The 56,780-nt window shown below is 66.8% G+C and carries 50 protein-coding genes and 1 pseudogene (1 of these 51 running past the window's edge); 30 read left to right on the top strand and 21 right to left on the bottom strand.

The window, feature by feature from the left end; genetic code table 11:
* The 5 genes from GM672_RS10865 to GM672_RS10845 form a co-directional block, all read left to right on the top strand.
* Positions 1–809, top strand: the 3' portion of a protein-coding gene (locus tag GM672_RS10865) for a GH1 family beta-glucosidase (protein ID WP_229427741.1). 559 nt of this gene lie to the left of the window's left edge; the window shows 809 of its 1,368 coding nt (coding positions 560–1,368); its start codon lies off the left edge, out of view; the stop codon is at positions 807–809.
* A gap of 82 nt (positions 810–891) precedes the next feature.
* Entirely contained in the window at positions 892–2,169 is a 1,278-nt protein-coding gene (locus GM672_RS10860; protein WP_155470549.1) for an ABC transporter substrate-binding protein, read from the top strand.
* A gap of 59 nt (positions 2,170–2,228) precedes the next feature.
* A complete protein-coding gene (locus GM672_RS10855) occupies positions 2,229–3,062 on the top strand; it encodes a carbohydrate ABC transporter permease (protein WP_155470562.1) in 834 nt (277 codons plus the stop codon).
* Between the two features lie 11 nt (positions 3,063–3,073).
* Positions 3,074–3,967, top strand: coding sequence for a carbohydrate ABC transporter permease (locus GM672_RS10850; protein WP_188916020.1), 894 nt, complete (start codon positions 3,074–3,076; stop codon positions 3,965–3,967).
* Positions 3,968–3,986: 19 nt separating this feature from the next.
* Positions 3,987–5,045 (top strand): ABC transporter ATP-binding protein, encoded by a 1,059-nt coding sequence (locus tag GM672_RS10845; protein WP_155470547.1) that lies wholly within the window; start codon positions 3,987–3,989, stop codon positions 5,043–5,045.
* Between the two features lie 60 nt (positions 5,046–5,105).
* Here the strand turns inward: GM672_RS10845 and GM672_RS10840 are convergent, their stop codons facing one another.
* Positions 5,106–6,119 (bottom strand): threonine ammonia-lyase, encoded by a 1,014-nt coding sequence (locus GM672_RS10840; protein ID WP_155470546.1) that lies wholly within the window; start codon positions 6,117–6,119, stop codon positions 5,106–5,108.
* 391 nt (positions 6,120–6,510) lie between these two features.
* On the opposite strand from GM672_RS10840, the gene rimO reads away from it, so the two are divergent.
* From rimO to GM672_RS10825, 3 genes are all read left to right on the top strand, one after another.
* Complete coding sequence (gene rimO / locus GM672_RS10835) at positions 6,511–7,923, top strand: 30S ribosomal protein S12 methylthiotransferase RimO (RefSeq protein ID WP_155470545.1); 1,413 nt, start codon at positions 6,511–6,513, stop codon at positions 7,921–7,923.
* A 65-nt stretch (positions 7,924–7,988) separates the two neighbouring features.
* Positions 7,989–9,173, top strand: coding sequence for a cystathionine beta-lyase (locus GM672_RS10830; RefSeq protein WP_155470544.1), 1,185 nt, complete (start codon positions 7,989–7,991; stop codon positions 9,171–9,173).
* Positions 9,174–9,308: 135 nt separating this feature from the next.
* Complete coding sequence (locus GM672_RS10825; RefSeq protein WP_155470543.1) at positions 9,309–10,712, top strand: cytochrome B6; 1,404 nt, start codon at positions 9,309–9,311, stop codon at positions 10,710–10,712.
* A 707-nt stretch (positions 10,713–11,419) separates the two neighbouring features.
* Here the strand turns inward: GM672_RS10825 and GM672_RS10820 are convergent.
* The 3 genes from GM672_RS10820 to GM672_RS10810 form a co-directional block, all read right to left on the bottom strand.
* Positions 11,420–11,788: a DUF4870 family protein gene (locus GM672_RS10820; protein WP_155470542.1), complete on the bottom strand. Its 369-nt coding sequence runs from the start codon at positions 11,786–11,788 to the stop codon at positions 11,420–11,422.
* 86 nt (positions 11,789–11,874) lie between these two features.
* Positions 11,875–12,111, bottom strand: coding sequence for a hypothetical protein (locus tag GM672_RS10815; protein WP_155470541.1), 237 nt, complete (start codon positions 12,109–12,111; stop codon positions 11,875–11,877).
* Positions 12,112–12,121: 10 nt separating this feature from the next.
* On the bottom strand, positions 12,122–12,523 hold the full coding sequence (locus tag GM672_RS10810; RefSeq protein ID WP_188916015.1) for a c-type cytochrome: 402 nt from the start codon (positions 12,521–12,523) through the stop codon (positions 12,122–12,124).
* A 79-nt stretch (positions 12,524–12,602) separates the two neighbouring features.
* Here GM672_RS10810 and GM672_RS10805 point away from each other — a divergent pair, with 79 nt between their 5' ends.
* Both GM672_RS10805 and GM672_RS10800 read left to right on the top strand, forming a co-directional pair.
* Entirely contained in the window at positions 12,603–13,100 is a 498-nt protein-coding gene (locus tag GM672_RS10805; RefSeq protein ID WP_155470540.1) for a TspO/MBR family protein, read from the top strand.
* A 78-nt stretch (positions 13,101–13,178) separates the two neighbouring features.
* Positions 13,179–14,372: a CaiB/BaiF CoA transferase family protein gene (locus tag GM672_RS10800; protein ID WP_155470539.1), complete on the top strand. Its 1,194-nt coding sequence runs from the start codon at positions 13,179–13,181 to the stop codon at positions 14,370–14,372.
* An 18-nt stretch (positions 14,373–14,390) separates the two neighbouring features.
* Here the strand turns inward: GM672_RS10800 and serB are convergent, their stop codons facing one another.
* The 5 genes from serB to GM672_RS10775 all read right to left on the bottom strand — a co-directional run bounded on the left by serB (position 14,391) and on the right by GM672_RS10775 (position 23,586).
* Positions 14,391–15,233: a phosphoserine phosphatase SerB gene (gene serB, locus GM672_RS10795; RefSeq protein ID WP_155470560.1), complete on the bottom strand. Its 843-nt coding sequence runs from the start codon at positions 15,231–15,233 to the stop codon at positions 14,391–14,393.
* Between the two features lie 23 nt (positions 15,234–15,256).
* A complete protein-coding gene (mfd, locus tag GM672_RS10790; RefSeq protein WP_155470538.1) occupies positions 15,257–18,694 on the bottom strand; it encodes a transcription-repair coupling factor in 3,438 nt (1,145 codons plus the stop codon).
* Positions 18,695–18,795: 101 nt separating this feature from the next.
* Positions 18,796–20,280, bottom strand: coding sequence for a hypothetical protein (locus GM672_RS10785; RefSeq protein ID WP_155470537.1), 1,485 nt, complete (start codon positions 20,278–20,280; stop codon positions 18,796–18,798).
* Between the two features lie 75 nt (positions 20,281–20,355).
* Positions 20,356–21,147, bottom strand: coding sequence for a PP2C family protein-serine/threonine phosphatase (locus tag GM672_RS10780; RefSeq protein WP_155470536.1), 792 nt, complete (start codon positions 21,145–21,147; stop codon positions 20,356–20,358).
* Positions 21,148–21,156: 9 nt separating this feature from the next.
* On the bottom strand, positions 21,157–23,586 hold the full coding sequence (locus tag GM672_RS10775; RefSeq protein WP_229417670.1) for a penicillin-binding protein 1A: 2,430 nt from the start codon (positions 23,584–23,586) through the stop codon (positions 21,157–21,159).
* A gap of 129 nt (positions 23,587–23,715) precedes the next feature.
* On the opposite strand from GM672_RS10775, the gene glpD reads away from it, so the two are divergent.
* Positions 23,716–25,338 carry a glycerol-3-phosphate dehydrogenase gene (glpD, locus tag GM672_RS10770; protein ID WP_155470535.1) on the top strand — a complete coding sequence of 541 codons (1,623 nt, stop codon included), beginning with the start codon at positions 23,716–23,718 and terminating at the stop codon, positions 25,336–25,338.
* Between the two features lie 45 nt (positions 25,339–25,383).
* Here the strand turns inward: glpD and GM672_RS10765 are convergent, their stop codons facing one another.
* Entirely contained in the window at positions 25,384–26,886 is a 1,503-nt protein-coding gene (locus GM672_RS10765) for a peptide MFS transporter (RefSeq protein ID WP_155470534.1), read from the bottom strand.
* Between the two features lie 231 nt (positions 26,887–27,117).
* Between GM672_RS10765 and ppnN the strand changes: the two genes are divergently transcribed.
* Entirely contained in the window at positions 27,118–28,488 is a 1,371-nt protein-coding gene (gene ppnN / locus GM672_RS10760; RefSeq protein ID WP_155470533.1) for a nucleotide 5'-monophosphate nucleosidase PpnN, read from the top strand.
* Between the two features lie 16 nt (positions 28,489–28,504).
* Positions 28,505–29,014, top strand: a complete 510-nt coding sequence (locus tag GM672_RS10755; RefSeq protein WP_155470532.1) for an SLATT domain-containing protein — start codon at positions 28,505–28,507, stop codon at positions 29,012–29,014.
* A 112-nt stretch (positions 29,015–29,126) separates the two neighbouring features.
* On the opposite strand, the gene lysS is transcribed toward GM672_RS10755, so the two are convergent.
* The 3 genes from lysS to prfB all read right to left on the bottom strand — a co-directional run bounded on the left by lysS (position 29,127) and on the right by prfB (position 32,467).
* Positions 29,127–30,656: a lysine--tRNA ligase gene (gene lysS / locus GM672_RS10750; protein ID WP_155470531.1), complete on the bottom strand. Its 1,530-nt coding sequence runs from the start codon at positions 30,654–30,656 to the stop codon at positions 29,127–29,129.
* Positions 30,653–31,363: an HAD family hydrolase gene (locus GM672_RS10745; RefSeq protein WP_155470530.1), complete on the bottom strand. Its 711-nt coding sequence runs from the start codon at positions 31,361–31,363 to the stop codon at positions 30,653–30,655. The genes lysS and GM672_RS10745 overlap by 4 nt, the downstream gene beginning before the upstream one ends.
* Positions 31,363–32,467, bottom strand: a protein-coding gene (gene prfB / locus GM672_RS10740) for a peptide chain release factor 2 (RefSeq protein WP_155470529.1) whose coding sequence is annotated in 2 segments (ribosomal slippage) — positions 31,363–32,385 and positions 32,387–32,467 — 1,104 coding nt in all. Because the reading frame shifts where the segments join, the coding sequence is not laid out codon by codon here. Before prfB ends, GM672_RS10745 begins: the two co-directional genes overlap by 1 nt.
* A 145-nt stretch (positions 32,468–32,612) precedes the next feature.
* Between prfB and GM672_RS10735 the strand changes: the two genes are divergently transcribed.
* Both GM672_RS10735 and GM672_RS10730 read left to right on the top strand, forming a co-directional pair.
* Positions 32,613–34,598, top strand: coding sequence for a bifunctional 2',3'-cyclic-nucleotide 2'-phosphodiesterase/3'-nucleotidase (locus GM672_RS10735; RefSeq protein WP_155470528.1), 1,986 nt, complete (start codon positions 32,613–32,615; stop codon positions 34,596–34,598).
* 129 nt (positions 34,599–34,727) lie between these two features.
* Positions 34,728–35,873: a cellulase family glycosylhydrolase gene (locus GM672_RS10730; protein ID WP_155470527.1), complete on the top strand. Its 1,146-nt coding sequence runs from the start codon at positions 34,728–34,730 to the stop codon at positions 35,871–35,873.
* A gap of 17 nt (positions 35,874–35,890) precedes the next feature.
* On the opposite strand, the gene GM672_RS10725 is transcribed toward GM672_RS10730, so the two are convergent.
* The 4 genes from GM672_RS10725 to GM672_RS10710 are packed head-to-tail and all read right to left on the bottom strand — an operon-like array spanning position 35,891 to position 38,224.
* Positions 35,891–36,730, bottom strand: a complete 840-nt coding sequence (locus tag GM672_RS10725; protein ID WP_155470526.1) for a DUF817 domain-containing protein — start codon at positions 36,728–36,730, stop codon at positions 35,891–35,893.
* Between the two features lie 8 nt (positions 36,731–36,738).
* Entirely contained in the window at positions 36,739–37,056 is a 318-nt protein-coding gene (locus GM672_RS10720) for a DUF2288 domain-containing protein (RefSeq protein WP_155470525.1), read from the bottom strand.
* A 7-nt stretch (positions 37,057–37,063) separates the two neighbouring features.
* Positions 37,064–37,786: an RES family NAD+ phosphorylase gene (locus tag GM672_RS10715; RefSeq protein ID WP_155470524.1), complete on the bottom strand. Its 723-nt coding sequence runs from the start codon at positions 37,784–37,786 to the stop codon at positions 37,064–37,066.
* Positions 37,787–38,224 (bottom strand): antitoxin Xre/MbcA/ParS toxin-binding domain-containing protein, encoded by a 438-nt coding sequence (locus GM672_RS10710; RefSeq protein WP_155470523.1) that lies wholly within the window; start codon positions 38,222–38,224, stop codon positions 37,787–37,789. It abuts the gene before it with no gap.
* Between the two features lie 207 nt (positions 38,225–38,431).
* Between GM672_RS10710 and GM672_RS10705 the strand changes: the two genes are divergently transcribed.
* Complete coding sequence (locus tag GM672_RS10705) at positions 38,432–38,917, top strand: YybH family protein (protein WP_229417669.1); 486 nt, start codon at positions 38,432–38,434, stop codon at positions 38,915–38,917.
* Positions 38,918–38,936: 19 nt separating this feature from the next.
* On the opposite strand, the gene recJ is transcribed toward GM672_RS10705, so the two are convergent.
* Positions 38,937–40,631, bottom strand: a complete 1,695-nt coding sequence (gene recJ, locus GM672_RS10700; protein WP_155470522.1) for a single-stranded-DNA-specific exonuclease RecJ — start codon at positions 40,629–40,631, stop codon at positions 38,937–38,939.
* A complete protein-coding gene (locus GM672_RS10695) occupies positions 40,628–41,605 on the bottom strand; it encodes a hypothetical protein (RefSeq protein ID WP_229417668.1) in 978 nt (325 codons plus the stop codon). Before GM672_RS10695 ends, recJ begins: the two co-directional genes overlap by 4 nt.
* A gap of 188 nt (positions 41,606–41,793) precedes the next feature.
* Between GM672_RS10695 and GM672_RS10690 the strand changes: the two genes are divergently transcribed.
* From GM672_RS10690 to dcd, 9 genes are all read left to right on the top strand, one after another.
* Positions 41,794–43,056 carry a lipoprotein-releasing ABC transporter permease subunit gene (locus tag GM672_RS10690; protein WP_155470520.1) on the top strand — a complete coding sequence of 421 codons (1,263 nt, stop codon included), beginning with the start codon at positions 41,794–41,796 and terminating at the stop codon, positions 43,054–43,056.
* A gap of 21 nt (positions 43,057–43,077) precedes the next feature.
* Positions 43,078–44,340: a lipoprotein-releasing ABC transporter permease subunit gene (locus GM672_RS10685; RefSeq protein WP_155470519.1), complete on the top strand. Its 1,263-nt coding sequence runs from the start codon at positions 43,078–43,080 to the stop codon at positions 44,338–44,340.
* Between the two features lie 10 nt (positions 44,341–44,350).
* Positions 44,351–45,055: a lipoprotein-releasing ABC transporter ATP-binding protein LolD gene (gene lolD, locus GM672_RS10680; protein ID WP_155470518.1), complete on the top strand. Its 705-nt coding sequence runs from the start codon at positions 44,351–44,353 to the stop codon at positions 45,053–45,055.
* A gap of 10 nt (positions 45,056–45,065) precedes the next feature.
* Positions 45,066–45,869, top strand: a complete 804-nt coding sequence (locus GM672_RS10675) for a TatD family hydrolase (RefSeq protein ID WP_155470517.1) — start codon at positions 45,066–45,068, stop codon at positions 45,867–45,869.
* 130 nt (positions 45,870–45,999) lie between these two features.
* Positions 46,000–46,368: a Rap1a/Tai family immunity protein gene (locus GM672_RS10670; RefSeq protein ID WP_155470516.1), complete on the top strand. Its 369-nt coding sequence runs from the start codon at positions 46,000–46,002 to the stop codon at positions 46,366–46,368.
* Positions 46,365–46,847, top strand: a complete 483-nt coding sequence (locus tag GM672_RS10665) for a T6SS effector amidase Tae4 family protein (RefSeq protein WP_155470515.1) — start codon at positions 46,365–46,367, stop codon at positions 46,845–46,847. The genes GM672_RS10670 and GM672_RS10665 overlap by 4 nt, the downstream gene beginning before the upstream one ends.
* Positions 46,848–46,891: 44 nt before the next feature.
* A complete protein-coding gene (locus tag GM672_RS10660; protein WP_155470514.1) occupies positions 46,892–49,336 on the top strand; it encodes a DNA internalization-related competence protein ComEC/Rec2 in 2,445 nt (814 codons plus the stop codon).
* A 64-nt stretch (positions 49,337–49,400) separates the two neighbouring features.
* Positions 49,401–50,228, top strand: coding sequence for an alpha/beta hydrolase (locus tag GM672_RS10655; RefSeq protein ID WP_155470513.1), 828 nt, complete (start codon positions 49,401–49,403; stop codon positions 50,226–50,228).
* 109 nt (positions 50,229–50,337) lie between these two features.
* On the top strand, positions 50,338–50,904 hold the full coding sequence (gene dcd / locus GM672_RS10650) for a dCTP deaminase (RefSeq protein WP_155470512.1): 567 nt from the start codon (positions 50,338–50,340) through the stop codon (positions 50,902–50,904).
* Positions 50,905–50,923: 19 nt separating this feature from the next.
* On the opposite strand, the gene GM672_RS10645 is transcribed toward dcd, so the two are convergent.
* A complete protein-coding gene (locus tag GM672_RS10645) occupies positions 50,924–52,411 on the bottom strand; it encodes a HAMP domain-containing sensor histidine kinase (RefSeq protein WP_155470511.1) in 1,488 nt (495 codons plus the stop codon).
* Positions 52,412–52,421: 10 nt separating this feature from the next.
* Entirely contained in the window at positions 52,422–53,111 is a 690-nt protein-coding gene (locus GM672_RS10640) for a response regulator transcription factor (protein ID WP_155470510.1), read from the bottom strand.
* A 183-nt stretch (positions 53,112–53,294) separates the two neighbouring features.
* Here GM672_RS10640 and GM672_RS10635 point away from each other — a divergent pair, with 183 nt between their 5' ends.
* From GM672_RS10635 to GM672_RS10615, 5 genes and pseudogenes are all read left to right on the top strand, one after another.
* Positions 53,295–53,828, top strand: coding sequence for a periplasmic heavy metal sensor (locus tag GM672_RS10635; protein WP_155470509.1), 534 nt, complete (start codon positions 53,295–53,297; stop codon positions 53,826–53,828).
* Between the two features lie 37 nt (positions 53,829–53,865).
* Positions 53,866–54,408, top strand: coding sequence for a hypothetical protein (locus GM672_RS10630; protein ID WP_155470508.1), 543 nt, complete (start codon positions 53,866–53,868; stop codon positions 54,406–54,408).
* Between the two features lie 10 nt (positions 54,409–54,418).
* On the top strand, positions 54,419–55,324 hold the full coding sequence (locus GM672_RS10625) for an intradiol ring-cleavage dioxygenase (protein WP_155470507.1): 906 nt from the start codon (positions 54,419–54,421) through the stop codon (positions 55,322–55,324).
* Positions 55,325–55,508: 184 nt separating this feature from the next.
* Positions 55,509–56,072, top strand: coding sequence for a hypothetical protein (locus GM672_RS10620; RefSeq protein WP_155470506.1), 564 nt, complete (start codon positions 55,509–55,511; stop codon positions 56,070–56,072).
* A gap of 81 nt (positions 56,073–56,153) precedes the next feature.
* Positions 56,154–56,780, top strand: a pseudogene (locus tag GM672_RS10615) (hypothetical protein); the annotation flags it as partial.

The raw sequence follows: 56,780 nt of genomic DNA, 5'->3' as shown, positions 1-56,780 counted from the left end.
CCGGCCACCACGCGCCCGGCCATGCGGACTTGGGCGCGGCCAACCAGGCGATGCACCACCTGCTGCTGGCCCATGGCCTGGCGATCCCTATCCTGCGCCGCAACGATCCGGCGTCGGCCAAGGGCATCGTCATTAACGTCGGGCGGGGCACGACGGACGGCGCCACGCCGGCCGACCAGCACGCCGCCGAACTGTTCGAGTTGCAGCACAACGACTGGGTGCTCGACCCGCTGCTGCGGGGGCGCTACCCGGCGCGGCTGCATACGGAGCTGTGGCCGCAGGCTGCGCCAAACGTTCGTGACGGCGACATGGCCATCATCGCCGCGCCGCTGGACTTCATCGGCATCAATTACTACTTCCGCACCAATGTGCGCGATGATGGCGAGGGGGGCTACGTAGAGCTGCCGCTGGCCGGCGTCGAGCGCACGCAGATGGGTTGGGAGGTGCACCCGGACGGCCTCTGCGACCTGCTGGTCGGCTTCCACCGCCGCTACGAGAACCTGCCGCCCCTGTACATCACGGAAAACGGCATGGCCAGCGACGACAAGGTGGTCGATGGGGCCGTCATCGACGGCCAGCGCATCGCCTTCCTGAACCGCCACCTGGCGGCCGTGGACGAAGCGGTGCGGCTGGGGGTGGACGTGCGCGGCTACTACATCTGGTCCCTGCTGGACAATTTCGAGTGGGCCTTCGGCTACGAGCGGCGTTTCGGCATCGTCCATGTCGACTATGCGACGCAGCGGCGTACCTTGAAGCGCAGCGCGGAACTGGTGCGCGACTTCCTGGCGAAACGGCGCAGCATGGCCTGAGCACTTGCGGCGGGACCACGCCGATCAACTATCATAAGCATCCGCATATAAAAACTAGGTGCCCCAGGCGCCAGGAGACGAGATGAACCAGGCAACCAAAGTCGCCGGCGGCGCCGCCGCGGCGGCCCTGATGCTGGCATTGGCGAGCGGGCCATCGCGGGCGGCCGCACCCGCGCCGCCGGCCGAACCGCTGAAGGCGACGGTGTCGCACTGGTGGACTTCCGGCGGCGAGTCGGCCGCCATCCGCCAGTTCGCCGATGCCTTCAATGCCGCCGGCGGCAAGTGGATCGACCAGGCGGTGGCCGGCGCCGACCAGTCGCGCGCGTCGACCATCAACCGCATTGTTGGCGGCAACGCACCCGTGGCGGCCCAGTTCAACACGTCGCGCCAGTTCCGCGACATCGTCGACCAGGGCCTGTTGAACAATATCGACGACGTGGCCGCCCGGGGCAACTGGAACGCCATCCTGCCGCAGACCATCATCGACGTCATCCGCATCGACGGCCACTATTACGCCGCCCCCGTCGACATCCACATGCCGGCCTGGTTCTTCTATTCCAAGAAGGCCTTCGCCAGGGCCGGCATCAAGGAGGAGCCCAGGACGTGGGAGGACTTCCTCGCCACCCTGGACCGGCTCAAGGCCGCCGGCATCATCCCGCTGGCCTTCGGTGGCCAGGTGTGGCAGGAGAAGATCGTGTTCGACGCCGTCTTCGCCCAGGTGGGCGGACCCGAGCTGTACCTGAAGGTCTACCGCGACCGCGACCTGAACGCCATCCGTTCGCCCGCGTTCCGCAACGTGCTGGTGAACTTTCGCAAGCTGCGCGCCTACATCGACCCCGGTTCTCCCGGGCGCAACTGGAACGACGCGACGGCGCTGGTGGTGTCGAACCGGGCCGGCGTGCAGATCATGGGCGACTGGGCCAAGGGCGAGTTCTCCGCCGCCGGCCAGGTGGCCGGGCGCGAGTTCGGCTGCTTCCCCGGCTTCGGCCCGAAAGCACCGTACATGGTGGCGGGCGACGCCTTCGTCTTTCCGAAGACGGCCAAGCCGCACGTGGTAAAGGCGCAGAAGCTGCTGGCCACGGTGCTGACGTCGCCCGGCCCGCAGGCCGCCTTCAGCGCCCGCAAGGGCTCGATCCCGATCCGGCCGGACGTCGACACCAGCCAGCTCGATTTGTGCGCGCGCATGGGCATCGCCATCATGCAGGACCGCACGCGCCAGCTGCCCAATCCGGAGATGCTGCTGGAGCCCGACCTGAACGGCGCGCTGCAGGACGTGCTGACCAATTTCTGGAACCGCAAGCAGAGCCCGGAACAGGCGCAGCAGGCCTTCGCCCAGGCGATCCAGGACAACACGTGGTAGCCGCCGCCCGCACGCAGCGGGGCCGCGCCTCGACTGCCGCCTATCTTGCGCTGCTGCCGATGGCGCTGACCGTTGTCGGCGCCTATGTCTGCACCTTGCTGTGGACGGCCCGCGTATCCGTCAGCAGCGCGCGCATCTTCCCTACGGGCGACTTCGTCGGCCTGGGCCAGTACGAGCGGCTGTTCCGCAACGCCCGCTGGCTGCTGTCGCTGGAAAACCTGGCCATCTACGGCGCCGTCTTCATCATCGCGTGCCTCGTGCTGGGCTTCCTGCTGGCCGTCTTCATCGACCAGAAGGTGGTGGGCGAGGGCGCCTTGCGCACCGTGTTCCTGTATCCGTATGCGATGTCCTTCGTGGCGACGGGCCTCGTGTGGCAGTGGATACTGAATCCGGAACTGGGCATCCAGCGCGTGGTGCGCCAGCTCGGTTTCACGGATTTCACCTTCGACTGGATCGTCCACCAGGACAAGGCGCTGTACACCATCGTTCTGGCCACCGTGTGGCAGGCCTCCGGCCTCGTGATGGCGCTGCTGCTGTCGGGCCTGCGCGGCATCGACGAGGAGTTGTGGAAGGCCGCCCGCATCGACGGCATCCCCGTCTGGCGGGTCTACACCAGCATCGTGCTGCCGATGCTGTGGCCTTCGCTGTCCACCGCCTTCGTGCTGCTGTTCGTGATGGTCGTGAAACTGTTCGACGCCGTCGTCGCCATGACCCAGGGCGGCCCCGGCACGGCCACCGAGGTGCCGGCCAAGTTCATCATGGATTACCTGTTCGGCCGCGCCAATATCGGCCTGGCGTCGGCCGCGTCGATCGTGCTGCTGGCAACCGTGCTGGCGATCGTCGCCCCGCTGTACTACGCGCGCCTGAAGGCGCAGGCCAGGGGGGCGGCATGAAGCGCGACGCCATGCGCGAAATCGACCTGCCGCCCGTGCGGCGCCGCCCGCGCAGCCGTATCACACCGGCCCGCATCGGCGTCTATGCCTTCCTCGTCACGGCCGCCCTGTTCTTCCTCGTGCCGCTGTATGTCATGCTGGTGACGTCGGTGAAGCCGATGGACGAGATCCGGCTGGGGAATATCTTCGCGCTGCCCGTGTCGCCCACCCTGGCGCCGTGGCACAGCGCCTGGCAGGCCGCGTGCACGGGCCTGGAATGCGAAGGCATCCGCAGTGGTTTCTGGAACTCCGTGTGGATCACCTTTCCCAGCATGGTGCTGTCCATCGTCATCGGCGCCGTCAACGGCTACGCGCTGTCGTTCTGGCGGCCGCGCGGCGCCAACCTGCTGTTCGCGGTGCTGATGATGGGCGCCTTCGTGCCGGGGCAGGTGATGCTGTATCCGCTGGTGCGGGCGCTGGCGGCCGTGGAGCTGTACAGCTCCCTGCCTGGCATCGTGCTGGTGCACGTGATCTTCGGCATGCCGATGATGACCCTGTTGTTCCGCAATTACTACGCGGCGCTGCCGGAAGAGCTGTTCAAGGCGGCCCGAATCGACGGCGGCGGCTTCTGGCGCATCTTCTTCGAGCTGATGCTGCCCATGTCGACGCCCGTCATCGTCGTCGCCGCCATCATGCAGGTGACGAACATCTGGAACGACTTCCTGCTCGGTCTCGTGTTCGCGGGGTCCGACCACCTGCCGATGACGGTCCAGCTGAACAACATCATCAACACGACGACGGGCGAGCGGCTGTACAACGTCAACATGGCCGCCACCATCCTCACTTCGCTGGTGCCGCTGGCACTGTATTTCCTGTCCGGCCGCTGGTTCGTGCGCGGCATCGCGTCGGGCGCCGTCAAGGGTTAAAGGGTAAAGGTCAAACGTCATGTCGAATGTCTCCATCCGCAATCTGCAGATCCAGCTGGGCGCCAACAAGGTGATCGAATCGCTCGACCTGGAAGTGGGCGCGGGCGAATTCATCGTGCTGCTGGGCCCTTCCGGCTGTGGTAAATCCACGCTGCTGCACAGTATCGCGGGTCTGAACGACGCCAGCGGCGGCAGCATCGAAATCGGCGGGCGCGACATGACCTACGCCGATCCGAAGGACCGCGGCATCGCCCTCGTGTTCCAGTCGTATGCGTTGTACCCCACGATGAACGTTGAGAAAAACATGTCGTTCGGCCTGCGCATTGCCGGCACGCCGAAGGCGGAAATCGCCCGCCGCGTGGCCCGCGCCGCGGACATGCTGCAACTGGGGCCGCTGCTGCAGCGCAAACCGGCCCAGCTCTCCGGCGGCCAGCGCCAGCGCGTGGCCATCGGCCGCGCCATCGTGCGCGAGGCCGACGTCTTCCTGTTCGACGAACCGCTGTCGAACCTGGACGCCAAGCTGCGCACGGAACTGCGCCGCGAACTGAAGCAGCTGCACCGCCAGCTGCGGGCAACGATGATCTACGTGACGCACGACCAGGTCGAGGCCATGACCCTGGCCGACCGCATGGCTGTCATGAAGGGCGGCGTTATCCAGCAGTTCGACACGCCCGACGCCATCTACCGCAGGCCCGACAACCTGTTCGTCGCCACCTTCCTCGGCTCGCCCGGCATGAACCTGTTCAACGGCCGCATCGAAGCGCGCGACGGCCGCACGTGGTTCCGCAATGAACACCTGGCGCTCGACGTCTCCGGCTATGCCTTCCGCCAGCCCCCAGCCGACGGCCAGGCCTGCGTGCTGGGCGTGCGTCCGGAAGACGTCGACATCGACCCGGCCGGCCCGTGGCGCGGCAAGGTCACCTTGGTCGAAGCCATGGGCGCGCACCGCGTGCTGTGGCTGGATTTCCACGGCACCCAGGTCGCCGCCACCGTGCAGGACGAGGTCGATGGCGGCAGCTTCGCCATCCGTCCGGAACACGTGTCGCTGTTCGACCAGGCCACCACCCAGCGGCTGTAGTTGCGCGAACGTTGCCAGGAAAATGGGGACAGACCCCATTTTTCGGGCAACTTTCACCGTTCAAGCCGCGGTTGCGGCGCCCTGCGGCTTGCCCCGTGCCAGCAGTTCGGTAAAGCCGGCCGCGTCGATGTTCGAGCCGCACAGGATCAGGGCGACCCTTCTTCCCGCCAGCCTGCCGCGCAAGGGGCCCAGCATGCCGGCCGTGGCGACGGCCGCCGCCGGCTCGGCCACCAGCTTGACGTCGCGGAACAGGTGCAGCATGGCGGCGCAGATGTCGTCGTCCGACACGCGCACGATGTCGTCGACGAAGCGGCGGCACACGCCGAAGCTGTAGGGCAGCGTGTGCGGCGCGCCCAGGCTGTCGGCGACCGTGTCGACCCGGTCCAGCGTCGTCAATGCGCCCGATTGGAAGCTGCGGTACATCGCATCGGCGCCGAAGGGTTCCACGCCATACACGGCGCAGGCGGGATCGATCTGCTTGACGGCGGCGGCAATGCCCGCGCACAGGCCGCCGCCGCCGATCGGCACGATCACCGCGTCCAGCCCGGGCACCTGGTCCATCAGCTCCAGGCCGACGGTGGCCGTGCCCAGCGCCGTCAGCGGCCCTTCAAAGGGATGCAGCATGCTGCGGCCTTCGTCGATCTCGATCTGCCGGCCGCGCGCGAAGGCCTGGTACACGTCCGACGCCAGGAGCACTTCGGCGCCCAGCTCGCGGCAGGCGGCGATGCGCGCCGGGCTGGCGTGGCGCGGCATCACGACCTTGGCGCTGCAGCCGGCCAGCCGCGCCGTATAGGCCACGGCGACGGCATGGTTGCCGGCGCTGACGGCGACGATGCCGCGCCCGAGCGCCGAGTCATCGAGGGCTTCGATGCAGGCGAGGGCGCCGCGCAGCTTGAAGGTGCCGGTCTTTTGCAGCAGTTCGAGTTTCAGCCAGACTTCGGCGATGTCGCCGCATTGTTCGTCGACGATGCCGGTCTGCCAGCGCCAGACGGGTGTGTGCAGGATCTTGCCGGACAGGCGGGTGGCGGTGGCGCGGATCTGGTCCAGCGTCGGGTAAGCGGGTGCAGGGTGCATGACGGTCTTCCACGAATTCGAATGGGGAATGCCACGGCGGTGGCGTGCAGATGCGGGCGGGGCGCCGAGCACCGGCGCAGCCGCAGCTCAGCGACCCCGGCGAATTCGAATAATGGCGACGGCGGGAGAACGACGCGACTCGCGTGCGCGACCAGCGGCCACGGCAACAGCGCGGTGGCGGTGCAGGATGGTGGGCGTAAACGATGTCATACCGACAATCATGCCGAGAACGGGACCGTCTGGCAAGGGCTTTTGCGCCCGCCGCCGGAAAATTGCTTCGAAACAGGGGACTGTCCCCGGTTTTGCTGGGTTGCCACGCAACACCCGGGCGGCGCCTTGCGGTACAATGGCAGATTGGTTCAAACGTTCGTTGCCATAAAACTACCCAGACATGCAATCTCAGCCACTCTCCCGTATCACCAAGCCCGCCGCCGCCGCCACGGGCGTTCCCGCTTCCACGCCCGCCCCGAAGGTCGGTTTCGTTTCGCTCGGCTGCCCGAAGGCGCTGGTCGACTCGGAACAGATCCTCACGCAGCTGCGCGCGGAAGGGTACGAGACCGCCAAGTCGTATGACGGCGCCGACCTCGTCATCGTCAACACCTGCGGCTTCATCGACGCCGCCGTGCAGGAGTCGCTCGACGCGATCGGCGAGGCGCTGGCCGAGAACGGCAAGGTCATCGTCACGGGCTGCCTGGGCGCGAAGAAGGATGCCGACGGCAGTGACCTGATCCAGAAGGTCCACCCGAAGGTGCTGGCCGTCACGGGCCCGCATGCGCTGGCCGAAGTGATGGCATCGGTGCACCACCACCTGCCCAAGCCACACGAGCCCTTCATCGACCTGCTGCCGCCGCAGGGCGTCAAGCTCACGCCGAAGCACTATGCCTACCTGAAGATTTCGGAAGGCTGCAATCACCGCTGCTCGTTCTGCATCATTCCGTCGATGCGGGGCGACCTGGTGTCGCGCCCGATCGGCGAACTGATGATGGAAGCGGAGAACCTGTTCAAGTCCGGCGTCAAGGAACTGCTGGTGATCTCGCAGGACACGTCGGCCTACGGCATCGACGTCAAGTTCCGCTCCGGCTTCTGGAACGGCCGCCCCGTCAAGACGCACATGACGCAGCTGACGGAAGCGCTGGGCCAGCTGGCCGCGCAGTACGGCGCCTGGGTGCGCCTGCACTACGTCTACCCGTACCCGCACGTGGACGAGATCATCCCGATGATGAGCGGCGGCCACGTGCTGCCTTACCTAGACATCCCGATGCAGCACGCCCACCCGGAAGTGCTGAAGCGGATGAAGCGTCCTGCCTCGGGCGAGAAGAACCTGGAGCGCATCCTGAAGTGGCGCCAGATGAATCCCGACCTGACGATCCGCTCGACCTTCATCGCCGGCTTCCCGGGCGAGACGGAAGCGGAGTTCGAATACCTGCTGGACTTCCTGAAGGAAGCGCAGATCGACCGCCTGGGCTGCTTTGCCTACTCGCCCGTGGAAGGCGCGACGGCCAACGAGATCGCCAACCCCGTGCCGGAAGAGCTGCGCGAGGAGCGCCGTGGCCGCGTCATGCTGCTGCAGGAAGAGATTTCGAAGAAGCGCCTGCAGGCCAAGGTGGGCAAGACCGTCAAGGTGCTGATCGACGAGCTGACGCCAAGCGGCGCCGTGGGCCGCTCGGCCGCCGACGCGCCCGAGATCGACGGCGTGGTCTACGTCAAGAAGCCTTACGAGCCGCACAAGAAGCTGGCCGTCGGGCAGTTCTTCGACGTCGAGATCACCCGCGCCGACGCGCACGATTTATGGGGCGAGGCATAAGCCTCACCGCAGCGCGCTACAATGAAAGGCGGACCACCTGGTCCGCCTTTTTTTACGCCTCGACCATGACCGACAAAAAATCCCTGCAGACGGCACTCATCCACCACGACTACCAGGCGCCCGAAGGCTTCGGCGCCTTCCCGCCCGCCATCCACCACGCATCGACCGTGCTGTTCGAGAACGTGGCGGCGCTGCGCTCGGGCGACTGGAAGGACAAGAGCGGCTATACCTACGGCCTGCACGGCACGCCGACGACTTTTACCTTGGAAGCGCGCCTGGCCGCCATCGAAGGCGGCACGCACTGCCTGCTGGCACCCAGCGGGCTGGCGGCCATCGCCATGGTCGATTTCGCCCTGTTGAAGACGGGCGACGACATCCTCCTGCCCGACAATATCTACCACCCCAACCGCGTGCTGGGCAACTGGCTGCAGGAATCGATGGGCATCACGGCACGCTATTACGATCCCCTGGCCGGTGCCGGTATCGCTGAACTGATCCAGCCGAACACGAAGCTGATCTGGACCGAGGCGCCCGGCTCGGTGTCGATGGAGGTGCCGGACCTGCCGGCCATCTGCGCCGCCGCCCGCGCGAAGGGCGTCGTCGTCGCGCTGGACAATACCTGGTCGGCCGGCATCGCGCTGCGCGCCTTCGAGCTGGGTGTCGACATCGTCGTGCAGGCGCTGACTAAATACCAGTCCGGCGGCGCCGACGTGCTGATGGGCGCCGTCATCTCGAGCGACGACTCGCTGCATGAAAGGCTGTCTGCCTCGCATATGCGCCTGGGCCTGGGCGTGGGCGCGGACGACGCCTACCTCGTCATGCGCGGCCTGCCGACCCTGAAGCTGCGCTTCGACGCGCACGATGCAGGCGCGCGCACGGTGGCTGCGTGGCTGAAAGCCAGGCCGGAGATCGTGCGGGTGCTGCACCCGGCATTCCCCGACTGCCCCGGCCACGAGACGTGGCGGCGCGACTTCACCGGCGCCGGCGGCCTGTTCTCCGTGCTGTTCGACGAGCGTTATTCGGAAGCGCAGACCGACCGCTTCGTCGACAGCCTGACCTTGTTCAAGATCGGCTACAGCTGGGGAGGACCGAACAGCCTGTGCGTGCCATACCGGATGGCGGGCATGCGCCGCGACTGGAACACGGATGGCGGCGCCGGCGGCACGCTGGTGCGCTTCAATATCGGCCTGGAAGACCCACGGGACCTGATCGCGGATATCGAAGCGGCGTTGGCGACCCTGGCCGATTGAGCAAACCTATGTGAGGGATTGGACAATACAATCGCCGCCGTGGCTGGCCTTTCGCCTGCACGGGTGCTTAAATGACAAGTGACAAGGAGAGTGAACCGATGTTGACCAGGGCCTGAAACATTTCAAGGAGGAGTTATGCAAGCTTCCCGTCTGGCTGTTGCCGCAGCACTTGCCGTGTTACCGACACTCGTGTGGACCCAGGACGGCAAGCCCAAGCCGCCGCCTGCGGCGCAGCCGACCAGCTACATGAAGGTCGACATCACCGAACCCTTCGAAGTGACCATGGAGCGCATGCGCGCGGCCCGGCCCATCGTGCAGAAACGCCAGCAGGACCTGCTGGCCCAGCGCTACGACCTGACCAACCGGCCGGCACCCGGGGTGACGATGTTCCGCGGTAAGCCCGTGCAGGAAGGCGTGCGGGTGCGCCTGCCGAAAGGCGTGACGTGGCAGGAGCTGGCCGCGCTCAGTCCCGACGACATCCGCAACCGCGACCTGTTCCCGGCCGGCTTCCTGCCGTTGCCCCACCCGAACCATCCCGAAGGCGGCATGCTGTTCCCCCAGTTTCACATCGATGAAATCTTGCGCCAGGAAGGGCGCGACCTGAACCGCTTCGACCTGGCTTTCGACCTGCCGGACCACGTACTGCCGGAATTTCCCGCGCCGATCTTCCTGACCACCCACCCCGAGCTGGGCGACGTCTCGAAGGGCAAGCTGCTCACCATCGACAATTTCTTCGGTATTTTCAACGGCCCGCTGAACCCCAAGCAGCTTGAAGGCCTGCGCCTGTTGCTGACGCCTTTCCCCCAGCAGCAGTTCAACCAGACCGAGGACCGCCGCTCCGTCAAGCCCAGCCGGGGCGTCAGCTGCTTCGAGTGCCATGCCAATGGCCATACGAATGCGTCGACCCACCTGGTCGGCGATATCCGGCCGCAGGAGCTGCGCCACCGCATCGACACGCCGTCGCTGCGGGGCGTGAACATCCAGCGCCTGTTCGGTTCGCAGCGGGCCTTGAAGACGGTGGAGGACTTCACGGAGTTCGAGCAGCGCGCGGCCTACTTCGACGGCGATCCCGTCATCGCGACGAAAAAAGGCGTCAACGTGCTGGAACGGGCCAGCCAGGTGCATTTCATGGGCGAGTTCCAGGCCTTGCTGGACTTCCCGCCGGCGCCGAAGCTGAACGTGTACGGCAAGCTCGATCCGAAGAAGGCAACGCCCCAGGAGCTGCGCGGCGAGGCCGTCTTCAACGGCAAGGGCCAGTGCGTCAGCTGCCACGCGGCGCCGTACTACACGGATAACCTGATGCACAACCTGAAGACGGAGCGCTTCTACAAGACGAAGATGGTGAACGGCATGAAGGCCGTCGGCGATGGCCCCATCAAGACCTTCCCCCTGCGCGGCATCAAGGAGTCGCCCCCCTACCTGCACGACGGGCGGCTGCTGACCCTGGAGGATACGGTGGAGTTCTTCAACCTGGTGCTGGAGACGAAGCTGACGGAGACGGAGAAGAGCGACCTGGTGGCGTTCCTGCGAGTGTTGTAGCGGGTATCCGGCCGGGCTGTTCGGCCGGGGCGCTGCCCCGGCCATCCCATCAGCGCGAATAGCCCACCGGCTCGTTGGGACTCAACGCGACAAAGCCTCGGATCAGGCGGTAAGCCTTCCAGAGCCAATCGTCCACTTTCAGATCAGCGCGAATAGCCCACCGGCTCGTTGGCACTCAAGGCAACGAAGCCTCGGATCAGGCGGTAAGCTTTCCAGAGCCAATCGTCCACTTTCAGATCAGCGCGAATAGCCCACCGGCTCGTTGGGACTCAAGGCAACAAAGCCTCGGATCAGGCGGTAAGCTTTCCAGAGCCAATCGTCCACTTTCAGATCAGCGCGAATAGCCCACCGGCTCGTTGGCACTCAAGGCAACGAAGCCTCGGATCAGGCGGTAAGCTTTCCAGAGCCAATCGTCCACTTTCAGATCAGCGCGAATAGCCCACCAGCTCGTTGGCACTCAAGGCAACGAAGCCTCGGATCAGGCGGTAAGCTTTCCAGAGCCAATCGTCCACTTTCAGATCAGCGCGAATAGCCCACCGGCTCGTTGGCACTCAAGGCAACGAAGCCACGGATCAGGCGATAGGCCTTCCAGAGCCAATCGTCCACTTTCAGATCAGCGCGAATAGCCCACCGGCTCGTTGGCACTCAACGCAACGAAGCCTCGGATCAGGCGGTAAGCTTTCCACAGCCAATCGTCCACTTTCAGATCAGCGCGAATAGCCCACCGGCTCGTTGGCACTCAACGCAACGAAGCCTCGGATCAGGCGGTAAGCTTTCCAGAGCCAGGCGCCGCACCAGATGACGTACGCCAGCGGAATGCCGATCAAGGTGATGAACAGCGCGCCGCCCACGATCATCCACACCGCATACCACCAGAACGAACGGATCTGCCAGCCGTGGTGGCTGTGCACGAAGGTGCCTTCCGTTTCCGGCCGCTTCACGTAGTTGATGATGAGCGGGATGAAGGAAAACAGGCCGAGCGACAGCAGAAAGCTGGCCGCGTGGGCCACGTACAGCCACCATGCCCAGTTCTTCGCGGAGTCGGTCCGCGCGTCGAAAACAAGTTCCTGAGCCATATGCACTCCCGAGTCAAAGTAGGCATATAGTATAGCGATTTTGCCAAGACTCGCGCACCCCTTGCAACTTGCCCGGGACTTTTACCTCAGCCGCCGCTGGACGAGAACTCGGCTGCCGCCTTCGCGGCCCACAGGGCTTCCTGCTGCGAAGGGTAGGGTTCCTCGTAACCGTCGAGGGCGCCGTCCTCGCCGACAAACCAGACGGACCAGCCGTCCGCGTCGGGGCGGATGGCGATATCGTCGGCATGGCACACGGCCAGGATGTCCTCGCCCTGGTCCAGGGTGACGATGCGGGTGCGGCGGTGCGTGATGGTGGTGGACATGGCGGACTCCTTATCTCGGCGGTGGCAGTGACGGGTACTGGCGCAGGTAGGCCAGCAGGTTGGCGATCTGGCGCTCGTCGCCGATGCCCCAGAAGCGCATCTTCGTGCCCGGCACCATGTCGTCCGGGTCGCGCAGGAAGCGCGCCAGGGTGGCGTCGTTCCACACGATGCCGGACTGTTTCAGCGCGGGTGAATACGCGTAGCCCGCCGAGGTGCCGGCGCGGCGCCCCATCACGCCGTTCAGGTCCGGCCCGAATACGGCACGGGCCGACGGACCCACCTGGTGGCAGGAGGCGCACTTCCTGAACGCGGCTGCACCGGCGACGGGGTCGCCCGGTGACGCCGCATTGGCGGTGGCAGTCATCATCGACAGCAGCAGGGTGATGCTCTTCAGGCGGTTCGCACGGATCATTGCCGCATTATAGGCAATGCGTGTGCGACGCGGCGCCGCCCGCGCTGTTACAGTCGGGTTTTCAATACGTCACGTATCCATGAATACCAATCGACTCGCCACCAATGTCAAGAGCCTGGGCGCCTGGCTGCTGGTCACGTTCATCGCCGCCGCCCTCGGCGCCTGGGCCTCGCGCGACGCGCCGGCCTTCTATGCCGCCCTCGTGAAACCCGACTGGGCACCGCCGGCCGGCGTGTTCGGCCCCGTGTGGACGGTGCTGTACCTGATGATGGCCATCGCAGCCTGGCTCGTATGGAAGGTGCGGGGCTTCTCGACGGCGCCGCGCACCTTGACCCTGTACCTGGTGCAGCTGGCGGCCAATGCCCTGTGGAGCTGGCTGTTCTTCGGCTGGCACCTGGGCGCCGCCGCGTTCTACGAGGTGCTGGTCCTGTGGTTGCTGGTGCTCGCCACGGTCGTCACGTTCTGGCGCGCGCGACGCCTGGCCGGGGCGCTGATGCTGCCTTACCTGGCCTGGGTGTCGTTCGCCACGGCGCTCACTTTCGCCGTCTGGCAGCGCAATCCGCAACTGCTGGGCTGATCCGTCGCGCCGGTGCAGGCGCTTGCCCGGGGGACGCCGGGTCCGCTATGCTGTCGTTCCCACGAAGAAGGAGATCGCATGAGCGGACCGCTGGCAGGCATCAAGGTGATTGAAATCGGCGCACTGATCGCGGCGCCGTTCGCGGCGCGGCTGATGGCCGAATTCGGCGCGGAGGTCATCAAGGTCGAGGCGCCCGGCGACGGCGACCCGCTGCGCAAATGGCGCAAGCTGCACAACGGTACCTCGCTGTGGTGGTATCTGCAGTCGCGCAACAAGCAGTCCATTTCGCTGGACCTGAAGTCGCCCGAGGCCGTCGCCATCGTCAAGCGCCTGGCCCAGGATGCGGACGTGCTGATCGAGAACCTGAAGCCGGGCGCGCTGGAAAAGCTGGGCCTGGGCTGGGACGTGCTGCATGCGCTCAATCCGAAGCTGACGCTGGTGCGCATTTCCGGCTACGGCCAGACGGGGCCCTACAAGGACCGTCCCGGCTTCGGCGCCATCGGCGAGGCCATGGGCGGCATCCGCCATACCACCGGCGAGGCGGGCGGCGTGCCGGCCCGCGTCGGTGTCAGCCTGGGCGACTCGCTGGCGTCGCTGCACGCGGTGATGGGCGCCCTGATGGCCGTGCTGCGGGTGAAGACAGGGCAGGGCGACGGCCAGGTCGTCGATGTGTCGCTGGTCGAAAGCGTCTTCAACCTGATGGAAAGCCTTGTGCCCGAATACGACCTGCTGGGTCACGTGCGCGAACGCAGCGGCGGCGCGCTGCCCGGCATCGCCCCATCGAACACCTATCCCACGCGGGACGGCGCCTATGTCGTCATCGCCGGCAACAGCAACCCGATCTACAAGCGGCTGATGGCCGTCATCGGGCGGCCGGACCTGGCCGACGACCCACGGTTCGCGCAGAACGACGGCCGCGCCGCCCAGGCGGCGCTGATCGACGGGGCGATTGCCGGCTGGACGACGCGCCACGGAATCGACGACGTGCTGGCGGCGTTGCAGGCGGCCGACGTGCCGGCCGGGCGCATCTACTCCGTCGCCGACATCGTCGCCGACCCCCACTACCAGGCGCGGGACATGATCCTGCAAAGCGAGCTGCCTGACGGCGTCAAGGTGAAGATGCCCGGCATCGTGCCGAAGCTGTCCGACACGCCGGGCGCCGTGCGCTGGCAGGGACCGATGCTGGGCGAGCACACGGATGCCGTGCTGGCGCGGCTGGGCATGACGGCCGGCGAGATCGCGCGGTTGAGGGAGCGCGGCGTGGTGCAGTGAGCGTGCTTGAGCCCGTACTCAGGCCAGCAGGTTCAGGATGCCATCGAGTCCGACGAAATTGAGCGCGACCGTGGCCTGTTCGCGCACCACCGGCTTGGCCCGGAACGCCACCGACATGCCGGCAATCGCCATCATCTTCAGGTCGTTGGCGCCGTCGCCCATAACGATGGCCTCCAGCGGCGAAATGCCCAGGCCCGCGCACACGTGTTCGACGGCGGCGCGCTTGCCTTCGGCGTCGACGATATCGCCCAGCACCTTGCCGGTCAGTTTGCCGTCGACGATTTCCAGCTGGTTGGCCAGCGTGTAGTCCAGCCCCAGGCGGGTCTTCAGGCGGTCCGTGAAGTAGGTGAAGCCGCCCGAGACGAGCAAGGTCTTCAGCCCGGCGGCCTGCACGGCCGCCAGCATCCGCTCGGCGCCCGGCGACAGGCGCAGCCGCTCTTCATAGACGCGCTCCAGCGCGGCAGCATCCAGGCCTTCGAGCAGGGCGACGCGGCGGCGCAGGCTTTCGGCGAAATCGAGCTCGCCCCGCATGGCCGCCTCCGTGATGGCGGCGACCTGGGGTTTCAGGCCCTGCATGTCGGCGATTTCGTCGATGCACTCGATGGTGATCAGGGTCGAATCCATGTCCATCGCCACCAGGCGGAACTCGTTCAGGTGGCGGATGCCCATCATGTAGGTGGCGTCCAGCTGGGCAGCGTGGGCCGCCACTTCGATGGTCTGGCGCAGCGCGGGCGAGAAGGCGATGCCTTCGCAGCGCAGGGCCGTGCTGGAAATGCGCGTCACGCCTTGCGGCGCCGTCAGCGCGGCGATGCGCTCCAGGCGCGGCATGCAGTCGTCCAGGCCCTGCAGGACCAGGTTCATCGTGAAATCTTTGGCGTTGTTCATCAGGGCAGCAGTTGTTTGATCGCGGTTTTGATCTGGGCCACGCGGGACGGCAGGTCCGGCATGCTGGCGGTGATCTTCAGTTTGTCCTGTCCATTGAGCTTGATGTGGCGGTTCTTCTGGATCAGGGTGATGATGCGCATCGGGTCGATGGGCGGTTTCGGCATGAACTGCAGGTTCGCTGCTTCGCCATGGGCATCGATTTTAACAATTCCCACCGTCTTTGCGGCAATTCGCAGGCGGTGGGTTTCCACCAGCGCCTTGGCCGGCTCGGGCAGTTTGCCGAAACGGTCGATCAGTTCTTCCTGCAGGCCGTCCACCGCTTCCTGCGTCGAGCAGTTGGCCAGGCGCTTGTAGATCGACAGCCGCTCGTGCACGTCGCCGCAGAAGTCGGCCGGCAGCAGGGCCGGCACGTGCAGGTTGATTTCCGTCGTCGTCGCCAGCGGCGCGGCCAGGTCCGGCTCCTTGCCCGCCTTCAGCGCGCGCACGGCTTCGTTGAGCATGTCCGTGTACAGCTGGAAGCCCACTTCCAGCATTTCGCCGGACTGGCTTTCGCCCAGCACTTCGCCGGCCCCGCGGATTTCCAGGTCGTGCATGGCCAGGTAGAAGCCGCTGCCCAGTTCTTCCATCTGCTGGATGGCGTCGAGCCGGCGCTGCGCCTGCTTCGTCAGGGTCTGCACATCCGTCACGAGCAGGTAGGCATAGGCCTGGTGGTGCGAGCGCCCGACCCGGCCGCGCAGCTGGTGCAGCTGGGCCAGGCCGAACTTGTCGGCCCGGTGCATGATAATGGTGTTCGCCGTCGGCACGTCGATGCCCGTCTCGATGATGGTGGTGCACAGCAGGATGTTGTAGCGCTGGGCGACGAAGTCGCGCATCACCTTTTCCAGGTCGCGCTCGTGCATCTGGCCGTGCGCGACGGCGATGCGCGCCTCCGGCAGCAGGGCCGTCAGCTGGGCCATGCGGTTCTGGATGGTGTCGACCTCGTTGTGCAGGAAGTACACCTGGCCGCCACGTTTCAGTTCGCGCAGCACGGCCTCGCGGATGATCGACTCGCCTTCGCTGCGCACGAAGGTCTTGATGGCCAGGCGCTTCTGCGGCGCCGTGGCGATGACGGAAAAGTCGCGCAGGCCTTCCAGGGCCATGCCCAGGGTGCGGGGAATCGGCGTGGCTGTCAGGGTCAGCACGTCCACCTCGGCCCGCAAGGACTTCAATGCCTCCTTCTGGCGCACGCCGAAGCGGTGCTCCTCGTCGATGATGACCAGGCCCAGACGCGTGAATTTGACGTCCTCCGACAGCAGCTTGTGCGTGCCGATGACGATGTCGAGGGTGCCGTCCGCCATGCCCTTGATCGCAGTGTTGATCTCCTTGCCGGTACGGAAGCGCGACATCTCGGCGATGCGCACGGGCCAGTCGGCAAAGCGGTCGGCGAAGGTCTGGGCGTGCTGCTCGGCCAGCAGGGTGGTGGGGGCCAGGATGGCGACCTGCTTGCCGCCCATTACGGCGATGAAGGCGGCGCGCAGGGCCACCTCGGTCTTGCCGAAGCCGACGTCGCCGCACACCAGGCGGTCCATCGGCTTGCCGGACGTCATGTCGCGGATGACATTGTTGATGGCCTCGGCCTGGTCGGGCGTTTCCTCGAAGCCGAAGCTTTCGGCGAAACGTTCGTAATCATGCGACGAGTATTCGAAGGCGTGGCCCTGGCGCGCGGCGCGGCGGGCGTACAGGTTGAGCAGCTCGGCCGCCGTGTCGCGCACCTGCTCGGCCGCCTTCCTTTTCGCCTTTTCCCACTGGCCCGAGCCGAGCGAATGCAGCGGCGCGTCTTCCGGCGCGCCGCCCGAGTAGCGCGAGATCACGTGCAGCTGCGAGACGGGCACGTACAGCTTCGTGTCCTTGGCGTATTCCAGGTGCAGGAACTCGGTCTCGCCTTCGCCCAGGTCCATGCTGGTCAGGCCCATGTAGCGCCCGATGCCGTGGTTGATGTGGACGATGGGGTCGCCAATCTTCAGCTCCGACAGGTCGCGCACCATCGACTCGACCTGCGTGACAGCTTCCTGCTTCTTCTTGCCCACGCGCCGGCCCGTGCCGGCATACAGCTCCGTCTCCGTGATGAACACGAGGGGCTGGCTAGCCAGCAGCTCGAAGCCGGCCTGCAGCGGCGCCACGCCCAGTGCCAGCGGCGCGTTCGACGCGAGGAAGCCTTCGTAGCCTTCCACCAGGGCCGGCTGCAGGCCGAACTCGCCGAAATACTGCTGCAAGGTTTCGCGCCGGCCGTTCGAGTCGGCGCAGATCATCACGCGCCGGCCCGGCTGCATCAGGTAGGCCCGCAGGTTCGTCAGCGGGTCGTCCAGATGGCGGTTGACGGCGATGTTGGGGATCGGCGCCGACAGCTCGGAGGGCGCGCCATCGAGGTCGCGGCTGACCGCCACCCGCGCGTGCAGCTTGGCGCACGTGAAGAAGGCCTCGTCGCGCAGGAAGATCGATTCGGGCGGCAGCAGCGGGCGCTCGCGGTCGGCCTTGAGGAAGCGGTAGCGCGATTCCGTGTCGGACCAGAAGCGGCGAATGGCTCCCTCGATGTCGCCCAGCATGGCCAGGGCCGCGCCTTCCGGCAGGTAGTCGAACAGCGTGGCCGTCTCTTCGAAGAACAGGGGCAGGTAGTACTCGATACCGGCCGAGGCGATGCCGCTGCTGATGTCCTTGTAGACCACGGCGCGCGACGGATCGCCCTCGAAGGTCTCGCGCCAGCGGCTGCGGAAAGTGGTGCGGGCCGCTTCGTCCATGGGGAATTCGCGGCCCGGCAGCAGGCGCACTTCGCGCACGGGGTACAGCGAGCGCTGGGTGTCGGCGTCGAAGGTGCGGATGGTTTCGATGGTGTCGCCGAACAGGTCGAGCCGGTACGGCAGCGCGGAGCCCATCGGGAACAGGTCGATCAGGCCGCCCCGCACGGAGTATTCGCCCGGCGACATCACCTGCGTCACGTGGCTGTAGCCGGCCAGGGTCAGCTGCGCCTTCAGCGCCGCTTCGTCGAGCGACTCGCCCTGCTTGAAGAAGAAGGTGTAGGCCGCCAGGAACGACGGCGGTGCCATGCGCACCAGCGCCGTGGTGGCCGGCACGATCATCACGTCGCACTGGCCGCTGCGGATTTCGTGCAGCGTGGCCAGGCGCTCGGACACCAGGTCCTGGTGCGGGGAGAAAGCGTCGTAGGGCAGCGTTTCCCAGTCCGGCAGCAGGTGGCAGCGCAGTTGCGGCGCGAACCAGGCGATTTCGTCGAGCAGGCGCTGGCCGTCGCTGGCCTGCGCCACGATCACGGCCAGCATCTGGCCCCGCGCCGTCAGTTCCTGCGCGGCCTGGGCCAGCGCCCACGCATCGGACGAACCGTACAGGGACGGCAGCAGGAACCGGTTACCGGGCTTGGGGAGGACTTTTTTCAGGTCGAAAGGCATGCAGGCGAAGCGGCAGACGAAGGCGGTAGACGGGCGCCGCAGGGGGCGCGGTGGCGCAATTATAGTCGAAGCGTTCCTGGCGCGTCGCCCGCCCGGCCGGGTCAGCGCTTCAGTTCGAACCGGGGCATTTCGCGGATGTCCTCGTACAGCTGCGACAGGAAGTATTCCAGCACGGGCTCGTGGATGCGGTCGTGGTTGGGAATGATGTCGGCATGGGTGCGGATGTTCCAGACGATGCTCAACGGGCCGACCGCCGGGTTGGGCAGCCCCGCCAGGTGCAGGTCGCCGCAGAAGGTCCGCACCGGCATGTGCGTGCGTTGCGGTGCCACTTCATCGCGCATGGCGGCGATGAACTCCTTGCGCAGTTCGTGGGCGCTGCTCTGGTAGGGCAGGGCTTGACGGGCCGGGCATTGGTCGGCCTCGATCTGCTCGCGCGGCCAGGGGCCGGCCAGGGTCAGTTCGTGGCTCAAATACTCATCCATGTGGCCGTGCGTGCGCTTCATGGCGCGCGCTTCCAAGGTCGATTTGGCCGGGTGCTGCAGGATCGAATTGATCACCCGCGCGGCCGGGAAGGCCATGCCGGTGGCCCAGTCGGCGGTCGACGTGATCGACACCAGCAGGGGCGGCTGGTAACGGGGGTTGCGGTAGCGCCGCGCGGCATTGAAGAGCGGGTCGTAGCGGGTCGCCTCGAACGCGGGGTTGAGCAGCAGGATCAGGTCGGCGATGCCCCGTTCGCGCTCCGTCTCCGTCGGTTCCTCGTCCAGCACATCGCTGCCGCCGGCCAGGGTCTCCATGACAAACGGCGAGGTCGAGGCGAACAGGATCCACGCGCCGAAGCTGTGTCCGATCATGACGGTACGCAAGGGGCAGTCCGGGCCGAGGAAATCGCCCTTGTAGCGGCATTGGTGGTGCCGGTCCGTCAGGGATGCCACGCGCGGCCGGTTCGCGTGGTTGCGGATCGCCTTCATGCGCGCGAAGAACTCCCGCACGCTGCCTTCTGCGACCTTGTGCGCGGCATTCTTGCGGGTCCAGAAGGTGGCGTGCTTCAGGCCCGGCACGTCCAAGGTTTCGCCATCCCAGCCGATGTAGTAGCCCACCACCTGCCGGGTTCCGCTCCAGCGCTTTGCCTGCTTGTCCAGCAGCGCGCGAAACTTCGCCACATCCTCGTCATGTTCCGCGGCCGAGTGATGCCAGCCATGCACGTAGACGAAGGTCATGACCTTGTAATGCTTGAGCCGCTGGACCAGGTCGCCGATGGCGCAGTCGATCTTGTGGCCGGGGCTGGCCTTGCCGGCCGGGTCGGGGTAGGGCCAGCCCTGGTCGTCGAACTCCAGGAAATGCAGCGTGTAGGTGGGCGTGGGCGGTGGGCCGACTTCCGGCGTCGTCAGGGACGCCGGGGTCCCGACGCTGGCGCCTGGGCAGTCGGCGCCTTCCGAGCCTGCCGTGACATAGGGCCGGTAGGGCGCATTGGCGCAACCGGCCAGCAGTGCCGACGCAACGATCGCCAGGGCGAGGCGGCGCAGCCAGGAGAGGGACAATAGCGACGACAGCGACGACAGCGACGACAGCGACGACAGCGACGACATGCGACCTCCGCGAAGCGTGGCGATATCTCCACGATAGCGGCCAGGCGCGGCGATTGCAAGGCGTGGCGGCCCCTTTCAGCCGCAGTACAACAGCAGTGCCGTGATGTTGTCCCTGCTGCCATCCCGTTCGGCGAGTGCCAGCAGCGCGTCGCAGCAGGCCTGCAAGGTAGCGGGCGTGGCGCCGGCGAGGATGCCGGCGATGTCGGCATCGGCGCAGTCGCCGTGCAGGCCGTCGCTGCACAGCAGGTAGACGTCGCCCGGCGCCGTGTCGTATGCCAGCAGTTGCGGGTCCACGGTGGGGCCGGGTCCGACGGCTTGCAGCAGCAGGTTGCGGGGCGGCAGTGGCTCGGGCAGGCCCAGGTCCACGGCCTGCTGGTACAGGGTCTGGTCGCGGGTCAGCCGGGTCAGCACGCCGGCCCGCTGGCAGTACAGGCGGCTGTCGCCCACGTGGAAGACCAGCGCGGGGGCGTGCGGCGACGGTTGCCACATGCCCGTCAACGTCGTGCCCATGCCGGTGCCGTCGCCGTGGCCCAACGCCACGTTGCGGCGGTACATGGTGTCGTTGGCAAACGCGACGGCGTCGCGCAAGGTGCGCAGCGCCGGTGCCGCCGCGCCGGGCCAGGTGGCATCCGGATCACGCGCCGCCGCCAGCCGTTCGCACAGCAGTTCGATGGCGGCGGCGCTGGCCACGTCGCCGGCCGCGTGGCCGCCCATGCCGTCGGCCACGGCGACCAGGTTCAGTTCCGGCGCGATGAACAGGTTGTCCTGGTTCGACTGCCGTACCGGCCCCGTCACGCTGCGACCGAAGGCCACGCCCAGCGGCAGGCGGTGCAGTCGCGGCGGCGAGAGCGGCTTCCAGTCGGCCATGGCGCGCCTTCAGTCGCCCGGTGGCGGCGGGAAGGTCGGCGTGGCCGGCGCCGAAGGGGGCACGGGCACGATATTCGACGCGGGCGCGCCCGGCGTGACCGGCACGACCGGGGCCGCCGGTGCGCCCGGGACGGGCAGGGCGCCATCGGCGGCCACGTCGCCCGGCACGGTTTCGCCCAGGTCGATGCCGGCCACGGTGGGATCGTTGGCGTATTCCTCCAAGACCCAGTCGCCGTTGACCTGCACCACGCCTTCCGGCACGGCACGTTCCACCGCGGGGCGCTTGACCAGCGCGACCTTCATGTAGTCGATCCAGATCGGCAGGGCCAGCGAGGAGCCGAACTCGCGGCTGCCCAGCGATTTCGGGTCGTCGTAGCCCATCCACGCCACCGCGACGATGCCGCCGCCGTAGCCGCCGAACCAGCCGTCGACGGCATCCGTGGTGGTGCCGGTCTTGCCGGCGATATCGGTGCGGCCGATGCGCTGCCAGGCCGTGGCGCCGGTGCCGCTCCTGGCCACGTCGCGCAGCATGCTGTCGACGATGAAGGCATTGCGCCCGTCCAGCACGCGCTGGCTTTCATCCAGGCGTGCCGGCGCCGGCGACGCCTTCAGTATCTTGCCGGTGGCATCCTCGATGCGCTCGATCAGGTAGGGCTGCACCCGGTAGCCGCCGTTGGCGAATACGGAATAGGCGCCGGCCAGCTGCTGCGGCGTCACGGCGCCCGTGCCCAGCGCCATCGTCAGGTTCTGCGGATGGCGTGCCAGGTCGAAGCCGAAGCGGCCCAGATAGTCGTGCGCGAACGGGACCGAGACGGCGCGCAGGATGCGCACGGACGGCACGTTCTTCGACTTGGACAGCGACTCGCGCATCGTGATGGGGCCGTCGAACTTGAAGTCGTCGTTCTGCGGGCGCCATGGCTCGCCGTTGGCGCCGCCGGGCAGCTCGATCGGCACGTCGTTGATCAGGGTGGCCGGCGCAAAGCCCTTTTCCACCGCCGCCGAATACACGAAGGGCTTGATGGAAGAACCGGGCTGGCGCCACGCCTGCGTCACGTGGTTGAACTTCTGCAGGTTGTAGTCGAAACCGCCCACCATGGCGTGGTAGGCGCCCGTGGCGGCGTCGATCGACACGAAGGCGGCGGCCACCTTCGGCACCTGGGTGATTGCCCAGCGCGTGCTTCCTTCCTTGCCGCTCCGGGCGACGCGGACGATGGCGCCGGGGCGCAGGCGGACCGACTCCTTCGCCTTGGCCGACAAGGCCCCGGCGGCCAGCTTCAGGCCGTCGCCCTTGATGACGATGTCCTCGCCGTCGGCCGTCTCGACCCGTAGTTCCCGGGTGGAGGCGCTCAGTACGACGGCGGCGATCAGGCCGTCGCTGGACGGGCGCTGGCCCAGCGCCTCGTCGATGGCCTCATCCCGCTCGGCCTCGTCGTCCGGCAGGGTGATGAAGGCTTCCGGCCCCCGGTAGCCGTGGCGCTGGTCGTAGGCGATGACGTTGCGGCGCACCGATTCATAGGCAGCGTTCTGGTCCGCGCTGAGAATGGTGGTGCGCACGACGATGCCGCGCGTGTAGGCATCCTCGGCGAATTCGGCGAAGGCAGCCTGGCGCGCCAGTTCGGCCACGTATTCGGCGTGGGTGTCGAACTCCTGGCCCTTGTGGTTGACCTTGATGGTTTCGGCCTTGGCCTGCTCGTACTGTTCCTGCGTGATGTCGTCCAGGTCCAGCAGCCGGCGCAGCACCACTTCCTGGCGCGCCTTGGCGCGCTTGAAGTTCACCACCGGGTTGTGGCGGGAGGGATTCTTCGGCAGACCGGCCAGCATCGCCATCTCGGCGATCGTCAGCTCCTTGAGCTCCTTGCCGAAGTAGACCTGGGCGGCGCCGGCGAAGCCGTAGGACCGCTGGCCCAGGTAGATCTGGTTCATGTACAGCTCCAGGATCTGGTCCTTCGTCAGCGCGTCCTCGATCTTGTACGTCAACATCACTTCATTGAGCTTGCGCGACAGGACCTTCTCGCGCGTCAGGAAAAAATTGCGCGCCACCTGCATCGAGATCGTCGACCCGCCCTGGCGGAAGCCCCCGGCCAGGTTGGCCTTCATGGCGCCGACGGCGCGGATCCAGTCGATACCGCCGTGATCGTAGAAGCGGGTATCCTCGATGGCCAGCACGGTCTTCTTCATCATGTCCGGAATCTGGGCGATCGGCACGAAGTCGCGGTGCTCCTCGCCGAATTCGCCGATCAGCACATTGTCGGCCGTGTAGATGCGCAGGGGGATCTTGGGCTTGTAGTCGGTGACGGCTTCCAGCGACGGCAGGCGTGGCTTGACGATCAGGAACAGGTAGGCCAGCAGCGCAAGCACGGCCAGCAGGCCGCCGACACCGACGACGATCAGGCCACGCAGGGCATTGCGGCGGTTGAGCCAGGAAGCGGAGGTCTTCAAAAGATGGGTTCCCAGGGTTGCAAAACGGGGCCATTATAGACCACGCCCCGGGCGGGTCCGGCGCGCGCCCTTGCGCAAGCAAGGAGAATTGTCGTATCTTGATAGAAATTATTTAGCCAGGGGTCGGGGATGGCAGTGGCGCATGACAGGGGCGGCAAGGATTCCGGAGGGGCGGCGGCGGGCGCAGGGCCCGTCGCGGCGCCATCGTGCGCCGGCCGGCGCGGTCAGGATGTCGATTGCGACGTGCTGGTGATCGGTGGCGGCATCAACGGCGCCGGCATCGCGCGCGACGCGGCCGGGCGCGGCCTTTGCGTGGCCCTGTGCGAGCAGGACGACCTGGCCGCGCACACGTCGTCCGCGTCCACCAAGCTGATTCACGGCGGCCTGCGCTACCTGGAATACTTCGAGTTCGGCCTGGTGCGGAAGGCCCTGGCCGAGCGCGAAGTGCTGCTGCGCGCCGCGCCTCACATCATGTGGCCGATGCGCTTCGTGATGCCGCACGGTCCCGGCCAGCGTGCCGCGCTGCTGGTGCGCGCGGGCCTGTTCCTGTACGACCGGCTGGCGCGGCGCGAGCTGCTGCCCGGTTCGCACGGCGTGCGCCTGTCCTGCCATCCGGCGGGGCGGCCGCTGCAGCCGCGCTTCACGCAGGCCTTCGTGTATTCCGACGGCTGGGTCGATGATGCCCGGCTGGTGGTGCTCAACGCGATGGACGCGGCCGAAAAGGGCGCCTGCATCCTGACCCGCACCCGTTGCACGGCGGCGCGGCGCGAGGGCGGCATGTGGCACGTCACCCTGCGCAAGCCGGACGGCAAGGAAAAGCAGCTCACGGCGCGCGCCGTCGTCAACGCGGCCGGGCCGTGGACGGCGGCGCTGCTGGCCGGCGCGCTGGGGCTTCCGCAGCCGGACCGGCTGCGCCTGGTGAAGGGCAGCCATATCGTCGTGCCCCGCCTGTTCGAGCACGATCACGCCTACCTGTTCCAGCACGTGGACGGGCGCGTCGTCTTCGTCATTCCCTATGAACGCGAGTTCACCCTGATCGGCACGACGGACGTGGAATACACGGGCGACCCGGGCAAGGTCGCCATCGACGATGCGGAAATCGCCTACCTGTGCAACGCGGCCAGTGCCTGCCTGCGCCAGCCGGTGCGCGCACAGGACGTGGTGTGGAGCTACGCCGGCGTGCGCCCGCTGCTGGAAGACGCTTCCCGCGACGCCAAGGCCGTTACGCGCGATTACCGGCTGGCGCTCGACGCCGACGGCGGCGCGCCGCTGCTGTCCGTCTTCGGCGGCAAGCTGACCACCTACCGGCGCCTGGCCGAGGAAGCCGTCGACAGCCTGTGCCGGCAGTTGGGCCGTCCCGCGCCCGCCTGGACCGAACGCGCCTGCCTGCCCGGCGGCGATTTGTTCGGCGCCGTGCCGCAGAACCGCTCCGTGCTGGAGTTCGACCAGTGGAGCGCCAGCCTTCAGGTGCACTACGCCTTCCTCGAACCCGCGCTGGTGAAACGCTACGCGCGCGCCTACGGCACCCGCATTCACACTTTGCTGCGCGGCCGCGCCAACGTGGCGGCGATGGGCGAAGCGATCCTGCCCGGATTGTTCGAGGCGGAAGTGGACTACCAGCGCCGGCACGAATGGGCCGTGACGGCCGAGGATATCCTGTGGCGGCGCTCCAAGCTGGGGCTGCACCTGGGGCCGGACGCGGTGCCGGCGCTGCAGGCCTGGCTGGACAGGCATCCTGTGCTGCAGGCGTAAAAAAAGGCGGCCAAGCGGCCGCCTTTTTCATTTGCGCGAAACGTCTTACTTCACGCCGTGCATCAGCTTCTGGATCAGTGGAGCGACCAGGAACAGGATGACGCCGCCGCCCACCAGCGACCAGAAGCCGAAGGTGTAGCCCGACAGCGCGGAGGCCACCGACATGCCCGATTCGCCGCTGACGTGCGAGGCGAAGATGCCGGACAGGTTGTTGCCGATGCCGGTGGACAGGAACCAGCCGCCCATGCCCAGGCCGACCAGGCGGGTCGGGGCCAGCTTCGTCACCATCGACAGGCCGATCGGCGACAGGCACAGCTCACCGACGGACTGGATCACGTAGACCATGAACAGGGTCCAGAACGGGATCTTGCCGTCCACGACCATGGTCTGCAGCGCAAACACCAGCAACGCGAAAGCGACGCCGTTGAAGATCAGGCCCAGGCCGAACTTGCGGGGAATCGACGGATCGCTGTTGCGGCGGGCCAGGAAGATCCACGTGGCGGCGATGATGGGCGCGCACGTGATGATGGCGATCGAGTTCACGCTCTGGAACCAGGCGGTCGGGAAGATCCAGCCGCCGAAATCGCGGTTGACGATGTTCTCGGCCAGGAAGGTGAACGAGCTGCCGGCCTGCTCGAAGAACATCCAGAACAGGATATTGAAGAAGAAGATGATCAGCATGGCGAACACCTTGTCGCGCGCCACGGGGCCGTTTCGGAAGCCTTCGACGATCAGCATGATGGCCAGCAGGATGAACAGCACCGTCAGCACGACCTGCAGTTGCTGGGCACCGACGGCCAGCAGCGCGAACACGACGGGGATCGTGACGAGGCAGCCCAGCACCACGTACAGCACGCGGGCCATGCCCTGCGCTTGCGGTTCCGGGTAGCCGATGCCCTTCAGGCCGCGGCGGCCGATGAAGAACCAGACGAGGCTGATCAGCATGCCGACGCCGGAGGTGATGAAGACCACCTTGTAGGCCGGCGTGTCGCCCGTGTTGAACACGTACTGCGCCAGGTACTGGGTCAGGATCGGGGCGATGAAGGCGCCACCGTTGATGCCCATGTAGAAGATGGTGAAGCCGCTGTCGCGCCGCGAGTCGGCGGCCGAGTACAGCTTGCCCACCATCGTGGAGATGTTCGGCTTGAACAGGCCGTTACCGGTGATGATCGTGGCCAGGCCCAGCTTGAAGACGGTGGGGTCCGGGTAGGCGATCATGAACAGGCCGGCGGCCATGAAGGTGGCGCCGATCAGGATGGAGCGCTGGTAGCCCAGCACGCGGTCGGCGATATAGCCGCCGAACAGCGCGGCCGCGTACACGAGCGCCAGGTAGGAACCGTAGGTCAGGTTGGCATCGGCCTCACCCGAGGAGGCGCCGCCGTGGAACTGGGCGACGATGTAGAGCACGAGGGCCCAGCGAATTCCGTAGAACGCAAAGCGTTCCCAGAATTCCGTCATGAACAACATCCAGAGTGGGCTGGGATGTCCCATGATCTGGCGGAATTCCGGGATCGCCGTTTCTTTCGCCGTATTGGTTGCACCGCTCATGCGGAACCTCCTGAAAAAAAGTCGCCATTGTAATGTACCCATCGGAATTGTCGATGAATTCAGGTGGTGCATTGCAGCAATGTAGTATATTTGGAAAGATTGCAGTCGGCACGCCACGCGCTTTGCCGCCGGACCCGTGCGGGATGTCGTATATTGACGGTTCGCGGACCGGCCTGCCTTGCGCAGGCGCGGGGGCGCGCCAGAACGAAACTGAATAAGGAAGCAGGCACCATGGAACAAGGCTTTGTCGATACACTGATTTCACCGGAGGGCAAACTTGAAGTCTTGTCCAAGGCAGAAGTAAACAAGCTGCTCGATTCGGGCAAGGGCGGGCTGTACACGATGTTCCGCAACTGCGCGCTGGCGGTCCTGAACTGCGGCAGCACCATCGACGATGGCAAGGAACTGTTGGAGCGCTACCAGTCGTTCGAGATCAACATCATCCAGCGCGAACGGGGCATCAAGCTGGAAATCCGCGGCGCGCCGGCCATTGCTTTTGTCGATGGCAAGATGATCAAGGGTATCCACGAGCACCTGTTCGCCGTGCTGCGCGATATCGTCTTCGTCAGCAACGAGGTAACGGACAATCCGAAGTTCGACCTGTCGTCGACGGAAGGCATCACGGATGCCGTCTTCCATATCCTGCGTAACGCCAATATCCTGCGCCCGCAGATCAATCCGAACCTGGTGGTGTGCTGGGGCGGCCACTCGATCAACCGCGCCGAATACAACTATTCGAAGGAAGTGGGCTACCAGCTGGGCCTGCGAGGCCTGGACATCTGCACCGGTTGCGGACCGGGCGCGATGAAGGGTCCGATGAAGGGCGCTACCATCGGCCATGCCAAGCAGCGCTTCATGAGCGGGCGTTACCTGGGCATCACGGAACCGGGCATCATTGCGGCCGAATCGCCGAACCCGATCGTCAACGACCTGGTGATCATGCCGGACATCGAAAAGCGCCTGGAAGCGTTCGTGCGCACGGGCCACGGCATCATCGTCTTCCCCGGCGGTGCCGGCACGGCAGAGGAAATCCTGTACATCCTGGGCATCCTGCTGCACCCGGACAATGCCGATATTCCCTTCCCGCTGATCTTCACGGGCCCCGAATCGTCGCGCGACTACTTCGTGCAGATCAATGAATTCATCGGCACCACCCTGGGACCGGAAGCGCAGCAGCGCTACCGCATCATCGTCGACGATCCGGAAGCGGTGGCGCGCCAGATGCAGGAAGGGATCAAGCAGGTGCGCGAGTTCCGCAAGGGCCGCAGCGACGCCTATTACTTCAACTGGGCCCTGAAGATCGACCCCGAATTCCAGCGTCCCTTCGCGCCCTCGCACGAGAACATGCGCAACCTGAAGCTGCACAAGAACCAGCCCGTGCACCTGCTGGCGGCCAACCTGCGCCGCGCCTTCTCCGGCGTGGTCGCGGGCAACGTCAAGGACGAAGGCATCCGTGCCATCGAGCAGCACGGCCACTTCGAGATCCACGGCGACAGCACCATCATGGAACCGATGGACGCGCTGCTCGCATCGTTCGTGGCACAGAGCCGCATGAAGCTGCCGGGCAAGGCCTACACGCCGTGCTATCGCGTCATCAAGTAAGCGGACAACTAAGCGGATGACGGGAGATCACTACCAGCCGCCTGCGGACCCGGGCGCGCTGATGCTGGCATGGCTGCGCCGCGCCCGCGAGTCGCAGCTGGGGCATTACGAAATGGCGATGATGCTGGAACGGCGCGGCCACTGGCTGGGCGTGCCCGTCATCGTCATCAGCGGCGTCGTCGGCACGTCCGTGTTCGCCTCCGTCGCGGCCGAGGCCATCTCCGTGCCGGTGGCGCTGATGGTGGGTGCGCTCAGTGTGACCGCAGCGATCCTGTCCAGTCTGCAGACCTTCTTCAAGTTCGCCGAACGGGCCGAGAAGCACAAGACCTTCGGCGCCCGCTACGGCGCCATCCGGCGCGAGCTGGAATCGATGTACGCCGCCGGCACCGCCACGCAGGAACCGCAGTACCTGGCCGTGGTGCGCGACAAGCTCGATCTACTGGCCCAGGAAGCGCCGGCGGTGGCGCCGGCCGTGCACGCCCGTGCGCAGCGGGCGCTGGCTGGCGGCACGGCCGCCACGTTCTAGGCGCCGCGCGGCGCGCGGGGAGCAAGGGACGCCGCGGCAATGCCGGGCCAAAGCCCGACATGAAAAAACGCAGCCGAAGCTGCGTTTTTTTTCGTTGACGCCGAGGTCGCGCTCAGTCTTCCTTGCGCAGGTGCGGGAACAGCAGCACGTCGCGGATGTTCGGCGAATCCGTCAGCAGCATGATCAGGCGGTCGATGCCGATGCCGCAGCCGCCGGCCGGCGGCATGCCGTATTCCAGCGCGCGGATATAGTCGGCGTCATAGAACATCGCTTCATCGTCGCCGGCTTCCTTCGCGGCCACCTGTGCCAGGAAGCGGGCCGACTGGTCTTCCGCGTCGTTCAGCTCCGAGAAGCCGTTGGCGATCTCGCGGCCCACCATGAACAGCTCGAAGCGCTCGGTGATGCCCTTGCGGGTGTCCGAGGCGCGCGCCAGCGGCGACACTTCTTCCGGGTAGTCGATGATGAAGGTCGGCTCCCACAGCTGCGCTTCGGCCGTTTCCTCGAACAGTGCCAGTTGCAGCGCGCCCAGGCCCGAGTGGGCGTGCGGCTTGACGCCGAATTTCTTCAGCTCGGCCTTGATGAACTCCGCATCGTTCAGTTGCACGTCCGTGTAGTGCGGCGCGAACTTGTTAATGGCGCCGACGATCGTCAGGCGATGGAAGGGCTTGGACAGGTCCAGCTCGCGCCCGCCGTAGGTCAGCACGGCCGAACCGTGGGCGTCGACGGCGGCCTGGCGGATCACGGCTTCCGTGAAGTTCATGATCCACTGGTAGTCCGTATAGGCCGCGTAGAACTCCATCATCGTGAATTCGGGGTTGTGACGGATCGACACGCCTTCGTTGCGGAAGTTGCGGTTGATCTCGAACACGCGGTCGAAGCCGCCCACCACCAGGCGCTTCAGGTACAGCTCGGGCGCGATGCGCAGGAACATCTGCATGTCCAGCGCGTTGTGGTGGGTGATGAAGGGTTTCGCCGCCGCGCCGCCGGGAATCGTGTGCAGCATCGGCGTTTCCACTTCCATGAACTCGTTGTCCTGCATGAAGCGGCGGATCGACGAGATGGCGGCGGTGCGGGCCTTGAACGTGCGGCGGGTGTCCTCGCTCATGATCAGGTCGACGTACCGCTGGCGGTACTTGGTTTCCTGGTCGGCCAGGCCGTGGAACTTGTCCGGCAGCGGGCGCAGCGACTTCGTGATCAGGCGCAGTTCCGATACCTTGACGGTCAGCTCGTCCGTCTTGGTCTTGAACAGCGTACCGACGACGCCGACGATGTCGCCCAGGTCGAAGGTGCGGAACGCGTCCATCGCCGCTTCGCCGGTGCTGTCGAGCGTGACGTAGATCTGGATGCGGCCGTCGCACTTGATGCCGGACGAATCCTGCAAGGTGGCGAAGGCCGCTTTCTTGCCCGCTTCGCGCTTGAGCATCATGCGCCCCGCCAGGACCACGGGTACCGGGTTCGCTTCCAGTTCCTCGCGCGACTTGTCGCCGTATTGCAGGGCCAGTTCGGCTGCCTTGTGCTCGGGGCGGAAGTCGTTCGGGAAGGCGACGCCTTTTTCGCGGATCGCGGCCAGCTTGGCGCGGCGTTCGGCGATGATCTTGTTGTCGTCCTGGCCTGGTGCCTGGTCTTGGGTTTCCGTGGTCATGATTGTTCTGCTTCGGTAGGGGAGGTGTTGGCCACGCTGGCGAACAGCGCGGCGATATTCAGTTCGGAGAAATCGCGGGCGACGATGATGACGTTGTCGAATTCCGCGAACGCGGCCGCCGGCAGGGTGGTGGTCAGCACCACGGCCCGCATGCCCGCGCGGCGCGCCGCTTCCACGCCCAGCGGCGCGTCCTCGAACACGATGCAGTGTTCGGGCGCGACGCCGCAGCGCTCGGCGGCGAGCAGGAAGACATCCGGATTGGGCTTGCCGCGCGCGACGTCGGCAGCGCCGACGACGGCATCGAAATGGCGGCGCAGGTCCAGGCCGTCCAGCGTGAAGACGATATTGGCCGGTGGCGCGGCCGTGGCCACGGCCAGGCGCACGTCTTCCTGCTGGGCGTCGGCGATGAACTGCTCGAAGCCGGCCACCGTTTCCAGGTGCGGCGCGTACAGTTCGCGGTACAGCGCTTCCTTCTCGGCGTCCAGCACGGCCGCGTCTTCCCGGCTCAGGTCCTGGTCCAGGTAGGTGCGCATGATTTCATGGCCCTGGCGGCCGGCCGTGGCGCGGAAGAATTCGTCCGCGTCGATGGCATGGCCGCGGCGTGCGAAGAAGGACAGCCACGACTCCGTATGGAAGGCCATGTTGTCGACGATGGTGCCGTCCATGTCGAAGATGAAGGCGCGCGGGGGCGTCACGGGTGTCGTCATCAGACGCCCTGCTTCAGCGAGGCGGCGATGAAGTCGTCCAGGTCGCCGTCCAGCACGTTCTTCGTATTGCCCGTCTCGAAACCCGTGCGCAGGTCCTTGATGCGGGACTGGTCCAGCACGTAGGAGCGGATCTGGTGGCCCCAGCCCACGTCCGTCTTCGAGTCTTCCAGCTTCTGCTGCTCGCTCATGCGCTTGCGCAGCTCCGCTTCGTACAGCTTGGCCTTCAGCATTTCCATCGCCTCGGCCTTGTTGCGGTGCTGCGAGCGGTCGTTCTGGCACTGCACGACAATGCCGGACGGCGCGTGCGTCAGGCGCACGGCGGAGTCGGTCTTATTGATGTGCTGACCGCCGGCACCGGACGCGCGGTACGTATCGATGCGCAGGTCGGCCGGATTGATCTCGATCTCGATCGAGTCGTCCACTTCCGGATAAACGAACAGCGACGTGAACGACGTGTGGCGGCCGTTGGCGCTGTCGAACGGCGACTTGCGCACGAGGCGGTGCACGCCCGTTTCCGTGCGCAGGTGGCCGTAGGCGTAGTCGCCCTCGACCTTGATGGTGGCCGTCTTGATGCCGGCCACTTCACCGTCCGACTGTTCCATCACCTCGACCTTGAAGCCCTTGCGTTCGCAGTAGCGCACGTACTGGCGCAGCAGCATCGACGCCCAGTCCTGCGCTTCGGTGCCGCCGGCGCCGGCCTGGATGTCGATGAAGCAGTTGTTCGGGTCCATCGGGTTGTTGAACATGCGGCGGAATTCCAGGCCTTCGATGACCTTCTGGATCTCGGCCGTATCGGCGATCACCGACTCGAGCGTCTCGTCGTCGGCTTCTTCCTTGCCCATCTCGAACAGCTCGGCCATGTCCGCCAGGTCGCTCTGCGCCTTCGTCAACGTGTCGACGATGGCTTCCAGGGCCTTCTTCTCGCGGCCCATTTCCTGGGCCTTCTTGGGGTCGTTCCAGACAGCCGCGTCTTCCAGCTCGGCGTTCAGTTGTTCCAGTTTCTCCGACTTCTTATCGAAGTCAAAGATACCTCCGTAGTTCGGCTTCGCGGGTCGTCAGATCTGCGAGCTGGGCGGAGAGGGCGTTGATGCGTTCGGCTTCCATGATTTTTATGTCTCTGTAGAGTGCGATCAAACCCCGGATTATACGCTACGTGGCTCCAGCCCGGTGCCCGGCCTTGCCGCTGCGCGCGCCCGTGCGTATCATGTGATCCCCGTGCCGTCCGACCCTCCCTGTTCCGTTCCCGCCCATGAAATCCCTGACCCTGCTGTCCCTGCCCATCGTTCTCGCCGGCTGCGCCGCGCTGCCGCCCACTGTCCCCGCCGGCAGCGAGGTCACGCTGGCCCTGCTGGAAACGACCGACCTGCACGGCCACGTCGCCAGTTACGATTACTACAAGCTGGCACCGGACCCCAGCCTCGGGCTGGAGCGCACGGCCGCGCTGATCCGGGCGGCGCGCGCGCAGTATGCCAACACCGTCCTGCTCGACAATGGCGACACCATCCAGGGCACGGCGCTGGCCGACTACCAGGCCGTCGTCGCGCCCGTGCCGTGCAGCGAGACGCTGGGCATCTACAAGGTGTTCAACGCGCTGGGCTATGACGGCGGCGGCATCGGCAACCATGATTTCAACTACGGCCTGGCCTACCTGAACCAGGTCACGGGCAGCCGCTTCGACGTCGACGGCGTCGATCCGCGGCGCAGCGGCTGCGCCGGTCCGAACTTCCCGCTGGTGCTGTCGAACGTCATCAGCGTCAAGTCCGGCCAGCCCCTGTTCAAGCCCTACGCCATCCTCGACAAGGCAGTGCAGGCCACGGGCCCGGACGGCAAGCCCGTGCGCGCCACCGTCAAGGTGGGCATCATCGGCTTCACGCCGCCCACCATCATGACGTGGGACAAACGCCACCTGGAGGGCAAGGTGAGCACCATCGGCGTGCGCGAGGCGGCCGAGCGCTACGTACCCGAGATGCGGGCGAAGGGCGCGGACATCGTCGTCGCCATTTCGCACGGCGGCCTGGATGACAGCCCGTACACGCTGACCCTGGAAAACGGCAGCTGGCAGATCGCGCGCGTGCCAGGCGTCGACGCGCTGCTGATCGGCCACTCGCACCAGGTGTTCCCGAACGCTGCCAGCACCGTGGCGCAGTTCGACCTGCCCGGCGTCGACAAGGCCCGTGGCACCGTGCACGGCGTGCCGACGGTGATGGCCGGCGTATGGGGCAAGCACCTGGGCGTGGTCAAGCTGCAGCTGCGCCGGGAAGGCGGCAAGTGGGTGGTCGACAAGTCGCGCACGATGGTGGAGGCGCGGACCATCGACCCGGCCCGCGCCGATGCCGCCGTGCCGGCGCTGGTCGCGGCGGAGCACGAGGCGACGATCCGCTATGTGAAGACGCCGATCGGCACCACGGACTTCCGCATGTCGACCTATTTCGCCGACGTGGGCGATACCAGCGCGATCCAGGTCGTCAACCAGGCCCAGGCCGCGTATCTTGCGGACTACGTCAAGGCCAACCAGCCGGCGCTGGCCGGCCTGCCCGTGCTGTCGATGGCTTCGCCCTTCAAGACGGGATCGAACGGCGGCAAGGATTTCACCGACGTGCCGGCCGGCGCCATCGCGCTCAATAACGCGGCCGACCTGTACCTGTACCCCAACTCACTGGTGGGCGTGAAGGTGGACGGGGCAGGGCTCAAAGCCTGGCTGGAAAAGGCGGCAGGGCGCTTCAACACGATCGATCCGCGCCGCTCGGACGCGCAGGAGCTGGTGGACACGGCTTTCCCAGGCTTTAACTTCGACATGGCAACCGACGCACGGCTGCAGTACGAGATCGACGTGACGCAGCCGTCGGGCAGCCGCATCGCCAGGCTGCGCTGGCAGGGCAGGGACATCGATCCCCGCCAGGAATTCCTCGTGGCGACGAACAATTACCGCGCCGCCGGCGGGGGCGCCTTCCCTGGCCTGGACGGCAGCCGCACCGTCGTCAACGCGCCGGACAACAACCGCGACGTGCTGATCTCCTATGTGAAGCAGCACAAGGACCTGCGCCGCGCGGCCAACGGCACTGCGCGCAGCTGGCGCTTCGCGCGCGTAGCGACGCAGGGGCCTGTGGTATTCCACTCGGCGCCGGGCAAGGTGGACCTGGCCCGCGAGGTTGGGCTGGCGAACGTGCGCGAGCTGCGCGCCGACGATGGCGGCGGCAAGGGCTTGGCGCTGTATGCGATCGACCTGTCCCGATAGACCGCGCCGGGGTTCCGTTTAGTCGGGTCGCCGCTAAACTGAGGGCCGCCAGGCTGCCCGGGTGTTACGGGCGCGATCGGTCTCCCTATAATCCGGCTGCATTCCCCGCAACCCGACCAGGAGACTTCGATGCATCACCTTCCAAAACGACTGCTGATCGCCGCCACGCTGCTGTGCGTGGCGGCGGCACCGGCGCTTGCCGTGCCCACCTGCGCCAGCGCGGCGTCCGATCCCGATGGCGACGGGTGGGGCTGGGAAAACAGCCAGTCCTGCAAGGTGGCCGCCACGGCCCCGGGCGCCCCGGACTGCGCGAATGCCGCCTCCGACCCGGATGGCGACGGCTGGGGCTGGGAAAACAGCCTGTCGTGCCGGGTCGTCTTCAAGGGCTTTCGCGTCAGCGGCAGCGTCGTCAACGACGCCAACGGCAACGCCTTCGTCGCGCGCGGCGTCAACAATCCCCATGCCTGGTATGACGCGCAAGCCTTCAACGTTCTGCCGAACCTGGCCGCGCGCAAGACCAACCTGATTCGCGTGGTCTGGACCCTGGGCGGCAGCGCGGCGCGGCTCGACCAGATCCTGGCGGCCATCGCGCCGCAGAAGATGGTCTCCATCGTCGAGCTGCATGACGGCACCGGCAACAACGACGCGGCCGTCCTGCAGGAAATGGCCGACTATTGGGCCAGGGCCGATGTCGCGGCCGTGCTGAAGAAGCATGAGCGGACGGTGATGATCAATATCGCCAACGAATGGGGCGACGCCGGCAAGACGCCGCTGCAGTGGCGCGACGACTACCTCAAGCCGATCACGACCATCCGCAACGTGGGGCTGACGACAACGCTCGTCATCGACAACCCGGATTACGGCGGCAATCCGAACGGCGGCCTGTGGTACGGCCGCGACCTGGTGGACCATGACCCCCGCCATAACCTGCTGTTTTCCGTGCACGCCTACGGCACCTTCAACAACCCGGACGACATCTACAACACAATCGTCAACTACCGCAAGGGCAACCTGGCCTTGCTGTTCGGCGAGTTCGGCTACGACCACAACAATGGCAACAACAACCTGGGTTCCCGCGTCGACGCGCTGCGGCTGATGCAGTGGTCGCAGCAATTCGGCGTCGGCTACGTGGCGTGGTCCACGGCCGGCAACGACGGCCCGAATGCGTGGCTCGACCTGATGAGCGGCTGGTCGACCACGACGGGCTGGGGCAATACGGTGTGGTACAGCCAGCATGGCATCGCCAACACGGCGAAACGGGCCTCGATCTTCTAGCGGCACTCACCCGGCAATCACTCCGGCACGTGAATCCGCGCCTTCACGTGCTTCAGGTTGGCCACAATGGTAAACGTCATCACCACCAGCAGCGACCAGGCGCTCCATTTGCTCACGTGGACGGCCGACCAGGCGCCCAGCTGGTTCGGGTAGCGCCATACGCCGAAAAAAGTGCCGATGTTCTCGGCCAGCCAGATGAAGAAGCCGATCAGCACGAAGGCCAGCAGCAGCGGCATGCGGCGGTCGCGGTCCAGCGGGCGGTAGATGACGGTGGTGCGCGCGTACAGTCCCAGCGCGCACGCGGCCAGGTACCAGCGGTAGTCGCCGATGTAGTGGTGGGTGAAGAAATTGGCGTAGATCAGCAGGGCGATGCCGGCCGCCAGCGGGTAGGGCGGGTGGTGACGGATGCGCAGGTCGAACAGGCGCCAGGCCTGGATGATGTAGCTGCCGACGGCGGCGTACATGAAGCCGGCGAACAGGGGCACGCCGAACAGCTTCGTGATGCCGGCATCCGGGTAGCTCCAGGAGCCGATCGCGCCGGAGGTCTTGAACACTTCCAGCGCGAAGCCCACCACGTGGAACAAGCTGACGGCCTTCAGTTCGTCCCACGTTTCCAGGCGCGTGGCGATCATGCCGGCCTGGATGGCCAGCGCGGCGGCGAACAGCAGGTCGTAGCGGGCAATGCCCAGCAGGCCGGCACGGGGCACGCAGAACACGCAGGCAAAGAACAGAGCGACGAACAGGCAGGCGCGCGCTTCCTTGACGCCGAAATACAGGAACTCGGCCAGCGCGCGGCGCCAGCCCGCCAGGGGCCGTGCGCGCGCGTCCGTCAGGTGCCTGTCCAGCGCCGCCAGCATCGACGCGCTTAGTGCGGCCGCTTCTGCTGCTGCACCAGGATGAAGGGGCTGACGACGCAGGCCCACAGCTCCGCTTCCGTCTCCAGCCAGCCTTGCGCCTGCTGGTCCGACACCTTGGCGATCTGGCCGGCCGCCATCCACTGGCCGACGCTGGCCTTGTCGTCGTGCGAGATGCGCACGGCCACTTCCACCAGGTCCAGCTCATCGGCCACCCACACCACATTGCCGGAGGCGAAATGGCGCATCAGTTCCGCCCACGGCAGCCGTGCCGTTTCGCGGTTGACCTTCTGGCGCAGTTCGATGTCTTTGTCGGGGTTCAATTGCATTGCAGCTCTAACCTTGGTTCGCGGGTTTCGGGACAGGGGTGGCTATCGCCTCGACGGCGGGCGCCGGCTCCCCCCGCCATGTTAACCGATAGGCCGGGCCTTTGCGAACATTGCCCACCAGCGCAGGGCGGAAGCACGCCAGGCAGGTGCCACCCGCGTGGCGCACGCTGGGGTAGATGATGCCCGTCGACCCGGCGTTCAGCAGCCGCTCGGCCAGCGCCTGCGACTCGATGTAGCTGGCCGGATCGAGGCAGCCGGAAAACCCCGGCTGCTCGCGGATATCGTGGAACTGCGCCGTGAAATCGGCCAGCATGGCCTGGTAGCTGACGCTGTCGTCGAAGCGGTCGATCTCGGCGTATTCCACGGTCTTGTGGAAGATCACTTCGGCCAGCGCCGTCTCCATCGCGAAGCCGCAGTACCACGCGCCCCGGTCGCCGTCGTTGAAGCGGCTGCCCTCGGGACGGGCGTAGGTATAGGCGGCATTGACGATGCGGTAGTTCGGCACGTGGAACAGCAGTTCCTCGATGCCGATGCCGACGGCGCCGCCATGCTCGGACAGCAGGCGGGCATTGGTGGCGTTATCGAGCTCGAACAGGTCGCGCAGCTCGGCGTCGTTGTCGGCCAGCGGTGCCAGCACGGAATCCTCGACATCGGCGAAGCGCGACGGAATCAGGCGGCAGGTATCGAACTGGCGCAGCTGCCGCAGCGGCGGAATGGGCAAGACGGGCAATTACAGGCCTCCACGCCGCGCATCGAGCAGTTTGCGGACAGTTTGCATGGCCAGCAGGCCGCCTGCCAGCATATAGGCAAGCGGCGTGCGGCCACCGAAGATGATATTCCTGTTGGCGAGGCTGACCCACTCGTCGGCCAGCTTGTCGCCATAGATGATGTGCAGCGTCTTGTAGATGCCCAGCAGGTAGGAAATGCGCGTGATGCGGTCCACTTCTAGTACCCGGTCGGGGTTTCTCTTCCATTCGTAATAGGCACTGCTGGACAGGCCGCCCAACAGCTCGCGGGCGTCGTCGTCCCGCAGCTTCCACGCGGTCGCCAGCTTGAAAAAGCCCTTCAGCGCGGACTGCGACAGGCGCTCGCGTTCTTCGCGTGCGTTTAGGTCGACGGGGTTCTGCGGTTGATAGCGACTCTTCGGATAGGCGTAAGCAGAATGCATAAAACCTCCTTATGTGCAGTCGTTATACTCCGTTTCCGGAGCAAATGCAAGTCAGTCTTTTTGTGGCGGCGCAAGCAACAGGCAATTCCATGTGGCGAGATGGACGCGGCCGCCATGCCCCGCCAACGTGGCGTGCGAACCGGCAGCGGCGTAGAATTGGCTGAGATGCTTGCTCGAACGACAAGAAAATCGTCGAAAGGAGTGCAAATGACCCGATACCCTGGATTGCCGGCCGTGTTGGCCCTCGGCGCCCCCCTTCTGCTGGGTGCCTGCGCCTCCATGGCGCCGGTCGATAATGCCGCATTGACGCGGCAGGTCACGGACACGGAACGTGCGTTCGCCGCAACCATGGCGCGGCGCGACTTCGAAGGCTTCAAGGCCTTCCTGGCCGACGAGGCCATCTTCGACGGCGGCGCCCAGCCGCTGCGCGGCAAGGCTGCCGTGGCGGCCGCATGGAAGGACTATTTCGACGGGCCCCAGGCGCCGTTCTCGTGGGAGCCGGACAGGGTGGTCGTGCTGGCATCGGGCACGCTGGCCCAGTCCAGCGGGCCTGTGCGCGATGGCCAGGGCAAGGTCACGACCCGCTTCAATTCGGTCTGGCGCCAGGAGTCGCCCGGCACGTGGCGCATCGTGTTCGACAAGGGCGAACCGGCCTGCGACTGCCTGCTCAAGAAAACACCGTCGCGGCGCTGACCCGCCGGCCAGGGGTGGGTCAGCAGGTCTCGGCGTGCTCGACCAGCAATTGCACGCGGGTGGTGCCGTTGTATTCGTTGGCATCGAGGCGGAAGGCGACGCGGGCGCGTTCGCCGATGGCATCCGTGTGGCCGAACCAGATGGCGTCGTAGCGGGCGCCGTTCTTCTCTAGCTGCAGCTTCAGGTGGCGCTCCTTCAGGATGCGCTGGCTGACGACGCGGAACTCGTCGCAGAACACGGGCGGCGCGAAGCCCTGGCCCCACACGATGCCGTCCATCAGTTCGATAAATTGGGTCGAGTAATACGCGTCCTCCAGCGGGCCGTCCGTCTCGATGACCCGCTCAAGCTGGTGCTCGCTGAGCCAGGAGCGGCCGACGGTCTCGAACGCATCGGAAAAGGCGCCGAAGGCATCGGCCCGGATCGACAGGCCGGCCGCCATCGAGTGGCCGCCGAACTTGTCGATCAGGCTCGGGGCCTTCTTCGACACCAGGTCAAGCGCGTCACGCAGGTGGAAGCCCGCGATCGAGCGGCCCGAGCCCTTGATCCAGCCGTCGCCGGCGGGCGCGAAGGTGATGGTGGGGCGGTAGAACTTCTCCTTCAGCCGCGAGGCGACGATGCCGATTACGCCCTGGTGCCAGCTGTCGTCGAACACGCTGATGGTGGTGCTGTCGGCCGGCTGGAAGTCGTCCAGGTGCAGCAGGGCCGCGTCCTGCATCTCCGCCTCGATCTCGCGGCGCTTGATGTTGATTTCGTTGAGCTGCTGGGCCAGGGCCCAGGCGCGGCCTTCGTCGTCCGTGATCAGGCATTCGATCCCCAGCGACATGTCCTGCAGCCGGCCTGCCGCGTTCAGGCGCGGCCCCAGCGCGAAGCCCAGGTCGAACGGCGTGGCGCTGCGCGCCTGCCGGCCTGCCACGCGGAACAGCGCCGCCACGCCCGCATGCATGCGCCCGGCCCGCATGCGCTTCAGGCCCTGGGCCACCAGGATGCGGTTGTTGGCATCGAGCTTGACGACGTCGGCCACCGTGCCCAGCGCCACCAGGTCGAGCAGGTTGTCCAGCTTGGGCTGGGTCTGCTGGTCGAACACGCCGCGCCGGCGCAGTTCCGCGCGCAGGGCCAGCAGCACGTAGAACACGACGCCCACGCCGGCCAGGTTCTTCGACGGGAAGCCGCAGGCGGGCTGGTTCGGGTTGACGATGACGCGCGCGTCCGGCAAATGGTCGCCCGGCAGGTGGTGGTCCGTGACGACCACTTCGATGCCGCGCCGCTTCGCTTCCTCGACGCCGTCGATGCTGGCAATGCCGTTATCGACGGTGATGATGATGTCCGGGGATTTCTCCCGGGCGGTGAGCGCGACGATTTCCGGCGTCAGGCCGTAGCCGTACTCGAAGCGGTTCGGCACGATGAAGTCGACATTGGCGCCCATTGCGCGCAGGCCCCGCAGCGCCACGGCGCAGGCAGTGGCGCCGTCGCAGTCGTAGTCGGCCACGATGACCATGCGCTTGTTCGCGCCGATCGAGTCGGCCAGGAAGACGGCGGCCGCGTCGATATGCAGCAGGCCCGAAGGCAGGATCAGGGCCGACAGTTCGGACGACAATTCCTTCGGGTCCGTCAGCCCCCGCGCGGCGAACAGGCGCGCCAGCACGGGGTGAACGCCGCCCTGGCGCAGCATTTCGGACGCGCGGAACGGACAGGAACGGGTGGCGATGCGGGTCATGGTGTCAATTCGGTCAGCAGGTTCTTCAGGGTGTTGGTGCGCCAGAACTGGTATTGCGCCAGCTTCGTCGTGCGCGTCTCGAGCCAGCCATGGCGATTGGACAGCACCAGGGTCAATTGGTTGACTGCCCCCGACTTGACGGCCGCCAGCAGGGGCGCGAACCATTCGTCTTCCAGCTGTTGCATCCGGCCCAGCCACGTGGACCAGTCTTCCGCCAGGCCGGCGGCCAGCGCGTGGCCGGCCACGGCGATATCGCCATTGCGCAGCTGGGCGGGCGTCGCGGCACGGCGGGCCGGGTCGGCCAATGCCGCCAGCCAGTGCGGCACGTCGGCCGTGGCAGGCTGTACTTTGGCTTGCATGGCCGCGCCGGCGCCGCCCCACAGCCAGAAGGAATTGACGGGCGCCAGGCCCCGGGCCTCGCGCGTGGCGTTCAGGGGGTGTGCGAACCACAGCATCTGCACTTCGTTCTGCAGGCGGCGGAAGGCGCGGGCGGCGTCGCCCGTCGGCATCCACGGGTGCAGGTTGCCACCGCTGGCGGCGTCCGGCGAGGCCGTGTCCAGGCCTTGCCAGGCGTCGGCGCGCAGGAACCACGTGCGGGCGTCGCCGTACACCAGCTGGTGGCCGTCGCCGTCGAACAGGGGCAGCACCGCGTCGAACAGGGTGCGCGATTCGTCTTCCTCCAGGCGCAGCTGGGCCGGATCGCCCATCTGCAGGTGGTTGCCGACCTGGATGCTGATGGGATGGACGAGGAACCAGTGGCCGGTGCCTGGCGCCACGCCCGTGCCGGCCATGACGGCGGCGGCCACGGGCGCATCGAGCGGCGCAGCCGTCAACCCCAGCGCGTGGGCCAGCCAGGCCTCATGGGGCAGCACGCGGCTGTCGGCCTCGAAGGCGTGAAAGCCGTGCGAGCCGTGGCGCGACAACAGGGCGGCCAGCGCCGGCGCCTGCATTGCGCGGATCAGGTCGGGGGCCATCGGAGCGGGGGGAAGGGCGAAGGGAATTACGACAGTCGTGGAAGCCATCCCGCCATTGTACGTTTTTTCCGGCCCGCCCTTCAAATCGGCCCCGGATCCCGCTAGGCACGGCTGGAATGGTGTTTCCCAGCATGAAATGCTGTTTATATGGCAAACTGCGCATTTTCGCGTCCCGGATTTCTCCGTCCATGAGTTTTACCAAGAATCTGCCGTTCGAATGGCTGGTCGGCCTGCGCTACACGCGGGCCGGCAAGCGCAGTGGCCGCAACAGCTTCATTTCCTTCATCTCCGCCATTTCGATGGCGGGCATCGGCCTGGGCGTGGCCGCGCTGATCATCGTGCTGTCGGTCTACAACGGCTTCCAGAAGGAGGTCACGGCGCGCATGCTGTCCGTGCTGGGCCATATCGAAATCTACGAGATGGGCGGCCCCATGCAGGACTGGCGCGCCACGGCCGCCGCCGCCCTGCGCAATCCCGAAGTGAAGGCGGCCGCGCCCTTTGTCGAGACGCAGGCCCTGCTGGCCCACGGCGGCGACGTGCTGCGTCCGGCCATCGTGCGGGGCATCCTGCCCGATGAGGAACCGAAGGTATCGGACATCGTCAGGCAGGTGAAGCAGGGCAGCTTCGCCGACCTGAAACCGGGCGCCTTCAATATCGTGCTGGGCATCGAGCTGGCGCGCGCGCTGGAAGTAAAGGTGGGCGGGCGTGTCGCCATGGCGATGGCAGAAGGCGGTCTGTCGGGCAGCGCCCCGGGCATGCGCACGTTCACCGTGGTCGGCATCTTCGAGGCGGGTCACAACGAATTCGATTCCACGCTGGCCTACGTGCACCTGGAAGACGGCCAGCAGCTGCTGAAGATGACGGGCCCCTTCGGCCTGCGCCTGAAGGTGCAGGACATGCAGAAGGCGCCCGAGGTGGCATTCCAGTTGAAGCAGACGATGCCGGGCGAACTCCTGATCCGCGACTGGTCCAAGCTGAACACGAACTGGTTCGCCGCCGTGCAGACGCAAAAGCACATGATGTTCGTCATCCTGACGCTGATCATCGCCGTGGCCGCATTCAACCTGGTGGCCACGCTCGTGATGACGGTGACGGACAAGCAGGCCGATATCGCCATCCTGCGCACCCTGGGCGCGTCGCCCCGCTCGATCATGAAGGTGTTCATGATCCAGGGCGCCCTCGTCGGCATCGTGGGCACGGCGCTGGGCGTGGCCGGCGGCGTGCTCATCGCGATGAATGTCGACGTCATCGTGCCGGCCATCGAGAGCGTGCTGGGAGTGAAGTTCCTGGCCAAGGACATCTACTTCATCAGCGCGGTGCCGTCCGACCTGCGCTGGCCGGACGTCGCGGCCATCGGCGCCACCGCCGTCGGCCTGGCCTTCCTGGCAACGATCTATCCCAGCTGGTGGGCCGCGCGCGTCAAGCCGGCCGAGGCCCTCCGCTATGAATAACCCAGCAAAGGCAGCAATCCCATGTTGAAGAATTTGCCGTTCGAATGGCTGGTCGGCCTGCGCTACACGCGCGCCGGCAAGCGCAGCGGCCGTAACAGCTTTATCTCCTTTATCTCGCTGATCTCGATGGCCGGCATCGCGCTGGGCGTGGGGGCCCTGATCGTCGTGCTGTCCGTGATGAACGGTTTCCAGAAGGACGTGACGGGACGCATGCTGTCCGTGCTGGCCCACGTCGAGGTATTCGACAAGGCGGCCGGCATGCCGGACTGGCAGCAGCAGGCCGCGGCCGTGCGCAAGCATCCCGAGGTGCGGGGCGCGGCGCCGTTCTCCGAGACGCAGGCGGGCCTGATGCACGGCGGCGAGGCGCTGCGCCCGGCCATCGTGCGCGGCGTGCTGCCGGCGGAAGAACCGCAGGTGTCGGACGTGGCGTTGCAGGTCAAGGAGGGCAGCCTGGACGCCTTGCGCCCCGGCCAGTTCAATATCGTACTGGGCGTGGACCTGGCGCGTGCGCTGGGCGCCAGCCTGGGTGAAAAGGTGACGATGGTGCTGCCCCAGGGGACCGTGACGCCGGCCGGCCTGGTGCCGCGCATGCGTTCCTTTACCGTCGTCGGCATCTTCTCGGCCCGCCACCAGGAGTTCGACGCCGGCATGGCCTTCATCCACCTGCAGGATGCCCAGCGCATGCTGCGCATGGAAGCGCCGTCCGGCCTGCGCCTGCGCCTGGCGGACATGCACCGCGCGCCGCAGGTTGCGGACGAACTGAAAAAAATGCTGCCGGCCCACCTGACGGTGCGCGACTGGTCCAAGCTCAATGCCAACTGGTTCGCCGCCGTGCAGACGGAAAAGCGCATGATGTTCATCATCCTGACCCTGATCGTCGCCGTGGCGGCCTTCAACCTGGTCTCGACCCTGGTGATGACGGTGACGGACAAGCAGCCCGACATCGCCATCCTGCGCACCCTTGGCGCGTCGCCCGCCTCGATCATGAAGATCTTCGTCATCCAGGGCGCGCTGGTGGGCCTGCTGGGCACGGCCCTCGGCGTCACGGGCGGCGTGCTGGTGGCATCGAACATCGACGTCATCGTGCCCTTCATCGAGCAGCTGCTGGGCGTGCAGTTCCTGTCGAAGGACATCTATTACATCAGCACCGTGCCGTCCGACATGCGCTGGCCGGACGTGACGAAGATCGGCATCATCGCCGTCATCCTGGCCTTCCTGGCCACGATCTACCCCAGCTGGTGGGCCGCGCGGGTGAAGCCGGCCGAGGCGCTGCGCTATGAATGAAACGAGAACCATGAACCAGACGAACCACAACCACCAAGAACCCGTGCTGGCCTGCCGCAACCTGGGCAAGACCTTCACCCAGGGCAGTTATTCCGTCGACGTCCTGCGCGGCATCGACTTTGCCGTCCACCGGGGCGAGCGCGTCGCCATCGTCGGTGCCTCCGGCTCCGGCAAGTCGACCCTGCTGCACCTGCTGGGCGGCCTCGATACGCCCAGCACGGGCAGCGTGTCCTTGCGCGGCAAGGATTTCGCGACCCTTTCGGAAACGGCACGGGGCGACCTGCGCAACGAGGCATTGGGCTTCGTCTACCAGTTCCACCACCTGCTGCCGGAATTCTCGGCGCTGGACAATGTCGCCATGCCCCTGATGATCCGGCGCATCAAGCGCGCCGTCGCGCAGGAGCAGGCGCAGGCGATGCTGGCGCGCGTCAATCTGGCCAAGCGCGTCACGCACGTGCCGGGCGAACTGTCCGGCGGCGAACGCCAGCGCGTGGCATTGGCCCGGGCCCTCGTCACCCAACCGGCTTGCGTGCTGGCCGACGAGCCGACCGGCAACCTGGATCACTCCACGGCGGAAGCCATTTTTGATTTGATGCTGGAGCTGTCGCGCACGCTGGGCACGGCCTTCGTCATCGTCACCCACGATCCGGAACTGGCGCGCCGCTGCGACCGCGTACTGCGCCTGACGGACGAAGGCCTGCGCCAGGACGCCTGAGGGGCACGCCATGTGGATCGATACCCACTGCCACCTCGATGCCCGCGAATTCGGCGGCGAGTCGCTGCGCGTGGCGGCCGACGCAGGGAAGGCCGGCGTGTCGATGATCGTCATCCCGGCCATCGACGTGGCCAACTTCGACGCCGTCGCCCAACTGGCGGCCACGGCGCCGAACGCGTCGTACGGCCTGGGCATCCACCCGATCTGCGTGCCGCAGGCGGGCGAGGACGACCTGGCGACCTTGCGCTCCCGCGTGGCGGCGGCCATGGCCGACCCGAATTTCGTCGCCATCGGCGAAGTGGGACTGGATTTCTTCCTGCCGCACCTGGTCGAACCGGCCATGCGCGAAAAGCAGGTCTACTTCTTCCGCGAGCAGTTGAAAATCGCCCGCGAATTCGGCCTGCCCATCCTGACCCACGTGCGCAAGTCGCAGGACCAGGTATTGAAGCACATCCGCCAGATCCCGCCGGCCGGCGGCATCGCCCACGCTTTCAACGGCAGCTTCCAGCAGGCCCAGGGTTATATCGACATCGGCTTCAAGCTGGGCTTCGGCGGCAACCTGACCTTTACGCGCGCGCTGCAGATCCGACGCCTGGCAGAGCAGTTGCCGCTGTCGGCCATCGTCATGGAGACCGACGCGCCGGATATCGCACCCCACTGGCTGCATCCCGGCGTCAACACGCCCGACCAGGTGCCCCGCATCGCCGAAGTGCTGTCGCAGCTGCGCGGCATCGGCCTTGACGAAGTTCAAGCCGCCACCACGGCAAATGCCCATCATGTAATGCCCCGGCTGCGCGCTTTGTTGGCGGCGTAGCGTTGGCGGCGTCTTAAGACGCAAAGTGCGCTTGATGTTCTTGCCGCCTTCGTTTGATGCCGGCCATTGACCCTTCGCAAGGCTGCTGAATTGCCCGCACCTATGATGCTTATCAGCAGCGAGGTGCCTCATGACGCGACCAGACCTTCTCCTTCCGGTGGCATTTGCCGCCGCTCTAACTGCCTGGAATCCTGCCGCAGCCATGCCGTATGAGCTCACCGGCGATCGATTCGTCCAGTGGATGTCCCACGCGGAACCGATGGGCGAGTTGGATTATCGCGACCGGGAAAAGGCGTACAGCTATCTCGATGGCGTCAAGGATGCGGGGGTAGGGACGTTCTGGTGCCCTGCCAAGCCGCGGAAGACCTTCGAGCTGGCCTATGACGCGGCCGACCATATCAGGGGGCTGCCCGCCGAGGCCCGGAAAGGCAACGCCGCCCAAATGCTGCTTTCATTCCTCGCTTCCCGATACCCGTGTACGAAAGGAGTCATTCGATGAACCGTCCAGCCTACGCTGTCGTGCGCAGTAACTTTCCCACGCGCGCTCGGTATCCCCGGGAAAAACTTCTCACGGAAGTGCTGGGCTGGGACGATCTGCTCGACAACCGTGCTTTCGAGGACACTTGCGCCATGCGCTTGAGTGCTGCGCTGGCGTTGTCCGGTGTCAGGTTGGTGGGTTCCCGGATGAGGGGGACCGGCGGACTCACGCGAGATCGTAAGATCGAACCTGGCCAAGCGAAGCTTTCCCATATCCTGCGGCACCTTTGGGGGAAGCCGGAGACATACCGCTCAGAGACGGCTGCACGTGCGGGGATCGGGAAACGCAGTGGCGTTATTTCGTTCTTCCGGATACACCCCGAGGCGACGACCGCACAAGGTCACATCGATCTGGTCGAACCGAGAAGCAATGGATTTTCCGAATGCGCCAGCCAATGCTTCTTCGGTGCGGCGGAAATCTGGTTCTGGCCTTTGAACTAGCAATACGAAACCGCCCAAGCGCAGCGTTTTCCGGCAGTTGACGCATGCGGTGCACGATACTTGGCCTGATTGGCGGCGCCGCGCTGCTGCAGTTGCAGCCGGTGCTGCCGCCGGTCCCCGGCGCCTCGCTCGTGCTGGTCCTGGCCGGCGCGTTGCTGCTATCCCGCTTCCTGCGCAGCCGGGCGCGGCTGGCCCATGGCATGGTCGCGGGCCTGCTGGCGGGCTTCTTCTGGGCCGCATTCGTGGCTGCGCGGGCTCTGGCACCGTCACTGTCGGCGGCCGATGAAGGCCGCGATGCCGTTGTCATCGGTACCGTCGACAGCCTGCCGGCGCGGGGTACGCAGGGAGAACGCTTTTATTTCGCCGTCGAACAGGTCGTCAGCCCGACCGGGCTGGTGATGCCGCCCCGCATCGCGCTATCGTGGTATGCCGCCAGCCGGGCAGCCGGCGAACTGCCGGGGTCCCGGGTCCAGCCCGGCGAGCGCTGGCGCCTCAAGGTGCGCCTTCAAAGGCCCCACGGCAACGCCAATCCCCATGGCTTCGACTACGAACTTTGGCTGCTGGGCCAGGGCATCCGGGCCACCGGCTATGTGCGCGTCGAAGGGGCCAACCAGCGCCTCGACAGCTTTGTTCTTACGCCGCACAACGTGGTCGAGCGCTGCCGCGCCGCGCTGCGCGAGCGCATCCTCGGGGCGCTGGCGGGCCGGGAATACGCCGGCGTCATCGTCGCGCTGGTGGTGGGCGACCAGCGCGCCATCGACCAATCCGACTGGCAGGTGTTCAACCGCACGGGCATCAGCCACCTCGTGTCGATCTCCGGGCTGCACATCACGATGATCGCCGGCCTGGTGGCGTGGATCGCTTCCAGCCTGTGGCGGCGGTCGTTCTTCGTGCGTGGCTGGCAGTTGCCCCTGCGGCTGCCCGCGCAGAAGGTGGCGGCGCTGGCCGGCGTGCTGGCGGCGCTGCTGTACGTGCTGCTGGCCGGCTTCGGCGTGCCGGCCCAGCGCACCTTGTACATGCTGTGCGTCGTCGCGCTGGCTGCGTGGACGGACCGGCTGGCCAGCGTGACCCACGTGCTGGCGCTGGCGGCCGGCGTTGTCGTGCTGCTCGACCCGTGGTGCGTCATGTGGCCGGGTTTCTGGCTGTCCTTCGGCGCGGTGGCCCTGATCCTGTACGCCACCGTCGGCCGCACGGCCGTCCACAGGCAGGCACCGGCACCGGATGCGCCGGATGGCGAGGCCAGGCGGGGCCGGCCTCTTACGCGACGCCAGCGGCTGGGCCAAATCCTGCACGCGGCCGTGATTACGCAGTATGCCGTCACGCTGGGCCTGGTGCCGCTGACGATGCTGCTGTTCGCCCAGGTGTCGCTGGTCAGCCCGTTGGCAAATGCCATCGCCATTCCCGTCGTCAGCCTGCTCGTCACGCCCCTGGCGCTGGCCGGCGGCCTGCTGCCGGACCCCGTCGGCACGCCGTTGCTGCAGGCGGCCCATGCGCTGATGCAGGCGCTGGCTGAGCTGCTGCACTGGTTCAGTGCCGGACGCCTGGCCGTCTGGTCGGCACCCAGCCCGCCGCCGTGGCTGTTCGCGCTGGCATTCGCCGGCACCCTGTGGCTGCTGGCGCCGCGCGGCTGGCCGTCACGGTGGCTGGGCCTGCTGACGTGGGCGCCGCTGCTGGCGGCCGTACCCGACAGCCCGCCACCCGGCGCCGTGCGCATCGTCGCCTTCGACGTGGGCCAGGGCATGGCCGTGCTGGTCGAAACGGCCGGCCGCCGGCTGCTGTACGACACCGGCCCCGCCTACGGACCGGACTCCAACGCCGGCAGCCGCATTATCGTGCCCTACCTGCGCGCCCGCGGCATCGACCGGCTCGACGGCGTGATCGTCAGCCATGGCGACGCCGATCACGTGGGTGGCGCCCGGGCCGTGCTGGAGAGCGTGCGGACGGACTGGCTGCTGTCGTCGCTGCCGAACGACCACCCGGCCCTTGCCGCAGTGCCGCGCCACCTGCGCTGTGCCGCCGGCCAGGCCTGGACGTGGAACGGCGTCCGCTTCGAGATGCTGCATCCGCTGCCCGCCAGCTATGGCGATAGCGCGCTGAAGACGAACGCCCGCAGCTGCACCCTGCGCATCGCGGCGCCGGGCGGCACCGTGCTGCTGGCGGGGGATATCGAGGCGGCGCAGGAAGCGGAACTGGTGGTTCGCGAAGGTTCACGCTTGCGCGCCGACGTGCTGCTGGTGCCGCACCATGGCAGCGGCACGTCGTCCACGGAGCCGTTCCTGGCCGCCGTGCAGCCTTCGGTGGCGATTTTCCAGGTGGGGTATCGGAATCGTTACCGGCATCCGAAGGCGGCCGTGTTCGAGCGGTATGGGAAGCTGGGGGTGCGGCGGTTGCGGACGGATGTGAGTGGGGCGGTGACGGTGGAAACTGGATCCCATGTTGGCGTCGAGGAGGTCCGGTTGCTGAACCGGCGCTACTGGTATAAACGATAAGGCGCCCCATCCATTAGAATACCCCCACCAATTTTCCCCAGGCAATCCCCCTACAATTGCCACCATGATGAAACCGAAACTGCATTTCTCCCACGCCAACAGCTACCCGGCCGGCACCTACCGTCAATTGTTCGAATTGCTGGGCCGTGACTTCGAGGTCGGGGCGCTGGACCGCCACGCGCACAATCCTTCTTTTCCCGTGCGGGACGGGTGGGAGATGCTGGTCGATGAGCTCATAGACGAGTTGACCGAGCGGTATCGGGGCGAGCCCGTGATCCTCGTCGGGCACTCGCTGGGCGGCATGCTGAGCGTGATGGCGGCGGCGCGGCGCCCGGAGCTGGCGCGCTGCGTCGTCATGCTCGACTCGCCCGTCGTGGCGGGGTGGCGCGCGCTGGTGTGGCGCCTGGCCAAGCTGGCGGGGCAGGGCGAGCGGTTGTCGCCGGCGCAGTTGTCCGTCAAGCGGCGCAATGTGTGGCCCAGCGTCGAGGAGGCGATGACGCATTTCGCCAGCAAGCGGCTGTTCGCGGCCTGGGCACCGGGTGTGCTGCAGGATTACCTGGACGCAGGCCTGGAACCCCACCCGGAGGGTGTGCAGCTGCGCTTTACCCGCGAGGCCGAAACGGCCGTGTACCGCACCCTGCCGCACCATATCGGCGCCATGGTGGCGGGGCGCTTCCCCGTGCCGGCCGGCTACCTGGCCGGGCGCACGTCGGAAGAGAACCGGCAGGCCGGCCTGGCCGCCACGCGCGCGCTGGTGGGCGAGCACCTGCACATGATGCCGGGCGGGCACCTGTTCCCGATGGAGTTCCCCGCGCTGACGGCCCAGGCCATCCGCGACATGGTGACGGAGCTGCTGGGCGAGGCGGCGGCGCCGCGGCGCCTGCAAGCGTAAAAGGGGCGAAAGAGCTTCATTGGCAAGCCGTCATCGCGTAAAATCGCTGCGATCCGGCCCAGGCGCCCCGTGCGCCGGCCTCCAGCAACTTTAGAGAATCGAACGCGCGATGACAATCAAGAGCGACAAATGGATCCGCCGCATGGCGGAGCAGCACGGCATGATCGAACCCTTCCACCCGGAGCAGGTGCGGATGGAAGACGGCCGCAAGGTGATCTCCTACGGCACGTCCTCGTACGGCTACGATATCCGCTGTGCCGACGAGTTCAAGGTTTTCACGAACATCAACAGCACCATTGTCGATCCGAAGAACTTCGATTCGAACTCCTTCGTCGACATCAAGAGCGACGTCTGCATCATTCCGCCGAATTCCTTCGCGCTGGCCCGCACCATCGAGTACTTCCGCATCCCGCGCAATGTGCTGACGGTCTGCCTGGGCAAGTCGACCTATGCGCGTTGCGGCATCATCGTCAACGTCACGCCGTTCGAGCCGGAATGGGAAGGCTACGTGACCTTGGAGTTCTCCAACACGACGCCGCTGCCGGCCAAGATCTATGCGGGCGAAGGCTGCGCCCAGGTACTGTTCTTCGAAAGCGACGAGGTGTGCGAAACGTCGTACAAGGACCGCAACGGCAAATACCAAGGCCAGCACGGCGTGACCCTGCCGAAGGCGTGATGTAATAGGAAACTGCCGCTCAGTCGAGCGGCAGCACGATCTCCACGCGCAAGCCACCGCCCTGGCGGTTGTGCGCCGCGATGGTGCCGCCATGCTGCTGCACAACGTGCTGGGCGATCGCCAGCCCCAGGCCGTGGCCTTCCACGTCCTTTTCCGTGCCGCTGCTGCGAAAGAAGGGCTGGAAGATGGCGGCCAGGTCGGCGGGCGCCACGCCCGGGCCGCGGTCCAGTACTTCAATGCGCAGCCGGCCGCCTGCCGCAGCCGCTTCCACGGTAATCGTCGCCCCTTCGGGACTGTGCTTGATGGCGTTGCGCACGACGTTCTCGATGGCGCGGGCCAGCATGTCCGGCTCGCCCAGCAGGGTTACTTCCGCCTCGCCCCGCTGCTCCACGGTGCGGCCCTGCGTCTGCGCCTCGAACCGGGCATCCGTGACGATCCCGTCCAGCAGCTCGGCCATGTCGATGTCCTCGCGGTTCGGCGCCAGCGCACCCGCTTCCAGCCGCGACAGGGTCAGCAACTCGCCCACCAGCTTGTCCATGCGGATGCTTTCGCGCTCGATCCGGTCCAGCGACGCCAGCACCCGGTCGGGGCGCTGGTGCGCCAGGCCGATGGCGGCCTGCAACCGGGCCAGCGGCGAGCGCAGCTCGTGCGATACGTCGTGCAGCAGGCGGGTCTGGCCGTCCATCAGGCTGCGCAGGCGTGCCGTCATGCGGTCGAAATCGCGGCCCAGGGCATTGAGTTCGTCGCCGCCCTTGCCGCTGTCGGCGAAGCGGGGCGCCAGGTCGCCGCCGGATGCGGCCTCGAAAGCCTGTCGCAGCGAGCGGATGGGGCGGGCGAAGTACCATGCCAGCAGGGCGGCGAACAGCAGGCTGGCGATCAGCGCGGCGGCCAGCGGCACGAAGGGTGTCAGGGGCTGGAAGCGCGGGCCATAGGGGCCGCCGGGGCCGGGCGCGCCTGGAGGCGGCCGCGCACCGTCACGTGGTTCGCTGCCCGGGCGCGGGCCGTCCATCGGCGGCTGCCCCGGTCCCGGCCCGTCCATGCCCAGTCCCGCCAGCCCCGTCCCGGCCAGCAGGGGGCGCGTATCGCCCGGGTTCAGGCCGCCCTGGCGCTGCCGTGCCGGCAGGAACAGTAGGTAGGGATGGCCGTTCGGCAGCGTGACCTTGCGCACGACGCGGGTGTCGCCGCCATCGAGCGTGGCACGGGCCTTGGCCAGCGCGGCCGGGTCGACGATGCGGCCCAACAGCTCCTTGCCGTCACCGTCGACGGCGTAGACGCGGTGCCGGCCCATGTTCTCCAGCAGCCGCGCCAGCGCCTTCGGGCCGCCCGCGTCCAGGGTGGCGGCGGCCGATTCGATGGCCATTTCAGCCGGTGGGCTGGTGTCGATATCGAGGCGCCGCTGCTGGGCGCTGTCGCGGTTCTTCAGCCAGATGGCGCCGCCGATGCCGACGGTGGCGGCGATCTGCGCCAGCAGGATCGAGAAGAAGAATTTCCAGAACAGGCGGCCCATGGCGGGAAGGTCAGTCCTTGATCAGTTGATAACCCATACGGTAGACCGTCTGCAGGCAGGAACGGCCATCGGCCAGGGTGCCCAGCTTGTGCCGCAAGCTGGACAGGTGCACGTCGATATTGCGGTCGAAGCGCGCCATCGGCCGGCCCAGTCCCTGCTCGGACAGGATGTTCTTGCTGACCGGCTTGCCCGCGTTGCGGGCCAATACTTCCAGCAGGTTGAATTCGGTGCTGGTCAGCTCCAGGGTGGCGCCGGCCCAGCTGGCGCGGCGCTGTTCGGGCCACATGGTCAGCTGGCCGACGACGATCGGGGCCGACGCCAGCTGGTCCATCGGCGTGCCCTGGGTGCGGCGCAGGATGGCGCGGATGCGCGCCGTCAGCTCGCGCGGCGTGCACGGCTTCGTCACGTAATCGTCGGCACCCAGTTCCAGGCCGACGATGCGGTCCGTGTCGTCGCCGCGTCCCGTCAGCATCAGGATCGGCATGCGGCTGGCGGCGCGGATGCGGCGCAGGGTTTCCAGCCCGTTCATGCGCGGCATCATCACGTCCAGGATGGCGATGGCGTACTGGCCCGTCAGCGCGCACGCCGTGCCGGCCTCGCCGTCGTTGGCCGTCTTGACCTCGAAGCCTTCCTGCTCCAGGTATTCCTGGAACATGCCAACCAGTTCGATGTCGTCGTCTATCAGCAGAACCTTGCTCATTGCAGCGTTTGGGGTGAGTCGTGAAGCGGCCATCATAACGCAGGGCAGCGGCGGGCAATGCCCCATTTACGCGGTTTTACAGGGTATTCCCCCACGCCCTTTACCCCGATTTACATTGCGCTAACCGCGCTTTACACGGCCCACGGGAAGAATGGCGGCTCCAATCGTTGACAAGGAAGCCCGATGAATAATTCGAACAACAAACTGCTCAGCATCCTGGCAGCCGCCGTGCTGGCGCTGCCGCTGGCCGTCAATGCCGCCGACCTCGATGCGGGCGACGACGGCGCGCCGCACGCCCGCGGCCCGGACGACCGCGCCGGTCCTCCCGGCCGTGGCTCCGGCGGCCCGCGCGGCGGCGACGGCCCCTTCGGCTTCGGCCCCGGTCCCGATGGTCCTCCCTTCCTGCGTGGCGTCGAACTGAGCGAAGCGCAGCAGGACAAGGTGTTCGCCATCCTGCACGGCCAGGTGCCTTACCTGCGCGAGCAGTCCAGGGCGCACGAAAAAGCCGAGCGGGCCCTGTTTGCACTGCATGGCGCCGCCAGGTTCGACGACGCCGCCGCCGCCAGACTGGCACAGGCTTCGGCCCAGGCCATGGCCAATATCACCTTGCAGCACCTGCGCACGCAGCAGAAGGTGCTGGCCGTGCTGACACCGGAGCAGCGCAAGCAGGTCGATGAACGCAATGCCGGCCTCGTGGCCCGCGTCCCGCGCCCATAAGTAAGTCAACCCGAACGCCAGCAATCGAAGGACCACGATGAATATCAGTTCCCTGACGTCGAGCACCGCCAGCCAGCTGGGCGCCACCAGCCGCCTGTCCGGCACCTCCGTCACCTCCAGTACGCGGCAGACCCGAGAGATGCCGCCACCGCCACCCGACGGCGGCGGCTTCGCTTCGGCCATCGTCGACGCCCTGACGTCGATCGGCGTGGACGGCAGCGCCGCGTCCACCGACGAAGCCACTGAGGCGCTCGGCAGCTTCATGGAAGACCTGATGGGCGCGCTGCACGGCCAGTCCACCGCAACCGAGCCTAGCTACGGCGAAGCGCCGCAGGGCGGCCCCGGCCAGCTTTCCACCGATCTGCAAGGCCTGATTTCCGCGCTGGGCAGCGACAGCACCGGCGCCACCGACAGTACCGGCGCGCTGCAAGGCTCCTTCAAGGAACTGCTGACGGCCCTGGGCAGCGACGGCGGCGACGGCAGCGACACCAAGACCCAGCTGACGAGCTTCCTGCAAGCTCTGTCCGGCAAGCTGCCCGCCGCCGGCAACACCGGCAACCTGATCAACACTACCGCCTGAGGAGACACCCATGCACCATCACGACGACCACGACCACAGCCTGGAGCAGGACCTGCAAGCCATGCTGAACACCACGGCCGGCCGGCGCCAGTCCCTGCGCTGGCTCTTCGCCAGTGCCGCGGCGCTGCCCATCCTCGGCTGCGGCGGCAGCGCGTCGGACAGCACGACCGGCACCACCGCCACCAGCACCGGCTCGACCGGCACCGGCACGACGGGTACCACCGGCACGACCGGCACCGGCACCGGCACCACGACGACGACAGGCGGCAGCTGCTCCGTCATCCCCGAAGAGACAGGTGGCCCGTATCCGGCTGACGGCACCAACAGCAACAGCAGCGGCACCGTCAACGTGCTGACGCAGACGGGCGTCGTGCGCAGCGATATCCGCGCCAGCTTCAATGGCGCCACGGGCGTGGCCGCCGGCGTGCCGCTGACGATCAAGCTGCGCATCGTAAACGCCAACGCCACCTGCGCCGCGGCTGGCAATTTCGCCGTCTATCTGTGGCACTGCGACCGCGACGGCAACTACTCCCTGTATTCGAACGGCGTGACGAACCAGAACTACCTGCGCGGCGTGCAGGAAGCGGACGCCAACGGCGACATCACGTTTACGACCATCTTCCCCGGCTGCTATGCAGGCCGCATGCCGCACGTGCACTTCGAGGTCTACCCGAGCCTGGCCAAGGCGGCCAGCGCCGGCAACCGCATCAAGACGTCGCAGTTCGCCTTCCCGCTGGCGGCGTGCAACGAGGTGTATGCGACGACCGGCTATAGCGCCAGCGTGCGCAACCTGGCCAACATCAGCTTCGCTACCGACAACGTCTTCAGCGACGGCTATTCGCTGCAGCTGGCCACCGTCACCGGCAACGCCACAAGCGGCTATGTCGCCACCCTGACGGTCGCCATCGCCGCGTAAGCGCAATTTCCCTTCGCGGCGAAACGTCTTTCGCCCATTTTCGCCCGGCCCCCGTGCCGGGCGAAGTCACGTTCGCCACACCTCGGCAAATCCCCCATCCCGAGCCCTGAAATCCGGTTGGCACGCCCTTTGCACTTATCGGCATGGGCGCGGCACATCGCAGCGCCGCAGCCGGGAGTGCTCCATGGACCGCCGCCTGATCGACTACAAGCCCGAACTGGAAATCCCGCCGCGGCGTGGCGCCTCCGTCAACCCTGCCACGGCATGGCGCGAGGACCACGGCGAAATGGCCTTCGCCGCCCGCCTGCTGGAAGCGGAAAGCCCGGCTGCGCTGGCCGCCGCGCTGACTGACCTGGTAGGGCGCGCCGGCGGCCATGGCCCGATCGCCCGGCCGCTGATGGGCGTGCTGCAGCGCAGTGCGCGGATGGTCTTTCCCGTCAACGCCACCCGCGCGCCGGGCGACCTGAAACGCAAGGCCGCGGCCATTTTCGGCATGGAGCTGGAAGGCCTGAGCCCGGAGGACAAGGAGTTCGAAGTGGCGCGCCGCTTCGTGCGCCTGGCCGGCGATACGGTCGAGGAAGCACGCCGGCGGCCGGCCCAGGAACCCGGCCAGGCCGTGCAACTGGCGCTGCTGCACGCCGCGCGGCGCCATGCACCCGGGCTGCTGCGCCAGCGCGCGCAGACAGCGGTGCCCCAGGCGGGGCGCTGGCAACGGCAGGGCAATCTCATCGTGGTACTGGAGTGTTAGGCAGGGTCGGCGCCCGGCTGGTCCGGCTTTTCGCGGTTTCACCGAAGTTCAATCGCAGTCTACTTCTATCGGGAGCACATCATGCACGACATCGATCGCACCACCCTGGAATTCGGTCAGGAGACCGGCTATGAAATGGAACAGTACGAATTCGGCCAGGGCGAATGGACCGGGGAGGGCGGCGGCCTGCTGTCCGAAGCGGACGAAATGGAGCTGGCCAACGAGCTGCTGTCGGTCAGCAACGAGCAGGAACTGGACCAATTCCTCGGCAACTTCCTGAAGAAGGCGGCCTCCGTCGCCGGCAGCGTCATCAAGTCGCCCATCGGGCAGGCCGTCGGCGGCGTGCTCAAGGGCGTGGCGAAGAAGGCCATTCCGCTGGCCGGCGGTGCCATCGGCGGCTACTTCGGCGGCCCCCTGGGCGCCAAGATCGGAAGCGGCCTGGCGTCGGCGGCGGGCAGCGCGCTGGGCCTGGAGGCCGAAGGCGAACTGTCCGGCGAGGACCGCGAGTTCGAAGGCGCCAAGACCTTCGTGCGGCTGGCGGCGGATACCGTCAACAAGGCGGCCCAGGCCCGGGGCGGCGACCCGCGCCAGATCGCCCAGCAGGCCGCCACGGCGGCGGCACGCCAGTTCGCGCCGGGTTTGCTGGGGGGCGGCAAGGGCAATGGCCAGGGCGGCCAGATGGGGCAGATGGGCGGCCAGGGTGGCGCG

It is taken from the genome of Pseudoduganella buxea, from assembly GCF_009720835.1.
Classification (GTDB): domain Bacteria; phylum Pseudomonadota; class Gammaproteobacteria; order Burkholderiales; family Burkholderiaceae_D; genus Rugamonas; species Rugamonas buxea.
Note: the sequence above shows the minus strand (reverse complement) of the source record. Positions and strands in the feature narration are given on the sequence as shown.

Bases quoted from the DNA above. Each gene is read 5' to 3' on its own strand.
- GM672_RS10860 (WP_155470549.1), top strand. From the start codon at position 892: ATGAACCAGGCAACCAAAGTCGCCGGCGGCGCCGCCGCGGCGGCCCTG.
- GM672_RS10855 (WP_155470562.1), top strand. From the start codon at position 2,229: ATGGCGCTGACCGTTGTCGGCGCCTATGTCTGCACCTTGCTGTGGACG.
- GM672_RS10850 (WP_188916020.1), top strand. From the start codon at position 3,074: ATGCGCGAAATCGACCTGCCGCCCGTGCGGCGCCGCCCGCGCAGCCGT.
- GM672_RS10845 (WP_155470547.1), top strand. From the start codon at position 3,987: ATGTCGAATGTCTCCATCCGCAATCTGCAGATCCAGCTGGGCGCCAAC.
- GM672_RS10840 (WP_155470546.1), bottom strand. From the start codon at position 6,119: ATGCACCCTGCACCCGCTTACCCGACGCTGGACCAGATCCGCGCCACC.
- rimO (WP_155470545.1), top strand. From the start codon at position 6,511: ATGCAATCTCAGCCACTCTCCCGTATCACCAAGCCCGCCGCCGCCGCC.
- GM672_RS10830 (WP_155470544.1), top strand. From the start codon at position 7,989: ATGACCGACAAAAAATCCCTGCAGACGGCACTCATCCACCACGACTAC.
- GM672_RS10825 (WP_155470543.1), top strand. From the start codon at position 9,309: ATGCAAGCTTCCCGTCTGGCTGTTGCCGCAGCACTTGCCGTGTTACCG.
- GM672_RS10820 (WP_155470542.1), bottom strand. From the start codon at position 11,788: ATGGCTCAGGAACTTGTTTTCGACGCGCGGACCGACTCCGCGAAGAAC.
- GM672_RS10815 (WP_155470541.1), bottom strand. From the start codon at position 12,111: ATGTCCACCACCATCACGCACCGCCGCACCCGCATCGTCACCCTGGAC.
- GM672_RS10810 (WP_188916015.1), bottom strand. From the start codon at position 12,523: ATGATCCGTGCGAACCGCCTGAAGAGCATCACCCTGCTGCTGTCGATG.
- GM672_RS10805 (WP_155470540.1), top strand. From the start codon at position 12,603: ATGAATACCAATCGACTCGCCACCAATGTCAAGAGCCTGGGCGCCTGG.
- GM672_RS10800 (WP_155470539.1), top strand. From the start codon at position 13,179: ATGAGCGGACCGCTGGCAGGCATCAAGGTGATTGAAATCGGCGCACTG.
- serB (WP_155470560.1), bottom strand. From the start codon at position 15,233: ATGAACCTGGTCCTGCAGGGCCTGGACGACTGCATGCCGCGCCTGGAG.
- mfd (WP_155470538.1), bottom strand. From the start codon at position 18,694: ATGCCTTTCGACCTGAAAAAAGTCCTCCCCAAGCCCGGTAACCGGTTC.
- GM672_RS10785 (WP_155470537.1), bottom strand. From the start codon at position 20,280: ATGTCGTCGCTGTCGTCGCTGTCGTCGCTGTCGTCGCTGTCGTCGCTA.
- GM672_RS10780 (WP_155470536.1), bottom strand. From the start codon at position 21,147: ATGGCCGACTGGAAGCCGCTCTCGCCGCCGCGACTGCACCGCCTGCCG.
- glpD (WP_155470535.1), top strand. From the start codon at position 23,716: ATGGCAGTGGCGCATGACAGGGGCGGCAAGGATTCCGGAGGGGCGGCG.
- GM672_RS10765 (WP_155470534.1), bottom strand. From the start codon at position 26,886: ATGAGCGGTGCAACCAATACGGCGAAAGAAACGGCGATCCCGGAATTC.
- ppnN (WP_155470533.1), top strand. From the start codon at position 27,118: ATGGAACAAGGCTTTGTCGATACACTGATTTCACCGGAGGGCAAACTT.
- GM672_RS10755 (WP_155470532.1), top strand. From the start codon at position 28,505: ATGACGGGAGATCACTACCAGCCGCCTGCGGACCCGGGCGCGCTGATG.
- lysS (WP_155470531.1), bottom strand. From the start codon at position 30,656: ATGACCACGGAAACCCAAGACCAGGCACCAGGCCAGGACGACAACAAG.
- GM672_RS10745 (WP_155470530.1), bottom strand. From the start codon at position 31,363: ATGACGACACCCGTGACGCCCCCGCGCGCCTTCATCTTCGACATGGAC.
- GM672_RS10735 (WP_155470528.1), top strand. From the start codon at position 32,613: ATGAAATCCCTGACCCTGCTGTCCCTGCCCATCGTTCTCGCCGGCTGC.
- GM672_RS10730 (WP_155470527.1), top strand. From the start codon at position 34,728: ATGCATCACCTTCCAAAACGACTGCTGATCGCCGCCACGCTGCTGTGC.
- GM672_RS10725 (WP_155470526.1), bottom strand. From the start codon at position 36,730: ATGCTGGCGGCGCTGGACAGGCACCTGACGGACGCGCGCGCACGGCCC.
- GM672_RS10720 (WP_155470525.1), bottom strand. From the start codon at position 37,056: ATGCAATTGAACCCCGACAAAGACATCGAACTGCGCCAGAAGGTCAAC.
- GM672_RS10710 (WP_155470523.1), bottom strand. From the start codon at position 38,224: ATGCATTCTGCTTACGCCTATCCGAAGAGTCGCTATCAACCGCAGAAC.
- GM672_RS10705 (WP_229417669.1), top strand. From the start codon at position 38,432: ATGACCCGATACCCTGGATTGCCGGCCGTGTTGGCCCTCGGCGCCCCC.
- recJ (WP_155470522.1), bottom strand. From the start codon at position 40,631: ATGACCCGCATCGCCACCCGTTCCTGTCCGTTCCGCGCGTCCGAAATG.
- GM672_RS10695 (WP_229417668.1), bottom strand. From the start codon at position 41,605: ATGGCCCCCGACCTGATCCGCGCAATGCAGGCGCCGGCGCTGGCCGCC.
- GM672_RS10690 (WP_155470520.1), top strand. From the start codon at position 41,794: ATGAGTTTTACCAAGAATCTGCCGTTCGAATGGCTGGTCGGCCTGCGC.
- GM672_RS10685 (WP_155470519.1), top strand. From the start codon at position 43,078: ATGTTGAAGAATTTGCCGTTCGAATGGCTGGTCGGCCTGCGCTACACG.
- lolD (WP_155470518.1), top strand. From the start codon at position 44,351: ATGAACCAGACGAACCACAACCACCAAGAACCCGTGCTGGCCTGCCGC.
- GM672_RS10675 (WP_155470517.1), top strand. From the start codon at position 45,066: ATGTGGATCGATACCCACTGCCACCTCGATGCCCGCGAATTCGGCGGC.
- GM672_RS10670 (WP_155470516.1), top strand. From the start codon at position 46,000: ATGACGCGACCAGACCTTCTCCTTCCGGTGGCATTTGCCGCCGCTCTA.
- GM672_RS10665 (WP_155470515.1), top strand. From the start codon at position 46,365: ATGAACCGTCCAGCCTACGCTGTCGTGCGCAGTAACTTTCCCACGCGC.
- GM672_RS10660 (WP_155470514.1), top strand. From the start codon at position 46,892: ATGCGGTGCACGATACTTGGCCTGATTGGCGGCGCCGCGCTGCTGCAG.
- GM672_RS10655 (WP_155470513.1), top strand. From the start codon at position 49,401: ATGATGAAACCGAAACTGCATTTCTCCCACGCCAACAGCTACCCGGCC.
- dcd (WP_155470512.1), top strand. From the start codon at position 50,338: ATGACAATCAAGAGCGACAAATGGATCCGCCGCATGGCGGAGCAGCAC.
- GM672_RS10645 (WP_155470511.1), bottom strand. From the start codon at position 52,411: ATGGGCCGCCTGTTCTGGAAATTCTTCTTCTCGATCCTGCTGGCGCAG.
- GM672_RS10640 (WP_155470510.1), bottom strand. From the start codon at position 53,111: ATGAGCAAGGTTCTGCTGATAGACGACGACATCGAACTGGTTGGCATG.
- GM672_RS10635 (WP_155470509.1), top strand. From the start codon at position 53,295: ATGAATAATTCGAACAACAAACTGCTCAGCATCCTGGCAGCCGCCGTG.
- GM672_RS10630 (WP_155470508.1), top strand. From the start codon at position 53,866: ATGAATATCAGTTCCCTGACGTCGAGCACCGCCAGCCAGCTGGGCGCC.
- GM672_RS10625 (WP_155470507.1), top strand. From the start codon at position 54,419: ATGCACCATCACGACGACCACGACCACAGCCTGGAGCAGGACCTGCAA.
- GM672_RS10620 (WP_155470506.1), top strand. From the start codon at position 55,509: ATGGACCGCCGCCTGATCGACTACAAGCCCGAACTGGAAATCCCGCCG.